This is a genomic window from Arenibacter aquaticus (assembly GCF_003957295.1).
In the GTDB taxonomy this organism is placed as follows: domain Bacteria; phylum Bacteroidota; class Bacteroidia; order Flavobacteriales; family Flavobacteriaceae; genus Arenibacter; species Arenibacter aquaticus.
Genome location: NZ_RQPJ01000003.1, coordinates 275,994 through 333,664 on the forward strand (window position 1 = coordinate 275,994; position 57,671 = coordinate 333,664).

Below are 57,671 nucleotides of genomic sequence, written 5' to 3' on the forward strand. Positions count from 1 at the left end.
CATTCAAATTACATATTGGGCCAAGGGCAATCAATTACTTAAAAAAATTCAGTAAACTAATAACATTATCAAAAAAAATATCAACGTAATGAACTTAAAATTCAAACTATTCATTCCTGTTCTTTTTGTAGGAATTCAGCTTATTGGACAAACACCCAATAACGTAACAACAAGCGCTACTTTGGGCGATAAAAGTATGGATCCGGCCAATACACTTTGGTTTGATGAGCCTGCTGCCAATTGGGAAGAAGCCCTTCCTGTTGGAAATGGCAGACTTGGAGCCATGGTCTATGGTAAAAGTGGGGAAGAAAAAATTCAGTTCAACGAGGAGACCTATTGGACGGGAGGCCCCTACTCCACGGTGGTAAAAGGTGGCTACAAAGAGCTTCCAAAAATCCAGCAATACATCTTTGAAGGCAAGCCCATTGAGGCCCATAAGCTATTTGGCCGCGCTCTAATGGGATACCCTGTGGAACAACAAAAGTATCAATCGCTGGCCAACCTTCATCTTTTTTTTGACAAGGACAGTATAACCAACTACAAAAGATCCCTAGACCTTAAAACCGGTGTAGCCACCGTTAAATACCAAGCCAATGGGGTAAACTATACTCGGGAAATTTTTGCTTCTGCAATAGATCAGACCATTGCAGTACGCATTACCGCAGACAAACCAGGGAGTATTTCTTTTGATGCCGAACTTAGAGGGGTAAGAAATAATTCACATTCCAATTATGCCACAGATTATTTCCGCATGGATGGTTTGGGAACCAACCAACTAAAATTAACCGGGAAGTCGGCCGATTACCTAGGTGTTGATGGAAAATTAAAATACGAAGCTAGGATAAAAGCCCTGCCACAGGGTGGAAGCATGAGCCTTAAGGGTTCTAGACTAAAAATTAAAAACGCCAATGCCGTGACCCTATATTTTGTAGCGGCTACAAACTTTGTCAATTACAAGGATGTAAGTGCAGACGAACATGCCCGTGTAGAGAAAATGATGGCGCATTTGGAAGGAAACTCCTTTGCCAACATAAAGCAAAGTGCCCTTGAAGACCACAAAAAGTACTATGATAGGGTGTCACTGACCCTTCCTACTACAGACAATTCCTATTTACCTACAGACGATAGGATGTCTAAAATCCAAACTGATCCGGACCCACAGCTTTCTACCCTATGTTATAATTTTGGTAGATACCTTCTAATTGCCTCTTCAAGGCCAGGAACACAGCCTGCCAACCTTCAAGGTATATGGAACAATGATATGAATCCTGCTTGGGATTCCAAGTATACCACCAATATTAATACTGAAATGAATTATTGGCCAGTAGAAACTGCCAACTTATCCGAACTTTCCGAACCTTTGATTACCATGGTAAAAGAACTTACCGATCAGGGAGCAGAGGTGGCCAAGGAGCATTATGGTGCAGGAGGCTGGGTATTTCACCAAAACACGGATTTATGGAGGGTAGCCGCTCCAATGGACGGACCAACCTGGGGCACCTACACCGTAGGGGGTGCATGGCTCACCACTCACCTTTGGGAGCATTACCTTTTTACCCAGGACAAAGAGTACTTAAAGGAAGTATATCCAATCATCAAAGGGTCGGTTCAATTTTTTATGGATTTCCTAGTGGAGTATCCTGGAAAAGATTGGCTGGTTACCAATCCGTCCAATTCCCCTGAAAACCCACCTAAAGGAAAAGGGTACGAATACTTCTATGATGAAGTTACCGGGATGTACTATTTCACCACTATTGTTGCTGGTGCCACTATGGATATGCAAATACTAAAGGACCTTTTTGCCTATTACGGAGAGGCCTCTAAAATATTGGAAAAAGATGCTGATTTTGCCAAAGACGTCCTGGCAGCCAGAAAGCGTTTCCCACCCTCACAAATTGGTAAGGACGGAATGCTTCAGGAGTGGACCGAGGATTACGAACAAATGGAAGACAAGCACCGTCATTTCTCGCACCTATATGGTCTGTACCCTGGCAACGTTTTATCGCCCAACCGCAGTCCTGAATTCATTGAACCTGTTAAAAAGGTTTTGGAACAAAGAGGCGACGGCGGTACAGGTTTCTCTAGAGGCTGGAAAATGGCACTATGGGCACGTTTAAACGATGGCGACAGGGCCAACTCCATATTCAAGGGATATTTAAAAGAGCAGTGCTACGCTTCCCTTTTTGCCAAATGTGGCAAACCCCTGCAAGTAGACGGATCCTTTGGTGTAACCGCCGGAATTACCGAAATGCTTATCCAGTCCCATGAAGGCTATATAGAACTGTTACCCGCACTTCCCTCCGAATGGTCTGATGGCGAATTCAATGGGGTGTGCGCCAGGGGCGGATTTGAACTGGATTTTAGCTGGAAAAACAAGGAACTTACCTCCACAAAGGTACTTTCCAAGGCCGGTGAAAAGTTTAGGCTAAAAACCAATAAGAAGGTAAAGGTGTTCTTGGACGGAAAACCGGTAAACCTTAAAAAACGTCCTAACAAAATTATTGAATTCAATACCGTTGAAGGTAAAACCTATACCATCAAAGAAATATGAAATCATATTTATTATACGGAAAAAAAGATGTAAGGTACTGTGATATACCCTACCCCGATGATACTGCCGATAACGAAGTTATAGTCAAAATAAAATCGGTTGGCATATGTGGTTCGGACATCCACTACTATAAAGACGGTAAAATTGGCGATTTCATACCTAGGGAACCTTTTGCCCTAGGGCATGAACTATCGGGGGTAATTGAAAAAGAATCTTCTTTATACCCTAAGCTTAAGAAAGGCACAAGAGTAGCTATAAATCCCTCTAGACCTTGCAAAACATGTGTTCACTGTAAAGCGGGAAAACAAAACCTTTGTCCTTCCATGAAGTACATAGGTTCTGCAAGTGTTTATCCACATTTAAACGGTGGTTTTTCCGAATACATAAAGATACCTGCTGAAAATTGTGTGCCGTTAAAAGACTTTATAAGTTTTGAAATGGCCTCCTTGTTGGAGCCACTTTCTGTAGTGCTACATGCTTTAAACCTAGCTGGCGATTTAGAAGGTAAATCGGTCCTTATTACCGGGGCAGGTACAATTGGGCAGCTTTGCCATATGGCGGCATCCCTATACACCACAGAACCTATTGTAATAACAGACATTAGAACCCCAGCCCTTATTAAGGCAACAAAAATTGGGGTAACGGCAGCCTTAAATCCACTGGAACCTGATTTTGAGGCCAATTTATCCTCTTTGGCCCCTCAAGGATTTGATATTTTACTGGAAGCCTCCGGAGCCAATAAGATATTGACCAATACGGTGAAATTCATTAAAAAGGGAGGTAAAATAGTTCAGTTGGGCATGCATCACGACGATGCCCAATTTCCCTTTGCCGCCTGTATGAAAAACGAACTGACTTTTCAGTCTTCTTTTCGTTTTAACCAAGAGTACTCCTTGGCCGTGGAACTATTGGAGCAACAGAAAATAGACCTTACTAAAATAATAACAAACCGATTTCCTTTCGATGAAATACCTGAAGCTATGAAAAGTGCCTCCGATTCCATTGAAGATATAAAAATCATTGTAGAAAATTAAGATTGGTATGAGATACAACACTTTAGGTGAAACCAATATAAAAATAAGCGAATTGGGCTTCGGAGCATCGGCAATTGGCGGTATGTTCAATAATGTTGAAATGGATGAAGCCATTAAAACTGTACATACGGCCTTTGATAGGGGAATTAACTATTTTGATACTTCCCCTGCTTATGGCAGAAGTGATTCCACCTACGGACCGGTAACCTCGGAAACTATTTTAGGAAAGGGACTAAAAGACCTGAACCGTTCAGAAATAATACTATCAACCAAAGCGGGTAAAATCACTTCCTTGCCACCTAAGTTAAATTTTGGATATAAGGCCATAATCGACTCGGTCGAAGCTAGCTTGAAACGCCTTCACACAGATTATTTGGACCTGCTATTTTTGCACGATATTGAATACAACAAGGGAACTCATTTGGAAGTAGCATTGAATGAAGGCCTAGAAGCTCTTAGGGAGTTAAAAAAAGCAGGGAAAATTAGGGCTGTGGGCATCTCTTGCTATTCTATTGAGGTGCTCAACAAGGTAATTCCCAATTATGATCTGGATACCGTTTTGGTCCATAATCATTACACCCTTATCAACGATCAATTACTGGAGTTAATGCCAAAAATTAAAGAAAAGGGGATGGCCTTGGTAAGTGCTTCTCCCTTTGCTAGTGGACTACTGACCCATCAAGGTCCGCCCGATTGGTATCCAATTACCGATAAAGATTTGTGTGTAATAAACAAAACCCTTAATTTTTGCCAGGAAAACAATGTCCCAATAGAAAAATTGGCCATTCAATATGCCTTAAGCAACCCTGAGGTCCCAACTACTCTATTTAGTTGTAACCAGACAGATATTTTAAACAAAAACATAGATTGGAGTGAAGAGCCAATTGATACAATTATGATTGAAAAATTAAAACAAATTCTCCAACCTATCAGGAACAAGGATTTTGATTTTGGAGAATATAACGACTAATATGAGTACAGTAGACTTAATTATAATCCTTTTATACCTAGTAGGAATCCTTGTACTTGGTATTTTATCGGCTGGTAAAAGCAAAATGACTTCGGACAATTATTTTTTGGCCGGCCGAAGTTTAAACTGGATTGTAATTGGCGCAGCCCTTTTTGCCAGTAATATCTCTACCATTCATTTGGTAGGTTTGGCGGCTTCCGGGTTTGAAGATGGCCTGGTCTGGGGAAATTTTGAATGGATGGCCTCTGTGGTCCTGATATTTCTTGGCCTTATATTTGCCCCCTTCTACTTTAAGAGTCAGATCTCTACCCTACCCGAATTCCTGGAAAAAAGATATGGTTCCCCATCAAGGTCTTTCCTGGCCTTTATGGCCATTTTAGGCGCCTTATTTGTACACATAGGGATGAGCCTCTACGCAGGGGCCATAGTATTCAAGTCTTTTTTTGGGATCGATGTTTTTGTCTCCATTCTAATCATATCGGTCATTACGGCCACCTATACCATCCTTGGGGGCTTAAAAGCTGTTGTCATCACTGAAACGGTACAAACGGTGGTCTTGATAATAGGAGCTATAATCCTGACAATATTTGCCATTAACGCCCTGCCAGAAATTGGTGTAGATTCCTTGGCCGATTTTAAAGATAGGATAAAACCAGACCAATTAAGTATGATCAGGAGTGGTGAAAATGCCGGCAACTCCGGTTTATCCTGGTATGCCATATTCTTGGGCTATCCAATTTTGGGACTTTGGTACTGGTGCTCGGACCAAACCATTGTACAGCGCGTATTGGCCGCAAAAAGCGAGGATGATGCCCAAAAAGGACCCATTTTTGCCGGTTTTCTTAAGATTCTTCCCGTATTTATAATGGTACTGCCTGGTGTTATTGGCTATGTATTGTTTGAAGATAAGATTAGTAGCAGTAATGAAACTTTGCCTGTGCTCATCAATGAACTGCTTCCTATAGGAATAAAGGGCATTTTTGCCGCAGCACTGCTTTCTGCTTTAATGAGTACTATAGCTGCCGCACTCAATAGTTGTTCTACCTTGGTCGCAATCGACATTGCAAAAAGGGTAAAACCATCCCTTTCGGACAAAAAACAAGTACAAATAGGTAAGTATGTAGCAGTAATTGTAATGATATTGGCCATTGCCTGGTCTACCCAAGGGGGAAGATTCAATAGTATATTTGAGGCAATCAACAAGATTGCCGCCGCATTGGCACCACCCATTGCAACGGTATTCCTTTTTGGGGTATTTAGTAAAAGGGGAACCAAAGAAGCTTCCATCATTACCTTGATATTTGGTTTTATTCTAGGTATTAGTGCCTTTGCTGCCGATTTTATTCCATCCCTTTATGGAAATCCAAGTATTATAACAGATACTTGGGGAACCCCATTCATGATGCAGGCATGGTGGCTATTCTGTATATGTTCGGTAGTTTACTTTATAGTGAGTTACCTTACTCCCAAACCTAGTGCAGAGCAACTAAAGTATACATGGGACAACCCTTGGCAATTTTTAACCGACAAGGAATTTAAGGGTGTTAAGGATGTTCGTCTATATGCAGGTCTATTGTTTGTACTACTAATAATTCTTTACATCATATTTCAATAAACACCCTATAGTATTCTAGCCTTCAAAAGTGCTGAATATTTTTATAACCCAATTATCCGTTCTTTAAATGAGCTTTCACATGAGAAAATCCAAATTAAATATATTTCGTCTTCTTGCAGTGTCAACAGTTGTTCTCCTGTCTAGCTGCAAAGAAAAAGTAACCAAAACGGAAGAAAAAAAACCCAATATCATTATTTACCTTACGGATGATTTGGGCTATGGGGATCTAGGCTGTTATGGAAGCCCAATAATAAAAACACCCGAAATTGATAAATTTGCCTCCGAAGGGGTATTATTGACCGATTGCCATTCTGCAGGAACTGTTTGCTCACCATCCCGAGCCGGTCTATTAACCGGTAGAAATCCGTATAGAAGTGGTTTTTATTATATTCAAGGCGCTTATGGGGCGCATTTAAAGAAGGATGAAGTTACCATTGCCGAGCTACTAAAATCCAGTGGCTACGAAACCGCCTTTATGGGAAAATGGCATTTGTCCAGACTGGAAAAAAGTAAAAAACATGATGAACCCAGTCCTAGCGATCAAGGGTTCGACTATTGGTTCGCCTCTACCCACAATGCTTTTGGAGGCCCCAAAAATTTTGGAAAATTTATTAGGAACGGGGAAGCTGTAGGAGAAGTGGATGGCTGGTATTGTGATGTACTTACCGAGGAAGCTACCAACTGGATTACCAATATACGTGACAAATCCAAACCCTTCCTACTCATTGTTTCCACCCATGAGCCCCATACTCCTATTGCTCCACCAGAAAAGTACAGTAAAATGTACGACAACGCCCAGGTGGACAGCTTGGAAAAATCAATTAAATATGGCGGAGTAGCGCGACCAGAATACGATATTACCCAAAACAAAAAGGAGTACTATGGTACGGTAACACAATTGGATGCCGCCTTTGGTAATCTAATGAAAACGGTAGACAACGAAAACTTGGGCGACAATACTATGGTGATTTTCACAAGTGACAACGGTCCGGAACATCCCGTAAACCTAGAAGAATCCAAAGGCGAATGGGAAGACCCAATTCGCGACATGTCTTTTGGGACTCCAGGAATTTATAAGGGCATGAAACGATACCCTTATGAAGGGGGACACAGGGTTCCGGGTATAGTACGTTATCCTGGTAAAATTCCCGCCGGAACCACTAGCAACGAATTTGTAGTGGGAACAGACTTTATTGCTACCGCCGCTAAGCTAGCCAATGTTAACACCCCAAGCGATATAAAAATGGACGCCGTAAACGCCTTTCCTGCATTTCTGGGTAAAAAAACGGAGCGCGACAAACCTTATTTATTTCTTTTCCCAACACATGAGGACACCTATTTTAGAATGCCTCATATGGCCATGCGCTATAACGATTACAGCCTTCTAGGTTGGTTCCCGGAAAACAAAGACGGTAGCAACCTCATTGATTGGATGAAAACCTCCGTACCGGAGAAATTTGCTCTCTACGATCTATCAACCGACCCAGAGCAAAAACATAACATAGCCGAATCACAACCTGAAGTGGTAAACAAATTAAAGCCTTTGATGTTGGAACAATGGAAAGACATAAGGGATGAAGGACCTGATTGGGGGAGATCCAAGTAATTGGATACTTATAGCCACTTAACCAGAAACCTTCAAAATAAATGATAAAAAAAATTACACCTCTTACCATTCTTTTTGTTTTGGTTTCTTTTGTAATTGGTTGCAATTCAAAAAAGGCAAAACAACAAGTAAAAAAGGAGACTAAACCCAATATCATTATTTATTTGACTGATGATATGGGCTATGGGGATCTGGGATGCTACGGCAACCCCATTATTGAAACACCTGCCATAGACAAGTTAGCCTCCGAAGGGGTATTGCTTACCGATTGTCATTCAGCGGGAACTGTATGCTCTCCTTCAAGAGCAGGTCTGTTAACTGGTAGAAACCCATACAGAAGCGGTATTTATTATCTACAGGGTTATCATGGAGCCCACCTACAGAACAGTGAAATAACGATGGCCGAAATGCTAAAATCTGCTGGTTACGAAACGGCCTTTATGGGAAAATGGCATTTATCAAGACTAAAACAAACCGCCAAAGCCAAAGAACCCAACCCGGGCGACCAGGGGTTCGATTATTGGTTTGCCTCTACCCATAATGCCTATGAAGGCCCCAAAAATTTCACTAAATTTATAAGAAACGGTTCTGCAGTAGGTGAAGTGGATGGTTGGTATTGTGATGTCCTAACCGAAGAGGCCACAGACTGGCTTAGCAACAAAAGGGACAAGGACAAACCCTTCTTACTGATTGTTTCCACCCACGAGCCACATGCTCCTTTATCGCCACCTGAGGAATACAGCAATGTTTACAACAACAGCAGCGTGGATTCATTGGAGCGCACTATTAAATACGGAGGAGTAGATAGACCCGAATACGATATAAGCAAAAACAAAAAAGAGTATTACGGTACCATTTCACAATTGGATAATGCCTTTGCCAACTTGATGAAAACGGTAGATCAGGAAAATCTAAAAGCCAACACTATGGTAATTTTCACCAGTGACAACGGCCCGGAACATCCTGTAAACCTAGAAGAATCCAAAGGAGAATGGGAGGCCCCCACCAGGGATTTTTGTTTTGGAACTCCCGGTAATTTCAGGGGTATGAAACGCTACCCCTATGAGGGTGGCCATAGGGTTCCCGGTATTATCCGCTACCCTGGAAAGATTCCTGCAGGAATCAGTAGTAACGAACTGGTAGTGGCAACAGATTTCCTGACCACAATATCCAAACTTGCTAAAGTAGACCTGCCCAGTGACATTAGCTTGGACGGCACGGATGCCTTTTCGGCATTTTTAGGCCAAAAGACTACACGGGAGAAATCTTATCTATGGGTATTTCCCACTCATGAGGACACCTATTTCAGGATGCCACATATGGCCATGCGCTATGAGGATTATACGCTCTTGGGGTGGTTACCTGAAAAATTGGAACACAATACCCTAATGCAATGGATGAAGTCATCCCTACCTGTAAAATTTTCGCTCTACGACCTATCTAAGGATCCAGAACAAAAAAATGACCTCGCCGCATCCCAGCCGGAAATGGCAGATAAATTAAAGGCTTTGATGTTGGAACACTGGAAGGAAATAAGGGATGAAGGTCCGGATTGGAAAAAACTTAACAAGTAACTTTTCCAACTAATATGGATAGTCCATATCGGCCTTAACGAATAAGTGCCAATTGGCAAACTTTAACAACAACACAAATCACATAAATTATTTTAATTAAATAAAAATGAAAATCACCACCACATGTATAGTCGCTATTTTTATTCTACACTTATATAATTCCACTTATGCACAAAAGAATTCGCAATCCAAAACGCGACCCAATATTGTCATTATCTATGCAGATGATATGGGATATGGGGATTTAAATTGTCAAAATCCAAATTCTAAAATACCAACCCCTAATATAGACCAGTTAGCAACTGAAGGAATGCGGTTTACAGATGCCCATAGCTCTTCTGCCATATGCTCTCCCAGTCGTTTTGCCATGCTTACGGGGCAATACCATTGGCGTAGAACACATGGTATCGTTAAATCTTTTGGAGACCCACTGTTCAAGGATACAGATGTAACACTTCCTCAATTGTTAAAATCTGAAGGCTACGAAACTGCCGCTATTGGAAAATGGCATTTGGGATGGAACTGGAACTTTATTAATAAGGAACCATCTGGAGAACGAACATACTGGGGCCGAACCCACAAAACATACTTAGTGGAAGATATAAATTGGGAAGCACCTCTTAAAGGCGGACCACTAGATCGTGGATTTGATTATTATTTTGGGGATGGCACTATTAACTTCCCTCCGTATGCCTGGGTTGAAAACGATAAATTTGTAAAGGCCCCAAACGATTTTTTCGAGTTTAACCAGTTTGAAAGAGAAGCGAAAGAAATAGATTGGGATTCGCGTCCAGGTCCTAAAGTAGCAGGCTGGAATCCATATACCGTACTACCGACGTTAACAAAAAAAACAGTTGCTTGGATTGATGAACAAAAGAAGGATAAGCCATTCTTTTTATATTTAGCACTGCCTTCTCCCCACGCCCCCATTATACCCAATGATGAGTTCGATGGCACATCACAAGCGGGTGCCTATGGCGATTTTGTGGTACAAACCGATTGGGTAGCGGGTCAAGTTTTAAAAGCCCTTAAAAGGAACGGTTTCGATGAAAACACCTTAGTAATTTTTAGTTCGGATAACGGGCCAGAAAAATTTGCCTATGAAAGAGCCGAAAAATTTGACCATTACAGTATGGGCGATTTTCGAGGTTTAAAACGGGATTTATGGGAAGGTGGACACCATATTCCATTTGTTATCAAATGGCCAAACCACATAAATCCAGGAACTGTTTCAGATGATTTAATTTCTCAGATCGATGTTATGGCTACGCTTTTAGATATTACGGAAACCAAAATTCCAGAAAAAGGGGCCATAGATAGTCAAAGTTTCTTACCAATCATAACAGGTGAATCAAACCACAAGCATAAAAGAACAGCAACCATCCATAACACAAATCCAGGACGGTATGCGGTGCGAATGGGTAAATGGTTATATATTAATTACACTACTGGCTCCGTAGGAAGAATGCCCGAATCTTTTAAAAAATTAAGAGGTTATACTGATTTTACTACAGAAGGATTGCTATTTGATTTAGAAAAAGATCCAGAACAGCGCATTAATTTATTTGAAACATATCCAGAGAAAATCAAAGAAATGGAAGCCTATTTACAACAAGAATTGGACAGAGGATATTTAAATTAAAATAGGAAAACTATTCTCCAAAATAACACAAAAATGGACATTAAATACAAAGGCAATACCAAGGAAGAAAAAAAAATTAATGGTTTTTAAGAGCCATTGTTCCTCCTCAAACATTTTTAGAATACCCATCCATTAAACCACAGATTAAGCAGCGCTGAAACGCTTGTGCATAAAAGATTATTTCCTCATAATATTCTTATGTTAAAAGTATTCATGAACTTGGGATTTACCCCTTCCAAAGCCCATTCTAAATAACGGTATCGGTCATTTTGGGACACCTAGAAGTCGTAAATAAGGGGTTTTAGCTAGCATATACCAACTTCACCGGTACTTTTAGGAAGCTGAACACTATTTTAAGCCCCCAGCGCTCTTCGCACTGTGGTTTCCTATCTTATTTTAAAATAGAAGTTAAAAAAAAGAGCAGAGGTTAACCACTGCTCTTTTTTTATGCAATTTATAGCATTGCTATTACTAAAATATCCCAATACTACATTTCAATTTTACATCACGATAGAACTGGCTACTTAAGGTTCCAATTTTATTTTCTCTGCTGCTTTCAATGTTACTTTCATTATCTTGTCCCCTACCCTTACACTGCAAGAGCCTCCATTCTTTGAAAACAAGGAAGCTGACGTCAATTCCCCATTGCTCCACTCCATATCTACCTCAAAATTACCACGAGCTTTTAAGCCAGAAACCTTTCCCTGCGACCAAGCTGTAGGTATGGCCGGTAATAGGTGAATAATAAAGTTGCCATCAGCATCTTTTTTATGGCTTTGAATCAGCATTTCTGCAATACCTGCCGTAGCCCCTAAATTACCATCAATTTGAAAAGGTCCTATGGTGTTCATTAAACTATTCTTTCTTCCTCTAGACAATAAGGTCACCACACTCTTGTGGGCTTTCTCCCCTTCCAATAATCTGGCATGCATCAGCAAGGCATGTGCATAGGCCCATCCCATTCCCCCTTGTCCGTTTTTCTCTCTCCATTCCAGACTTTTACGGGCGGCTTCGTAAATTTCAGGGGTTTCATCCGTAATCAAATTAAAGGGATGTACCCCTAATAAATGGGAAAGATGTCTATGACCAGGTTCTTTTTCTTGCAAGGGTTCACGCCATTCCATAAGCCTTCCGTTATCGGGATCGATAGGGAAGCTAGGTAGTGCCGCTTGGGCTTTAAGAATACGATCACGCTGCTCCTGTCCTACTTCCAAAATAGAGGCGGCCTCCAATGTTGCATTAAAAACCGCTTGGATTATGGACAAGTGATAGGTTGATGTAGAGGTGATTCGCATCATTTCTCCTGTAGCAAGGTCCTTGTATTGGTTTTCTGGTGATGAAGACGGCATATAGTGCAGTACTCCGTCCGCATCGGCCACCAAAACATCCAAAATAAACTCACTTGCTCCGGATAATAACGGATAAAGTCGGTTTTTAAGAAACTCCTTATCCTGTGAGAATTCATAGTGGTCCCATAAATTCATGGTCATCCAAGCTCCCGGTAGGGCATCCAATACTCCATTGCTAAACTGGGAGGAAAAAGTAGATGCAGAAGGGGTCACCCTCCCGAACGGGTTTGAGGCATGGTGAGAAAACCAACCGTCGGAACCGTACATTTCCTTTGCCAATGGTTTACTGGTCTCCGCAATACCCTCGAACCAATTGACCAATGGGTCCAATGTCTCGGGAATATTGGTGACATCTGCCGGCCAATAATTCATCTGCAGGTTTACATTTAAATGATAATCCGCTTCCCATGGCGCCCACATCCTTTCGCTCCAAATACCCTGTAGGTTAGCTGGCAATATAGCATTGGAACGTGAACTTCCCAACAACAAATACCTGCCAAATTGAAACAATTGGGCTTCCAGTCCTGGGTCATTGGCTTCTTTTTTATAAGCCAATAGTCGCTGGTCCGTGGGAAGCGAATCTTTGGGGGAACTACCTAAGTCCAACGCAACTCGTTCGAACATATTTCTGTGATCTTCCACATGGGCCTGTCTGGACTCCTCCCACGTAGTAGCTATAGAATTTTTCAATATCCCATCGGCCAAGGCAGCAGGGTCTATATTAGCGTCAAAATTTAACTTGGATAAGTTATAATCGGTCGCCGCTGTTAGTTTTATAATAATTTCATCTGCATCCTTCACCACCAATTTATCTCCCATGGGTTCTATACTACCACCGGTGACTTCACTTTTCACCCTCGCAGCAAAACGCATGTGTTCTCCACCTGCTCCCGATCCGCCAGCATTTTCATCCCTGGCCATGGGCGCTTCTATATCTACAATTTGCCCATCCATATGAAGTATCCCATTGGGAAGTGCCTTGATAACGGCATCTTTTGCACGCTCCAATCCAATGCTGCAGTTAATCTTCTCCTTGCCTTTGGCTGCAATGCGTATATACAAGGTATTATCAATAGCAGAGATAAAGGATTCGCTAATAATATCCGTTCCTGAACTACTGTAACTTACCTTATGAACAGCCTTTGACAAATCTAGTTCCCTTTTGTAATTTTGAACCGAATCCCTTTTATCAAAAGCAATCAATAAATCGGCCAATGGCTCGTAAGACCTAAAAGAAGTAGGTGCGGCAGTCATATTTTGAAGCCCGTATTCATTGGCCTCCACAATCTTTCCATCCAAGATAAGTTGTTGGATCTTTTTCAGTTTGGCATTATAATCCTTTGCATAGGGATTGCTAGGGCTTCCGGCCCATAATGTTTTTTCATTTAGCTGATAGCGTTCCACATCCGATCCTCCGTAGCACATAGCTCCCAATTGGCCGTTACCCAAAGGAAATGCATCTGTCCACTTCTTTGCGGGAGTCCCATACCACAACACCATTTTATTGTTGTCTACTTCCTTTACCCCGTCCACACAACCTGTTAAGGAAATAAGAAGAAATAGCGCCAAGAACACACGTATTTGATAGCTGTTCATCCTCTTTATATTTATTTAAATTCTTTTATTGTTTGTTTCTCCCCTGCAGCCAATTCAACTTCCATGATTTTACTTCCTATGCGCAACTTAAGCGTTTTGGTTTCTTGTGACAGTAAGGCAACGGACTGTAAAGCTCCATTGCTCCAAACTATATCCACTTCAAAACCTCCCCTGGCTTTTAAACCTGTTACACTACCCTTAGGCCATTCCGAAGGCAATGCCGGTAGCAAGTTCATGATGTTGGTACCGTTCTCATCTGTTTCATGGCTCTGCATTAGCATCTCGGCAATACCGGCAGTTCCTCCAAAATTACCGTCTATTTGAAATGGAGGGTGGTAATCGAACAAATTCTCTGCCGTAGATTTGGCCAAAAGGGCCTTGATATTTTCATATGCCTTTTCTGAATTTTTTAAACGCGCATAAAAATTTATGATCCATGCCCTACTCCAACCGGTATGTCCCCCCCCGTTTGAAAGGCGATATTCTATACTTCTATTTATGGCATCTATATAATACGGGGTTTTGCTCTCGCTAAATTGATCACCTGGGTACAGACCGTACAAATGACTCAAATGACGGTGTCCTTTATCCACCTCATCAAATTCTTGGGACCATTCCATTAAACGGCCATCAGAACCAATTTTTGGCAGGGATAGCTTGGCAAGTGCTGCCTCTACCCGATGTGTAAATTCATCCTCAATCTTAAGTATTTCCGCAGCTTCCAGAACATTGGTAAAATTGTCCCAAATTATTTCCTGGTCCATAGCATTTCCCATATCCAAATTTGCAAACACTTCCGGATTCTTTGGGGTATAAAATTTATTCTCTGGTGAGGTAGAAGGGCCGGAAACCAATTTACCGGACCTGGGATCCGTTGTTAACCAATCCAAAAGAAACTTGGCAGACTCCTTCATAATAGGGTAAGCTTGTTCTTTTAGGAATACGGTATCTCCATTAAACTTATAATGCTCCATAAAATGACGGGTACACCATGCTCCCCCCATTGGCCACATGCCGTATTGCACCTTTCCAATGGGTGAGGTCCAATGCCATACATCGGTAGTATGATGAACCACAAAACCATCACTGTTATACACCTCCTTGGCCGTCTTCTTACCTGAAGGAACCAGGCTTTCTATAAAATCGAAAAATGGCTCATGGCACTCTGAAAGGTTAGCCACCTCTGCTGGCCAATAATTCATCTGCATATTTATATTGGTGTGGTAATCACTGTTCCAAGGTGCCACTAAATGATCGTTCCAAATCCCTTGTAAATTAGCTGGAAGGCTACCTGGTCTTGAGGAAGAAATAAGCAAATAACGCCCATATTGAAAATATAAGGCCATAAGGCTAGGGTCATCGGCGCCATTGGCAACTGCTTCCAACCTTTCGTTTGTAGGTTTCACTTCGCCTTTAATTCCGCCCAGATCCAAGCTTACCCTATTAAAAAACTGTTGATAATCGGTAATATGGGCCTGCTTCACTTTTTTAAGGGACCTTTTTGCCGCCTTTTTCAAGATGGAATTGCAAACCGCACCTAAATTTTGGGTCAAGGGAGAAAAAGGATCCTCGGCATTATAATCCGTAGCTGCTGAGATAAGAAGCACAACAGAGTTGGCCTTACTAATAGTGATGCTGCCATCACCTGATGTCATTTTTCCTCCTTTGGGCAGGGCCATTAATTGGGTTTCATATTTTACTCCCAGATGCTTGCCCTTCTGACTTACCTGTCCCCACATTTTTAATCTATTCCTGCCTATGGAAGCCACTTCAAAATCCGCTTTGCGAAGCAGTTCCAATTCCAAAGAAATGGATTTAGGTTGGTCTGCCGTCAACACAACAACTATTGCATCATCTATTGCACTACTAAAGTACTCCCTAGTATAGTTGACGCCATTTACTGTAAAGCTTGTTTTTGCAATGGCATTGTTTAGGTTTAGCTCCCTCTTATAGTTTTGTGGTTCGCCTTGTAGGTTGAAATTCATGACCAAATCTCCCAATGTCTGATAACTTCTAGGGGCTATTCTGGGCCCCATCACATCATCCTGAACCAGTTTATTGGCTTCCTGATAATCGCCTTGAAAAATTAATTCCCTGGCCTTTTCTACAGACTTATGGGCACCTACCCTATTTTCAGGTATTGGCGGTCCTGCCCAAACTGACTCTTCATTCAATTGAAGTTTCTCTTCTTTCACACCTCCAAAGACCATGGCGCCCAACCTACCATTACCAATGGGAAGAGCTTCCATCCACTTGCTGGCAGGGCTGGTATACCACAGGGAATTTTTGTTCTCCTGAATACTCCCTTCCGATCCAGAATTTGGGTTTTGGCCAGTTACGGCATATAAGTTTAAGAAAAGAAAACAACCAAACATAAATGATGCCGCACTAGGTAGCTTCTTTAAAATGCCATTGTTCTTTTTAGTTTTGATTTGTAAATCCTTTTTCATTTGTAAATTTTAATGTGCTATATAAAAACATTCTTGGACTGAAGGTTAATAAACTATCAATTACCCCTAGGTAACCCAGGGGGTTGCAAAGGGGTAATGATTTGTTTTTATGCTATCATCGTCAAATTGATTTCCCTACAACTTTGGCGCCTTCCAGTCCGTCACTTTCTGCCGCTATACTAAATTGTCCGTTCTTTTTAGTGGCCTTAACAATTATTATACATTTCCCGTTAAAAGCCTTTCTAGTATCGCCAACAAAGCTCTCCTCACTTTTTGGATCACCGTTATCTACGGCCAATATGGTTGCCTCTCCTTCCACTGTGAATTTAATTTGATTGGCTGCATCAGGAACAAAATTATTGTTGGCATCCAAGATATTTACCTCTACGTGTACCACGTCCTGTCCATTGGCATTTATAACCTCATTATCAGCCAACAACTCAATTTTAGCAGGTGCTTCAGCTGTAGTTATGACTTTTTCACAGACTACCTTACCTTCTTTAATACCCTTTGCGATCAAGGTTCCCGCCTTATAAGGAACTTTCCACATTAGATCCATCTGGTCTCCCATTTCCTTTTTACCAAGCGACTGCCCATTTAGGAACAGTTCTACACTATCACAGTTGGAGTAAGCTACTACAGGAATTTCAACACCTTCCTTACCTTCCCAATTCCAATGGGGAAGAATATGGACCATTGGCTCCTCTGTCCATTGGCTTTGATAAAAATAATAGGTGTCTTTTGGAAAGCCGCACATATCTATTATTCCAAAATTCCAAAGTTTTGCCGGCCATCCAAACATAGATTCCCCTAAGTAATCAAAGCCTGTCCATCTAAACTCCCCTGCCATAAAGGAAAAATCCCTTGTACGTCTCCAAGAATCCCTGGCAGAAATACGTACCATGGAATTATCATAGGAAGAACTGTAATATTTACTGATATCACCAAAAACTTCCTCTTCGGTCAAATCTGGAACTTCCATAATACCTCCCAATGGATTCTTTCCACGGACCCATGATTTACTTTGATACACACCACGCGTCTGAAAGGTATGTGGTACTTCGGTAGCAACAAATTTTCTATCAGGGTAGGTTTCCTTATCTTTTTCATACATAAAAGCAGAACCTCCGCCTCCATTGTAACCGGTTACATCCAAAAGGCTTGCAAATCCACTTTCGTTGGCCAAATGCATATGGGTGATTCCGCAGGTTATAGGCCGTGTGGCATCATGCTCACGAACTACGGCCATAAGATTTTTTAAACGCTCGGTACCAACTTCGAAACAGGCGTCGGGAATTTCGTTTCCTACACTCCACAGAACTATGGATGGGTGGTTACGGTCTCTTTTAATAAGTTCCGTTAGGTCTTTTTCTGCCCATTCCTCAAAATACAGGTGATAACCGTATTTAGCTTTACCTTCTTTCTTTTTTCTTCCAAATGGCCAAGATTCAATCCACTCGTCAAAGGCTTCATCCATTACCATAAAGCCCATTTTGTCACATAAGTCCAATAGCACTTCACTAGGAGGGTTATGCGCAGTACGTATGGCATTACAGCCCATCTCCTTTAATATCTTTAGTCTTCTTTCCAAGACTTTATCGTTCATAGCTGCACCTAGGGCACCCAAATCACTGTGATTATTAACACCTTTTAATTTGATATTGACACCGTTCAAGGTAAAACCGGTTTCCGAAGAAAAACTAAAACTGCGAATCCCTAAGTTGGTAGTAACCACATCTACCACTTCGTCCTGTAATAAAACTTCCGTTTTAATGGTATACAAATAAGGGTTTTCCGGGGACCATAAATTAGGATTATTTACGGTTAAATTCTGAAGTATTTCCTGTTCTTTATTGCTAGCAACTGTAGCTTCTGACTGATGCTCAGCTACCAATCCCCCATTGGCATCGTATACTGTATTGACCAAGGTAAATTCCTTGGAATCTTTCATTTCGTTTAGAACCTGTGTTTTTATTTCCAATGCAGCCTTATCCTTGGACACAGAGGGAGTTGTTGCATATACCCCATATCTATCAATATGTAATTGATTGGTTTTTACCAACCAAACATGCCTGTAGATACCAGATCCTGTAAACCATCTGGCACTGGGTTCCTTGGAATTATCAACCCTTACCGATAGTACATTGTCCCCTTCAAAATTAAGATAGGGGGTTAAATCATAATTAAAACTAATATAGCCATATGGCCGTTTTCCCAAATAATTGCCATTGATCCATACCTCACTGTTCATATATACACCTCCGAACTCGATGGTAACCTTGGATTCCTTATCCGATTTATCCAAGGTGAAATTTTTTCTATACCAACCTATACCTCCAGGAGCATATGCCCCCACATTACCAGCTGGGTTTTCTTTTAAAAATGGTCCTGCAATACTCCAATCGTGCGGCACGTCAACGGTTTGCCATTCACTGTCATTATATACCTTTTTTGATGCTTCTGGGAAATCACCTTTTGTAAATTTCCAATCAAAATCAAATTTGATTTTTTGTCTAGGTACTTTCGTTGGTGAAACCGAACTATTGCATCCGTAAATATTAAATGCAATTATTGATAGACCTACTGTAATTAAAAAATTTCTAAAAAAATTCATCTAGCTATATTTAAAAAGGAAAAATTTGAAATGATTATATATTATATCTTCTATTAATCAGAAACAGATAAAAATAAAGGCCTAAATTATTCCGTATTGGGTTATTATACAAACACTGAACTACTTTTATTAAATATTTAAAAAAGTACTAACACTGCCATATATTCCGTTCATTTTTTTAAATAAAAATATATTATCATCAGCTTTAAAATGGCATTTTTACATAAGCACCGAAGTGCTTTTGTTAATTATTAAAAAAAGGGGGTGTAAACAATTAGAATCCCACCCCCTTTTCACAAAGAAACTCGTATTATTTTAAGCTGTATAATAACAATTAATACCCTGGATTCTGCTCCAATATTGCTCCCGTATTTCTTTCTATCTCACGGTTAGGTATTGGCCATAGGTTATGGTAATCCTCAATAGGATAACTTTCATATTTACCATTATTAAAAGGATGATGTAAAGTTCTTCTTTCATCTATTAATCCCAATCTATTCAAGGTCATTACCCTAGATTCTTCCCAAGTTAATTCCCTAGCCCTTTCGTCGAGAATATAGTCAATATCAACATCACCTTCTTCAACTGGCGTGGCATTAGCTCTTGCTCTAATAACATTAATATCCGCGGTAGCATTGGCCAAATCACCATTGTTTAGGTAGGCTTCCGCCCTTAAAAGATAAGTTTCTGCCAAACGAATGTTATAATGATCCCTAAAGGTTTGAGACGCATTTCTTGTCACCTCACCTGTTTCAAAATCAACGAATACCTCATCTGGAAAATCGTTGATAGGCGTTGCTTTGGCGAAAATGGCATTCCAATACCTCTTGTATATTGTATTTCCACTCTCATCAAATGCATTGTCAGCAACGATATTCTTCCCAAAATATTCAGACTCAGGATTATCGGCCACTAGATCCCTAATAATGTTATATTCAGAATTACGCATATCATTGGGATCACTCTCCCAAATGTCCTCCAAAACATAATCTGAAGGGGCAAACCATCCTATACCTCTACCCCCATTCTGGGTTGTAGGAGCAAAAAATAGTGGTTTTCCATCCAATCCAGTTAAGTTATAATATCCAGGACAAAGAAATTGAGTCAAAATACTACCCCGGCCACCACCGGTAACATTGTATTCATACTGCGCCACCCAAATAGCTTCGGTGTTTCCCGAATTGCGGTTTTGATTACCTCTTCTAAAAAGGTCACCATATACGTCACCTTCCAAATTCATTTTGTTTCCGAATCGTGAAGTCATCAAGGCATAGTCCGGGTTGTCTATAACCGCAGTAGCACTGGCAATTGCCTTATCATATTCACCCGTATTGATATATAATTCCGCTAAAAGATGATATGCAGCAGCATTAGTCAATCTACCCTCCTCCCACAAATCACCAACATCAGGTAAATTTGCAGCGGCAAATTCCAAATCACTTATAATTTGAGCATACACCTCATCAAGGCTAGCCCTAACATAATCTCTTTTAGCCTCAGTAGTTTCTTCCAATACAAGGGGCACACCTCCGTATAAATTAGCCAAATTCCTATAAGAAAAGGCTCTAAGAAAACTTGCTTCTGCCTTTAGAATAGTACGTTGCTCTTCTGTATCGAACTCGGTGTTCTCACCATCAATTCTTCCCAAAACAACATTGGCATCAAAAATGATGGAATAATAACGCGTCCAAATGTTCGTTACATACGTATTTTCCGGGGTAAGGGAAGCTGAGTACGAGTTAAGGCCTGCTGTAGCCGCTGTGGCCGCATAAGCCATATCCGTTGAAAAATTCCAAACAAATGGTCCGTACAACGCTGCCCAGACATTATACAAATCGGTCAGATTATACAAACTTGCCACCGCTTGATTGAATTGATCAAAAGTCTGATAAGAATTTTCCGCACTGTAGAAGTCCAAAACATCTTCTTCCAACCATTCTTCTTCCTTACAAGAAAAGAAACTAAGGAATAGGAATATAAAAACTATTGTATATCTATTTTTTTTCATGATTATCTTTTTAAAATTCAACATTTAGACCTAGTGAATAATTTGCCATTACAGGACTATATCCCCAAGTATAGGTTGACCCTACTTCTGGATCCCATCCACGCCATTTTGTAAACGTATGCAAGTTCTTTCCACTTATGAATAGTCTTAAACTACTAAAACCAAGTTTTTCAAGAACTTTCTTATCAACATCATATGATAGGGAAACATCCTGAATACGCACAAAGTTTCTTTGCATATATCTGTTAGGCTCGTAGGTTGCGGCAACATCCAACCTTCTAAACCTGGCATCTGTATTCTCTGGCATCCAATAATCCCATGCTCCTGTTGGAAAATTCTGAGAATCGAATCGCTCCAGAATAGTGTTCGATCCAAAAATCAAAGCATCGGTTCCATAATAGTAATCCTTTCCTCCCTGAATGGAATTGATAAAGGCGTACAAACTAAAATTCTTGTAACGAACCGTATTAGCGATACCAAAACGATAACCAGGGTCATTATATCCCAAAATTTTTCTGTCATCAAGGGATGAATAAGCGCCATCATCATTTAAATCGGCAATCTTATAGGTACCGGGAAAAAAACCATTGGGAATATTCCCAGCTTCTTCATCGGCCAATTGCCACATACCTGTAATCTCATAATCATAGACCACATTGGTAGGCTCCCCTATGAACAACTGATCTGAAGTTAAATCATCTTCTATACCATCTCCATCATTATCTATCCCCAAGACTGATACAATTTCATTTCTGTTTCTGGAATAGTTAAACGTAGTTTCCCATTTCAAATCCTTATTATTGATCCATTTACTGGTCAAAGAAAATTCAAGTCCATGGTTTTTAACTTCACCAATATTGGTATTGATACTACTAAAACCAGAAGTAGTGGGCAAATCAATAGCATAAAGGATATCTTTTGTAGAATTGTTATAATATTCCACATTACCCGTAAGCTTTGAATTAAAAAAGGCAAAATCAGCACCAAGATTCAATCCTGTTGTAGTTTCCCAGCCTAATTCATTATTAGCCAAAGACGAGATCGACTGTGTTATGGTGGTTGTTCCGCCGTCTCCAAAAACATAACCATAATTACCGTCTACCGTTGCATTTACTACAGCCTGGGTATCATACCTACCTATACCCCTACGACCTGTAGTACCATAGGACCCCCTAAGTTTCAAATAATTCAACAATTTGGAATCTCTATTGAAAAAGTTCTCCTCACTAACTACCCAGCCAAAAGCCATGGATGGAAAGACACCAATTTTATCCTCTGTACCAAAACCAGAGAAACCATCTCTCCTTACGGTACCCGTCAACAAATATTTGCTATCGTAGTTATACTGCAAACGTCCCATGGTATATAAACTCGTTTCCTTTTCCGCACCTGTATTAACCCCGTACAGACTAGCATCACCGGCCTCTAGGGAATTATACCCTAATATATCATTGGTAAAATTTTGTGCATTCACATTGGTAAAAGAATAATTGCGCTCTTCCACACCATAAAGAAGTGTAGCGCTTATATTGTGCACCCTATTAAAAGTCTTGTCGTAACTTAAAATATTATCCACTGTCCAATCATAATAAGTTGCCCCATTTTTATAACCATAACCCGTGAAATTTGCATCTGTTGGATCAAAATTATTATGATTAACCGTTCTATAATTTTGTGAAAAGTTGATTCGATAATTCAAACCATCTATCGGCAATTTAACGTCTGCATGTATGTTGGCAAATAGGTTTAAGTGCTTCTCCTCATCATCGGTTTCAAGATCCAACAAAGGATTGGTCCATGTAGCCTGAAGTATTTGCCTGGGGGTAACACCATCATCCTCGTACAAAGGTGTCCATGGCATTACCAAAGACGCAGTAGCTACACGTGGGGTCTCACCATCATAGTCACTGGTAGTAACAAATGTTTCTGTACCTACCTTCAACCAATCATTGATAGTAGCATCCAAGTTCATACGATAATTCACTTTCTTATATGTATCGTTTATTACAAATCCCTGAACATCCGTTAGACCTCCTGAAAAGAAGTACCCAAAATTCTCAGACCTACCGGTAACACTAAGATTATGATTATTGATATAGCCATCGCCCGTAAGCATATCGTACATACTATTATCCGTGCCATTATTGTAGCCGTCTATCATTTGGTTTGTAGGAAAGAATTTAGTAATATCAAATGTAGGATCTGAATCCAAATACCCAGACTCTTCTGTTCTAGAACCATTTTCCCAATAAGCATCAGGTAAAAACCCTTTCAATTCGGCCGCACCCATTGGCTCCAAAGCCGTATTGGTAGGGGTTTGAACCGCATAACTAGCAGAATAACTTATCTGGGGCTTGCTAACAACTTTACCTTTTTTGGTGGTTATCAATATCACCCCATTGGCAGCCTGTGAACCATAGATGGCAGCAGAACTGGCATCCTTTAAAACATCTACCGATTCAATATCCGCCTTGTTCAAATCAACAAGATTTCCCCTATATATAATTCCATCCACTACAATTAGAGGTTGATTTGCCGCCGAACCGCTGGAAAGCGAATTCTGCCCCCTAATAGAGATGGTTGGATCTTCACCGGCTGCATCTGTAGCGCCAATATTCAATCCTGCGACAGAACCTTGCATGGCAGACAAAATAGAAACATTGGGAACTTCCGCCATTCTTTCCACATCAACACTAGTAACAGCTCCGGTCAGGTCACTTTTCTTGGCAACACCATATCCGATGGCCACAAATTCTTCCAAACCAATAATATCCGATTCCATGCTAACATTCATAGAATCACCTGTCACCGTAACTTCAAGGGTTTTCATACCTATGTATGAGAAAACCAAGACGTCATTGGCAGCAGCAGAAATAGAATAGTTTCCATCAAAATCCGTAACCACCCCTGTACTTGTACCTTTTACAACCACAGAAACACCTGGTAAAGGACCATCAAACTCATCTACCACCACCCCTGTAACAGTATTCTGAACTACTTTATTGGGAGTCGTCATACTTTTGGGCGAAATGATAATCTGCTTATCCATTAAGGAAAAGGCTACATCTTCACCGGCAAAAAGATTCTCGAGGATTTTGGAAATTTTCCACTCATCCACATCTATACTTACCTTCTTCTCTACATTAACTAGATTATTGTTATAAACAAAGAAAAACTCACTGCTTTCTTCAATTTGGGTCAACACCTGTTTAATGGAAGTATTCGTCACATTAAGCGACAGCTTCGTATCCTGCGAATAACTGGATGACGGAGCCGCCATAAAAGACGACAAACACATAATTAAAACAATTAATTTCATAATGAGGAACATTTTGGAAGACGGAAACACCTTTAAGGCTTTCCCTACCATTAACTTTTTTTTCATAATTTTGGTATGGTATTAATTAATACTATGTTACTTCCTGAATTCTCAGTTCAGGGGAATCTTTAGACAGGGAAGTGCGACAACACTTTCCTGTTTTTTTTAACTATACTTCATTGGCTCAATTGTTTTGGTTGTTTTTATTAGAGTTTTGCTGTTTTGTTAATTTTTCACGGACAGTACAACCTTCCTTCTACTAAAGCTACCATCCTCTTGTTTTTGGGATCCCCCTATTTTATACTCCATTGGAGACGACAAGCTTAATAACTTAAGCACCTGCTCCAGGGATTCGTCATTAAACGTTGCCGTAAAGCGGTAATCCTTTAATTCACTATCCGCAATTTCTATGTCAACGTTGTACCATTTTTCCAGTCTACTTACCACTTTCTCTATGTGATCTCCGTAAAAGATAATTTTGCCATCCTTCCAGGCGGTATACTTGGCTATTTTAGCCTCTCTGCTACGGGACAATTTTCTCTCAGCAACATTGCACTCCACCACATCATTGGGCTTAAGGACCATTAACTCTTTTCGGTTTTCACTTTCTCCCTGTACCAGACTCACCTTGCCTTCCACCAATGCTACTTCCATAGTATCATATTCTTCGTAGGCGGAAACATTAAAAGAGGTACCGTACACCTTTACATCCACGTTGGATGTGTTTACTATAAAAGGTTTTGATTCATTTTTAGTTACTTCAAAATAGCCTTCCCCATCCAGATCCACTACCCTTTCATCTGTACTATCAAAATTAATGGGGAACCGCAGCGTACTTCCAGAATTAAGCCATACCGTGGTGCTGTCTGACAAAAGCAATTTGGTTCTAGTTCCATAAGACGCCTTAACCTCTTGGTATACTATTTCAGAGCTACCACTTATTAGTTGATTTGCCCCTAACAGATAATTGAACAAAAATCCTAAGGCCATGGCCAGTATTAACACTGCCGCAACCCGAAGATTGCTATAGCCTGATTTACTTTTAAACCTAAATTCCGGTATACGTTTTTTTGTTTCTAATAGGGACGCCTCTATGTCAATAGAATTGGAAAGCACCAATTGCCCCGATCTTTTCCATAATTTCTCGTAAACATCAAACTTATCCTGATTCTCCTTAGACAAGGATATCCATTGGTCCAAGAATGTTTTTTCCTCTGAGCTTAGCCTACCTTGAAAAGATTTGGCTATCATTTGTTCAATATTTTTTTCCTTTTTTTCCAATAGCTTTATAAATGCGGTTCAATAAGATGACGATCCTTAAAGCCCCCTACCCTACGTTTGTGTAAAAAAAAAGTTAAATTATTGTTTTAAAACCATTCAAAAACAATCAATAAAGCATTGCCCAAGGCCTTAACCTCCCCAACAAACACAAGGGCTTAAGACATATACTCAAAAGAAACTTTAAAAAAATAGTAAATGTGAAAAAAATTGGCAAAAAACCAGTTTTTTTTCAAACAGAACTAACAAAAGCCTGCTATTAGATAAAAAGACGTTACAAGAACACCAATGAAATGACACGGACAAGATTCCAGAAAGACTGGAAAATAGTATTACATAAAAAGTAGAAGATAGGCCTTGTAATTTAACACTAACTATATGCATGCTCAATATCACAGCCCTTTGGACCAATAAGTAAATTGACTTACAATTTTGAAGCAAAAAACAAAATAGCCAGTAACAAGATAGCAAAATAGGGTTGTAGATCTTTACGCAGCAGCCTTAATGCCCTACTTAAAAGTGCTTCGACCGCTTTACTTGAAATATTCATTTTATCACCAATTTCCTTATAGGTAAGATTCTCGAACCTACTGTACTCAAAAGCCATTTTACTCTTTTTGGGAAGAGCGGAAATAGCATTAACCAGTAACTCCTCAAATTCCCGGGTCAATAGGGTGTTCTCCGCGTTTACCACAAACTCCTCCATTTCCAGTTTATCATGGAGTTTTTCCAAGGTCTTCATTTGCCGTATATGATCTATACACCTGTTTCGGACCATAGTAGACAGATAAGCAGGAAGGCTCTTTATGGTATCTGCATTATGCCGATTGGCCCATAGGCGTACAAAACAATCCTGCACCAGACTTTGAGACTGATCCACATCATAAACATAGTTAACGGCATAGGCACAAAGTCCCTTATAGTACTTTCGAAAAATACTATCAAAGGCTTCTTCCTTTCCATTTTTCAATTCTGAAATCAAGAATTCATCGGGGGCTTGTTCTTTACATTTCATAGTCTCACTTTTACTTAGGCTTGCCAACTGTCATCAAACCTGTGCCAACAACAGTTAGCAATGGGACAATCATACTACATTCCCCCAAATGCTTATTTAATGAATGACAAAATTCTCTTTCTCACTTTAAACCAACCGTTGTTTAAATCACCGTCACATTCCTCTATCAATATTTTTTTCAATTTCTCAGCTACCTCCTCATTACCTTCAAGTAGATTCTTCTCTTCCTTATAATCCTCTGGCAGATAGTATAATTGAAATATTTCATCGGCTGCAAAATATCTGAGTTTCCAACCATCGTTAGACACAATTGCAGGACCCATAAACGAAGAGTACACTACATAATCATGCTCTTTGTGATTTTCACCTAACAACTCAGGAAGGTAAGAAACCCCATCTTTAAACTCAGGCAATTCAAAACCAACCAAATCGGCCATAGTAGCCATAAAGTCGTAGTTTGCAACCAAGGCATCGGAAGTTACTCCCTCCTTAATTTTTTCTGGCCACCTCACCATCAATGGCACTCGCACGCCTCCTTCCCAATTACTCCTTTTAACACCGGCCATACCATCATTGCCATCAAACACATCACCCGCCAATTCACTATAATATTTGGTATTGACATCATCAAAGAACTCCCCGGTCTGCATATTTCTAACCGGCTTCAATATTCTACCTTCCTTGGTATAGTATATTTCATGGCCATTATCACCGGTAAAAACAACCATAGTGTTATCATCCAGCCCCAAAGCTTTTAATTCATTCATAATAATCCCCACATGGTCATCCAACATTTTCACCATAGAAGCATATTCCTTCTCTATCTGTGTAAGCCTGTCGTCATTTACAAAATCTTCATGCACGCTAGGTATAGCAACGGGACCATGAGGTAATTGGGTTGGATGGTACAAGAAAAATGGCTTGTCCTTATTATCCCTTATAAACGATACTATTTTTTCTATAAACAGATTTTGGGAATAAACGGCCTTACCTTCCATATTCCATCGCTCAGCATAAGCTTTCTCTGTTTCCTTCTCCATAGTCTTTCCACAATTGGCCCAGGTATTACCTTCTATATTGACCAAATTGCCATTTTCAAATAGAAAAGGAGGGTAAAAGCCATGACAACGTACATGATCCAAGTATCCATAATAATAATCCCAACCATGTCTTTTCATCTGCTTATCTGTGGTAGAAAAACCCCATTCCAGTTTACCAACTTCCCCTGTAACATAACCTGCACTCTTGAAGATTTCAGCTAGAAAGACTTCATTTTCCGGAATCTCACCCAATTGATCGTTCAACTTCCGTTCTATTTCTTCTTGATCCATCTTGCCTCTGGAAATATTCATATAGGCACCTCCAGCAGTTATTTTCCAACGATCTATTTGCGCATCGTGGTACCCAGAAATTAAACTAGCCCTTGCCGGAGCACAAAACATGCCTCCATAGGCATTTTCAAAACGCATGCCTTCCTTGGCTATATTATCAATATTAGGTGTGCTAATTATCTTCTGCCCTTCAGAGGACAGTAAGCCCCTGCCTAGATCATCTGCATAAATAAGTATCACGTTGGGTTTTTCCACCTTGCTATTTACTTCCTTTTTTACACCCGAACAACCTACAATTACCAAAACCGCGGTCAATAATCCAAAACAGTTTTTTACACTCATACCTTATATATATCAAATAAAATTCAAAAAAAAAATCAAACAGTCGTAAACAATAATAGTTCACAATAGGCAAAAATTCCAAGTCTATTTTTCGAAATATGTATTTTGCACCACTTATTAATGACAAATTAATATTCTATAACAAACAAGGCACAACCCAGTTCTTAAAATATTTTATAAATATAAATAAATAAGCGCAAAACATTTTGTTTAAAATTAATGTTAATTTAAAACTATACAACAAATATCTGATTATCAATTATTTAAATGTCCAAAAATATTACACAAAGTAATTTTAATGCATAAATTTTTCTATGAAACTTGTCCATCTTCCTGATTAAACCTACTTTTAAATCATATTTTACAAAGTATTATTCATGCATTGTAGTTTTCACAGCGAATACGATTTCGTAATTAGGAATATATGGATTCAAAAAAAAGAACCTTACATACCTCTTAAAATTTAGAAACAAGTCCATAAGAAATTCGATACCATCATTATAGATATGAAACATTTGAACAAATTTGCTGTTCTGGGTTTAACACTATTCTGTTCCCTTTTTTATTCCTGTGCGGAAAAAGAAGAAACTGCCCTGAGCACTGCCCCCAATATTCTTTTTATACCTGTAGACGACCTTCGTCCGGAACTTGGTTGTTACGGCAACACCGCTATTAAAACGCCCAATATTGATCGTCTGGCACAGGAGGGTGTTGTATTTAATAGAGCATATTGCCAACAGGCCGTTTGCAACCCTTCCAGAGCAAGTTTGCTAACAGGCTTGCGGCCCGATTCCATACAAGTATGGGATTTAGCCACCAAGTTTAGGAACAATGTGCCAAACATAGTTACCCTGCCGCAATATTTTAAACAAAATGGCTACACCACCATTGGCCTGGGCAAGACCTTCCATAATGATATACCCGACTCCATATCTTGGACAGAAAGACCTCATTTAAAGGGATTTCCTTATGACCCCGACGCTGTTTATGCCACCCAAGTAAATCTAGATATACAGGAAGCCAAAAAGCAAAAACTGATTTCCCAGGGTAAAATTAAGTTGGATCCTCTAGGCCAATGGTACCTTAAGGCCAATGCTACCGAAAGTGCGGATGTGGATGACGATGCGTATTACGATGGGGCACAAACCACCTATGCCATTCAAAGATTACAGGAATTGGCCACGGAGAAAAAGCCATTTTTTCTTTCTGTAGGCTATTACAAACCTCATTTACCATTTAATGCACCCAAAAAATACTGGGATCTTTATAATAGGGACTCCATCCCCTTGGCAGATAATCAATATCCACCAAAAGGCAGTCCAAGTTTTGCCGTTCATGGCGACCAAGAATTAAGAAATTATGACGACAGCCATGGGTTGCCCAAACCAGCAGAACAGCCCTGGGACATAAACAGACAACGAGAATTAAAACATGGTTACTATGCCAGTGTTTCCTATACCGATGCCCAAATAGGCCGCCTGATGGATGAGCTAAAAAGATTGGATCTATTAAAGAATACTATTGTAGTTCTTTGGGGTGATCATGGATGGAAACTGGGCGAACACAATGGATGGGGAAAAATGACCAACTATGATATAGATGCCCGAGTACCTATGATTGTAGGTGGTGGCAAGATCAAGGCAAAAGGCCAAAAAAGCAACGCCCTTACCGAGTTGGTAGACATATACCCAACACTGTGTGAACTGGCCGGATTACCCGTACCGTCACATTTACAGGGAAAGAGTTTTGTTCCTCTACTGGACAAACCGGAGCAAAAATGGAAATCCGCTGCCTATAGCCAATATCTTCTTGGCAGATTTGGGCCCAAAGAATATAGGAAAAATGAGCGAATGGGATATTCCGTAAGAACAGACCAATATAGGTACATTAGATGGTACCTATGGGACAAGACTTCAAAAACCAAGGGTGAATTTCTAGGTCATGAGCTTTTTGATCACTTTGCAGACCCTCAAGAAAACATCAATTTGGCCAATGAAGCAGAGGCAAGTGAAGAAGTAGATGCGCTTACAGCACTAATTCATAAACAATTTAAACTAAACAATTAACCCAAGCAGCTAGACTGGTGTAAAGGATTAAATAGTTTATAATGCACACAAAACTAATCCATACTAAACATAGGGTAAACCCATATATCATACGTCTCTTAAATAAGATAGCCATATTTATCCAATCCACAATGATTCCAAGCATGATAGCAACACAATTAAAAAAAAGAGCACTATTACTTTTCGTAATTTGTGTGTCATTCTTTTCCAATGCCCAAAACCCCAATACCAATGTCGTTTTTATACTAGTTGATGATCTTGGCTGGATGGATATTGGTGCCAATGGCAGCAGCTTCTACGAAACTCCCAATATAGATCAGCTAGCCAAAGAAGGTATTCGTTTTACACAAGCCTATGCTTCTTCCCCTATTTGCTCCCCAACCAGGGCTTCCATTCTAACTGGAAAGAACCCTGCCAGGATAGATCTGACGCAATGGATTGGAGGTCCTGGGAATCCGGAATATAAAAGAAACCTGCCGTTGGAAGAAGTATTGTTCCCTGAACTGCTTCAGGAAGCAGGCTACAAAACCGCTTTTATGGGCAAATGGCACTTGAACAATATTGAAGGCGGAAAGGCCTTTTGGCCCAACGAACAAGGATTTGATGTAAATGTAGCTGGACATTTTAGAGGAGGACTTTACATTAAGAACAAGTATTTCTCTCCATGGAATATTCCCAACTTGGAAAACGGACCCAAGGGGGAATATATGACCGACAGGTTGGCGGACGAAGCTGTTAAGTTCATAGACCAGAATGCACAGAACCCCTTTTTACTGTACTTTTCATTTTACCAGGTACATGCCCCATTTAGCGCCCCTGCAGATAGAGTTGAGAAATACAACAAAAAGAAAGATAGGTTTGGGTTTACTGACGAAGAACGTTTTGCTGAGGAAACAAGTGGAGAAAAACCATTTACCTACAGAAAAACCCAGGACCACCCCACATATGCGGCCATGGTAGCATCTATGGACATGGCCGTTGGTAAAATACTTAAAAAGATAAAGGACGAAGGTATTGAGGACAATACCGTAGTAGTATTCTTTTCGGATAATGGTGGACTCTCTACCTCAGAAGGTACCCCTACGGCCAACACTCCCCTAAGGGCCGGTAAAGGATGGCTTTATGAGGGAGGAATACGGGAGCCGGCCATTATTAAATGGCCTGGAGTGGTAAAACCTGGAACTGTATCCGATGCCATTATAACCAGTAATGACTTCTATCCTACCATTTTGGAAATGACCGGCCAACCCCTAAGACCGGATTTGCATGTAGATGGAAAAACTATAGTTCCCATATTAAAAGGAGAATCCAAAAACATACACGAATCTACCTATTTCCACTACCCACATAAATCCAACCAAAAAGGAGGTCCAAGTAGTGCCATTAGGGACGGGGATTACAAATTGATCGTCTTTTTGGATAATTACAAAATGGAACTTTACAACATAAAGGATGATATTGGCGAAAGAAAAGATCTAGCTTCAGAATTACCGGAGTTAAGGGATCATTTATACAAAAAACTATACAAATGGTGGGATGAGGTCGATGCTAAATTCCCAATGGAATTCACAAAAATAGCACCGACGAATTAAATCTATAATACCTTAAAAATTTAAAATGAAGCAAATAAAACTTATACTGCTATTTTTATTCTTTCTTCCCCTAGCCACTTCCAATGCGCAGAAATCCAAAAAGATCAAAGTAGCCTGTATTGGAAACAGTATCACCTTTGGATATGGGATAAAAGACCGATTGAAGAATGCCTATCCCGAACAATTGGCCCGTATGTTGGGAGAGGGGTATGAGGTAAGGAACTTTGGTATTAGTGGTCGCACCCTATTATCTAAAGGGAACATGCCATACATAGAAACCCAGGCCTATAAAAATGCCCTAGCCTATAATCCGGATATCGTTATCATAAAGCTGGGCACCAATGACAGCAAGGATTTTAATTGGGTGCACAAGGATGATTTTGAAGGAGATTATCTAAAACTCCTTGAATCTTTTCAAAAGTTAGAGTCCAACCCCAGTATTTATCCCTGTCTGGCAGTTCCTGTCTATAAAAAGGGCAGGAAAATAAGTGCAGAGGTCGTAACCAATGAGGTGAACCCCAGAATAAAGGAAATTGCCAAAGAACAAGGTTTAAAATTAATAGACCTTTATACGCCTATGCTGGACAAAGGGGAAATGTTCCCTGACGCCATACATCCCAATGGAGAAGGGGCTGGTGAAATAGCCAAAATTATTTATGAGAACCTTACCGGTAAAGAGGCTGTATTGGTGGATCAGAATTTCCCCGGAAAAAAGTCGGACTGGAAAGGATTTACCAAATACAGTTTTGAATTTAATGGAAAGGATGCCTTTGTAATAGAGCCTAACAAACCACTAGCGGGAAAACCATGGGTTTGGAGAGCACGATTTCCCGGATGGCATACCGAAATGGACAGTATTTTAGTATCCGAAGGCTACTACATTGCATACTTGAACACCAATAACCAATTTGGGAGCCCTAAGGCCGTGAAGTCTTGGGACAGGTTCTACAAGTATCTGATAAGATCACATGACTTTAATAAAAAAGTAGCCTTGGAAGGTGTGAGCAGAGGCGGATTATTTATCTACAATTGGGCCAAAAAGAATCCGGAACTAGTTAGTTGTATTTATGCTGAAGCCCCAGTTTGTGATTTTAAAAGTTGGCCTGGCGGATTTGGAACTGGTATAGGTTCTGAAAAAAGCTGGAGCATTCTAAAAGAGGAATACGGATTTAAATCTGATGCCGAAGCAAAAAAATATGCCAACAACCCTATAGATAATCTTGATGCCTTGGCCCAGGCAAAAGTTCCTATCCTGCATATGATCAGCTTGACCGATTCTGTTGTTCCTTCAACAGAAAACACCCTACCCTTTGTTAACAAATATCTGGAACTGGGAGGCATAGCAACAGTGGTCACCTGCACAGAAGGCAAACAAACCCTTCACGGACATCATTTTCCCATTGAAACGCCACGATTGGGAGCAGACTTTATTAAGTACTATAATACTCCTGAAGCCAAGCCTTTACAGTCTTCGGCCTACCATCAATTAAGGGGAGGCCTACAAAACAGTCAGATCAAATTTGAACACGAGAAAAAAGGCAGGGTGGCCTTTTTAGGTGGATCCATTACCTATAACGGGGGTTGGCGAGATAGCATTACCAATTATTTAAAAAATAGGTTTCCAGAAACCCAGTTCGAGTTTATTGCAGCGGGCATTCCCTCAACAGGTTCCACTCCGGGTGCCTTTAGGATGAAACGTGATCTTTTTAAAGATGGGCCAATAGACCTTTTATTTGAAGAGGCAGCAGTGAACGATGCTACCAATGGCAGAACAGATGAGGAGCAGATCAGGGCCATGGAGGGCATTGTACGCCATGCCCGTAACCTAAACCCAGCAACCGATATCGTATTCATGCATTTTGTGGATCCCGGTAAAATGAAATTATACCGTCAGGGCAGAACACCCAAAGTGATAAAAAATCATGAAAAGGTGGCCGAGCATTACGGCATACCCTCTATAAATCTCGCCTTGGAAGTAACGGAGAGGATAGATGCTGGAGAATTTACATGGAAGGATGATTTTAAAAACCTTCACCCCTCCCCTTTTGGACAAGGGGTTTATGCACGCTCCATGATTGCCTTTTTGGAAAATAACTGGACGGGACCTGCTGCCGAAGACGATAAGATTAAAAGCCATAGGCTGCCCAAACCCTTAGACGAACTAAACTATGACAATGGGGAGCTTATAGATATTTCCAAGGCCAAAACCAGTGGAGATTGGGAAGTGGTATCCAATTGGAAGCCACAAGATGGCAAGGGTACCAGACCCAACTACACAGATGTACCGATGCTTATAGGCGAAAAAACAAACAAGGGGAAAGCCACGTTGAACTTTGTTGGCAATACTGTAGGAATTGCCGTAGCAGCCGGACCTGATGCCGGAATTATTGAATATAGAATTGACAATGGGAAGTGGAAAAAATTGGATCTGTTGACCAATTGGAGCCGCAGCCTGCATCTGCCCTGGTTCTTTACCTTGGCAAGTGGATTGGAAAACAAACAACACAGATTACAAATTAAAATAGCGGAAAAAGATGACCCAAAAAGAACCGGGAACACTTGCAGGATACGCTATTTCTACATAAACAAATAACACCTATAACATTAAGAGTACCCAATGATCAAGCAATCGATAAAACAATTTTTCAGCAGACTTTCAATACTTTTAGTAGTAATGCTCTGCCTAGGCCTTAAATCTAATGCCCAACAACCTCTTAAAGTCATTATTTTGGCCGGACAGTCCAACATGCAAGGCCATGGAGAAATGGAAAAAGGGGAAAAAGGGGAAAAAGGCAATCTAAGATGGGTAATTAACAATGACCAAGAAGGTGCATACCAGCACCTAGTGGACGAAAATGGAGAGTGGTCGCAACGCGATGATGTGTTTATCCATACTTGGGATAAATTCAATACCATTAAAACAGGAAAGTTAAGTGCGGGATACGGTGCATTTGATACCACTATTGGTCCGGAACTGGGCTTTGGCCATGTTGTGGGAGATCATTATGACAACAAGGTACTCCTTATTAAAACCTCTTGGGGCGGTAAGAGCCTGGCGGTTGATTTTCGCCCTCCTTCAGCGGTAAGCGATTCAGGGTACAAACGCCTACCTGCCCAACCAAAGGATACCGGATACTACTATGTACAAATGCTTTCCACCATCCACAAAGTACTGGACAATTTGCACCAATATGTTCCCGAATACCAAGGAGAAGGGTATGAACTAGCAGGCTTTGGATGGCATCAGGGATGGAACGACCGTGTTACCAAAACCGCCAACAAATACTATGAACAAAATTTAGTGCATCTTATCAAGGACATCCGAAAAGATTTGGGCGCCCCCAACCTTCCTTTTGTTATTGCCACTACTGGGATGAAAGGATGGGAAGACAAGGACCCAAGGGCTATTTCTCTAATGAATGCCCAAATGGCAATGCCCTCTTACCCAGAATTTAAGGATAATGTATCCGTAGTAGACACACGGGATTTTTATATACCTATAGATGATTCACCTTCAAAACAGTTCTATCACTGGAACAGAAACGCAGCGTCTTACCTCAAGATAGGTGAAGCATTGGGGAAGGCTATGATTGCCTTAAAGGAGAAACAAGCTGCTAAAAACATACATCAAGAAATAAGAAATGTAGCTAGCTTTGACAGTAAGTACCTAACCCCTACCCCACCTATGGGTTGGAATAGCTGGAATGCATTTGAAAAAGACATTGACGAAAACAAGATAAAGGAAATTGCAGACATCATGGTAAGTTCCGGAATGCGCGAGGCAGGTTACAAATACCTTGTCCTGGACGATGCCTGGATGGCAGCGGACAGGAATGAAAAGGGTCAATTGGTAGCCGATTCCATCAAATTTCCAGGAGGTATGAAGGCCATTGGCGATTATATCCACAGTAAGGGACTTAAATATGGTATTTACGAATGTAGGGGTGATAAAACCTGTCAGAACCTACCGGGAAGTTTTGAGCACGAACAAACGGATATGAATTCCTTTGCGGAGTGGGGCGTGGACTATATTAAACTGGACGCCTGTTTTGCCAGAAAAAATGGAAGATTATCCTCAGAGGATTTTGATGTTTACCATCAGGCTATCCTTCAAACGGGAAGGCCTATGATATTAAGTATATCAGACTTCGGTAGTGGCGCCTGGGCATGGGGAGGTAAAAATTATGGCCAACTGTGGCGTACCTCCATGGATATCTACCCTAGGATACAATCTGTATATCGCTGTGCAGAAACCTCCGGAGGAGATGGTGCCATTCACCCAGCATTTAAGGGGTTATGGCAATTTGCCGGACCAGATAGCTGGAACGATCCGGACATGTTACAAGTAGGCAACCTAAAAAGTACCGTGGAGGACAAGGTTCATTTTAGCCTATGGAGTATTTTGGCCGCCCCCATCATGGCGGGGAACGATCTTCGTTCCATGTCAAAAGAGATTAAAGACATTCTATTGGCAAAAGAGGTTATCGCCGTTAATCAAGATCCTAGGGCACACCAAGGGTACCAGGTGTATGATAAGGATAGCCTTGAAATATACAACAAGCCGCTATCAGATGGTACTACTGCCGTATTGCTGCTCAATAAAGGGCAAAAAAAATCGGATTTAACAGTGAACTGGGAACAAATTGGTTTAAGTGGCCCCCAAAATGTAAGGGACCTGTGGCTAGAAAAAGACCTTGGTACATTCAACGGTTCATTTACCGCCAAGAATTTAGGAAAACACGAACACCTATTACTTAAAATAGGTACAGTTGGGAGTACCATTGTGCCAGGTCCAACCCCCATACCGGAGGAAAAGTATACGGTGACCCAAGAAGGAACCACTTACCTAAGTGATATTTACTATATGCTAAAAAAAGGAAATGCCCCGGTAGTGGACAAAACCTATCACGGCAAACCTATCAAAATAAGCGGTAAAAAATATAGCAAGGGTCTAGGGGTCAAAAGTAAATCGGAAGTGATGTACAGGCTGAATGGAAAGGCAGATCGTTTTCAGGCAGTAGTGTCACTGGATAAAAGTTCACCAAAGGGAGAGACGGGCAGATTTCAAGTGATGGTTGAAGAAAAATTTGGCGGAAGGATACTATTTGATAGTGGCCAAATTAAAAAAGGAAAAGTTAAAATTGATATAGACGTTAGCGGCCTAGACTTTATACTACTGGATTTTTCCGGAAAAAAAGTATTTGGTAATTGGGGTAATGCCAAAGTAATATCAAAATAGTTGATTTTACTGTTAGCTACCCATCAACATACCTTTTAAAAAAAGAGGCAAGAGGTATAAATTTATAGAATGTATTCCATGAAAAAGAACAAATCCACCATAAAAATGAACAATCTGCGCTACAACTTAATTTTAATGGTATCCATTGTGGTAATCTGCCATATAGCCCTTTTTGGCTATTACAATTCCACTAGAACAACCATTGGTAAAAGTTCCGATTTGGCTATCAATAGTTTATCGGATAGTGAAATATTAGAGGAGCTACAAGGCAATGATTTTTTAAATGCCAACGCTCAGGACTTAGACGATGCCTATTGGATTACGGACAACCGTAAGCTACCAAAAAAAGATTCCCTCTTTTACCTTGACCGCCCCGCTCCTATTTTTAGAAAGGAGTTTAAGACCAAGAACAAGCTAAAAAAGGCAACGCTCTATATTACCTCCGCTGGTTATTACAAAGGAAGCATAAATGGGGAACCAATTGGTAAAAACATTCTGGATCCGGCTTGGACAGATTATAGCAAGAGAACGTATTATACGGAATACGATATCACCTCACAGGTAAAAAAAGGCAGCAATAGCCTTGGGGTAAGTTTGGGCAATGGTTTCTACAATCCGCTACCTCTAAGAAAGTGGGGGAGAAGAAATTTAAGGAAGGACCTTAGTGTTGGCAAACCTACTTTTATTGCTAAACTGGTATTGCAATATGAGAACGGTGATACCCAAAGTGTCGTAACGGACGATTCATGGAAGTATTCCTACGGACCAATCATTAGAAATAGTGTCTATTTGGGAACAGTCTATGATGCCAGACAGGAAATAAGCGGATGGCAAAAAGCAGGGTTTTCTGACTCCTCTTGGACTCCGGCCATTATTGGCAAGGGGCCTGGCGGCAACTTGCAAAAGGCCTTTTTCCCACCGGTACAAGTTACAAAGACCGTAACACCTGTTTCGGTAAACACGCTGGAAAACGATGTTCATATAGTAGATATGGGCGTTAATTTCACGGGAACTTATAAGATTAAACTTACTGGTAAGGTAGGTGACACCATAAAATTTAGGTTTGGGGAGCGTATTTATGATGATGGTAGCTTAAACCCCATGACCACCGTTATAGGCCAGATAAAAAGAAAGGGCGTAGGCGGTCCCGGTGCCCCGGACATAGCTTGGCAAACAGACAGTTATGTTATGGGCAAAAATGGTACTGCTTGGTTTGAACCAGAATTCACCTATCACGTTTATAGATACATGGAAATTAAAGGTTTAAAAAAAGCGCCAAAAACTTCCGACATACAAGGTCTTTACTTGCATTCCAACGTAAGTAATGCAGGTGATTTTAGCAGTTCTTCGGACCTACTTAATAAGATTCAAGAGATTAGTGAAAGAAGCTTTTTAACCAATTTGGTAAGTGTTCAATCTGATTGCGCGGCCCGAGAAAAATTTGGATATGGTGGCGATTTAAATGCTACCAGCGAATCGTATATCAACAATTACGATATGCGCGGTATATATCGTAAAACGGTCTACGACTGGATAGATGCCATGAAGGATTCCTCTTTTGTGGATACCGCCCCATTTGCAGGGGTTCAATACTGTGGTATTAGCTGGGAATCTGCCTACCTTACCACCCAATATTATCTATATCTCTACTATAATGATACTGATTTTGTCAAGGAACTTTATGAGGAGAACAAGAAATGGATGGAAAAAGTGGCCAGCATTCACCCGGAGGGAATGGTAAACAAGGGATTAAGCGACCATGAGTCCTTAGAGCCCGTGCCTGTACAGCTTACAGGTACTGCCCACTACCTTCAATGTGCTGAAATTATGGAAACCTTCGCCAAAGAAGTGGGCGACAAAGCCAATGAAAAGAAATACAATAGTCTGGCCAAAAAGCTTCGCGGTCTCATAAAAGCGAAATTCTGGGATAAACCGGTCACGGATAAAATAAATAGGCAAACATTATTTTCTACTTTGCTCTACCACAACATTATACCAGAAAACCAATTGGAAGCCGCCAAGGACTCTCTGCAAAAAGCTTTGAAAAATGGCCCTAACGGCCACCTAAATACTGGGATTTTTGGTACCAAATACGCCTTGGAGACCATTTCCAAGCACCTTTCGCCCGAAACGGCCTTTGAGGTAGTAAACAGCAGGGAATTTCCAGGATGGGGATTTATGGTAGACAACGGGGCAACGACCATTTGGGAAACGTGGAAAGAAAGCGATGGCGTTTTTTCCAATAACCATCCCATGTTCGGCTCTGTATCAGAATGGTTCTATAGATGGTTGGGAGGTATACAACCAGATCCTGAGCATCCTGGTTTCAAAAAATTCATCCTATCCCCTTCTACACCAGCCGGACTGGATTATGTGAATACCAAATACGAATCCCCTTTTGGAACTATTGTTTCCAATTGGAAGAAAACAGCTGAAAACACATATAAATATTCCGTTGTAGTTCCAAAAGGAAGCTCCGCCGAGCTTAGGTTAGGTTTAGATAACTCACAAAACTTAAAGGTTTATAAGGGCAAAGAGGTATTGGGCTCCATTTCGGATAAAGCGCTTAAATCAGGAAATTTTGAACTTAAAGAAGGTAGCTATACGTTAATTGTATCACCAAAATTATAAACAATCCACCCTATGAAATCCATCCCTTTATTACACAAAGCGCCCATTTGGGTCGGGATATTTTTAGTATCACTTTGGAACACACAAGCTCAAAATAAGCTTACAGCTGGTGCAGACGAACGCACCCCTTCCAAAGCCCAATATTTTAGTTGGATAAACAACACCAATGAAGGTCCTACCGCTGAGCATACAAAGATCAACTTGGACTTTTTTGGTTGGCTTAAAAGCCAATATGGTATGCAATTGGATATTTATGCCATGGATGCCGGAGCCATAGATGGTAAAAATTTCTATGGCAGCATATACTCCGATAGATTTAAAAAGCAATTCCCTCAAGGCTTCGATCCTCTTTACCAACAGGCAAAGGCCCTGGATATTCGCTTAGGGGTCTGGGGCGGACCTGATGGGTTTGGCGATACACCAGAGGAAGAAAAGGCACGAATAGACCAAATGGTAAAGTTGTGCAGGGATTATGATTTTGCTCTTTTTAAGTTCGATGCAGTTTGCGGCCCCCTACGCCCCGAAAAGGAAGATGCCTTCATTGAAATGATGCAACAGGCCCGTGAATACAGCCCAGACCTTATTTTATTAAACCACCGCCTAGGCCTGGATAAAGCCAAGCCCTATGCCACTACATTTCTATGGGGAGGCAATGAAACCTATATAGACGTTCATATGGCTAATACCATGACGGCTCCACACAATAGAGCACAGGCAATGTCTAGAGGGCTTGTTCCCCACTTACAACGCTTAACGGAAGACCATGGTGTTTGTATTTCTTCATGTATTGATTATTGGGAGGACGATTTAATATTACAATCCTTCAATAGAAGTTTAATTCTCTCCCCTGAAATTTATGGAAACCCATGGCTTTTGAATGACGATGAATTTTCCAAATTGGCCCAAATCTACAACCTGCATAGGAAGTACAGGGATATTCTAGTTGAGGGAAAAGTGCTAAGTGATTCCTACGGACCCAATGCCGTTTCCAGAGGGGATGGAAAAACCCAAATATTAAGCCTTAGAAATTTAAATTGGGACTCGGCCACATATTCCATAACACTAAACGAAGAAATAGGTCTTAAGGCTGAAGGGGATATAACTCTTCTTCAATTACATCCTACCGAAAAATTGATCGGGACATTTTCAAAAGGGGAAACCATACCCGTTGAAGTGCTCCCCTTTAGATCGGCCTTGTTCTTGGCAAGTACAGAAGAATACAAGGACCCAGTTATCACTGGGGCCGACTTTAGAACGATACGAAATATTTCTAATGCCCCTATTGAAATAGAAGTATTGGGAATGCCAGGGACCACATCCAACATTGGCCTATTAAACCCAGACCAATATACTTCTGCTCAGATCGATGGTAAAAATGCCGATCGTTTACTAAAAGGCAAAAAGCTGAAACTCAATTTTCCCGGTGACAAATTAAAACATAACTTTCATCGCCAACTAAATCCGTTTGCAGAAATAGCCATTCCGGAAGATGTAGCATCCCTGTACGAAGCCACGATTTTTGCCGCTGATAACAATGCACTTGAAGTAAGGTCCTTGCAACGGTCTGGAGAAACCAACATCCCAGAAGTAAAAGCTGCCCGTGATGCATTTTTTAATCAAGAAGCTTTTGTAAATAGGGGTGTTTGGGACAAGAATTTATTTGACGGCGATTTGGAAACCGGGTTTTGGCCTCAAAAGAAATATCGTTTGGACACCCGTATTGAAGGGGGTACCCTACGATTGGATTTGGGAGCGGTAACCTTTTTGGATAAACTTATCATCACGGTCCCCAATGAATTTGCCTTACAGCCCTTACTTGTTGGGGAAGGTAATTTTGTTGAAGTCTCTACCGATTTGGTAAATTGGGAAGAGCTCACCTACTTGGCCGAAAAGCAATCCGAAGTGAACATAGGAAAAAAAGTGCGTTATCTAAGGTTTAGAAACTTCCCACAGCAAATAGTAGAAATTGAAGGCTTGGCCAACGGACAAAAATTGGATAGGAGCCAATGGAGAGCTTCCAACCTGTTTGCACATCCCAGTAGAAAAAAGGCAAAAAAAGTATGGAAGTCCAGAATAGTACTGGACGAAATAGCCGAAGGTAGTTATCTATCAGTAGCCCTGAACGGAAAACATGGCATTGAAGGTGCCTATGCCGCCGCCAAGGTAGGAGAAGAATATTTAGGAGCCGATAACCGTGCTTCGTCCTTTCCCGCCAATAACTGGGAATTTATGACCGCCAGACGCGACAAGAACTACACCTATTTTATTCCTTTGGACAAAAGCATGATTGGAAAGGAAATAGAAGTTTTTGTAATGGGATATGATGAAGACAACCTGAATTTTGATCCGGAATTATATATCACGGCCTACCCACATCCTTGGAAAAAAATAAAACTAACCCTTAATAAAAAGTAGCAACCTACCTATGTTTAAAAAGACCGCCATATACCGTACACTGATCCTTTGTCTGCTGAGTTGTTCGCAATGGGCCAAAGCTGAAGTAAAGCTACCTGCACTATTTGCTGACAATATGGTATTGCAACAACAATCGGATGCTGCTATATGGGGAACGGCTTTGGCCAACAACACCGTAAAGGTGACCACCTCCTGGGATAACAAGACCTATTCTACCAAAACCGATAGTACAGGAAAATGGCAGTTAAAGGTCCATACCCCTATTGCTGGAGGTCCTTATGATATTACAATAACAGATGGTACTCCCTTTAAGCTTACTGATGTCCTAATTGGGGAAGTATGGGTGTGTTCCGGTCAATCCAACATGGCAATGACCTTTAAAGGTTTCATAAACCAGCCGGTACTGGATGCTAACAAAACAATAGCCCTATCCACCAATAATTCCATTCGCCTTTTCAAGGTCAAAAGCAAGGCTAGCCTAAAAAGAATGGAGGATTTATCCGGGGAATGGCTAAGGAGCAATCCTGAAAACGTTTCCAATTTTAGCGCTACCGCCTATCATTTTGGTAAAATGCTGCAGGAAGTACTGCAGGTCCCCGTAGGCCTCATATGTTCTAGTTGGGGTGGCACACGAATTGAACCTTGGATAAGTAAAGACGGGTTAAAGGAATTTGATTGGGTTCCGGAACCCGCAGTGGATAAAAAAGGAAGGGTAACACATAGAATACCCACTGCCATCTTCAACGGAATGATAAATCCTATGGCCGGATATGCCATTAAGGGCGTTATCTGGTATCAGGGAGAATCCAATAAAGCGGAATACAAGGAATACGAAAAACTAATGCCCGGTTTAATAAACAACTGGCGTGCTGAATGGGGCATAGGCGATTTTCCCTTTTACTACGCTCAGATAGCTCCTTTTAATTACAATGTACCAGGGTTAAATTCAGCCTTTTTAAGAGAGGCCCAACTCAAGGCTTCCACGGCCGTTAAAAACACCGGAATGATCAGTTTAATGGATATAGGGGAAAAGAAATATATTCACCCTGCCAATAAACAGGCTGGTGGGGAACGATTTGCCTATTTGGCCTTGGCCAAAACCTATGGCATAAAGGGAATAACTTATTCCGGTCCCGTTTTAAAAGAGATGAAAATAGACGGACCCACGATTAAACTGAGCTTTGACCATGCCATTAATGGCCTTACTACCTTTGGTAAAGAATTGACCAATTTTAAGATAGCAGGAAAAGATAAGCGCTTCTATCCTGCCCACGCTACCATTAATTGGCAGGGCATAACCCTGTTTTCGGCCTTTGTACCCAATCCAGTAGCTGTTAGATATGCCTTTGACGACTTTGTGGTAGGGGAACTCTATAACAATGCAGGCTTACCCGCCTCTTCCTTTAGAACCGACGATTGGGAGGTAGAATAACCGTAATTAAGCCTTCCTTAAACCTATTTATATTATCCACTATGATTGCTACCAAAAAAATCCTATATGCTGCTCTATGTCTTTTTATTTTAATAGGATGTTCAGAGGAATCAAAGAAGACAAAAAGACCTAATGTCATCATTGTTGTAACGGACGACCAAGGTTTTGGCGATCTGGGATACTATGGCAATCCACACATACAAACCCCTACCCTGGATGGTTTTGCAAAAGAAAGTGTACGCTTTGACCAGTTTATAGTATCCCCGGTCTGTGCACCAACACGCGCCTCTTTAATGACCGGTAGGTACTCCCTAAGAACTGGGGTTAGGGACACCTACAGAGGAGGAGCCATAATGGCAACAGGAGAAATAACCGTAGCAGAAATGCTTAAGGAGGCAGGTTATACCACCGGTATGGTAGGCAAATGGCATTTGGGGGACAACTATCCTTCCAGACCTCAGGATCAAGGTTTCGATTTTACCCTCCGGCATTTATCAGGAGGAATAGGCCAACCGGGAGATTGGCCCAATACCAAAAAAGGGAAGCGTAGCTATTTTGACCCCATGCTTTGGAAAAACGGGGAGATGTTCCAAAGTAAGGGCTATTGTTCCGATGTATTTACGGAAGCAGCTATGGACTTTGTAGAGCAGAACAAAGAACAACCATTTTTCCTATACCTCTCCTACAACGCGCCACATGCCCCCTTACAAGTACCCCAAGAGTACTATGATCGCTATAAGGATATTGATCCTTCCACAGGTTTTGAAAATGACGGAAGACCTTTCCCGGAAATGGATGAACGGATGAAAGAAAATGCCAGAAAGGTGTATGCCATGGTAAACAATATAGACGACAACCTTAAAAAGCTTTTTAACCAATTGGAAGATTTAAAGTTGGAAGACAATACCTTGGTTATATTTATGACAGACAATGGTCATCAGCACTATCGTTATGCCGCTGGAATGCGGGGGCGAAAATCTTTCGTCTATGAAGGTGGGGTAAGGGTTCCCAGTTTCTGGAGACTTCCTTCCAGATTTAAAGGCAATAGGGATATTGAAACCCCGGCCGCCCACTATGATGTACTACCTACCCTGGCAGATCTATGTAATGGTCAATTGCCTACCGATAGAATTATAGACGGAAAAAGCCTTGTCCCTTTATTGTCCAATGAAAATTCCAGTTTGGACAATCGCAGCCTGCCACGTAGTTGGGTAAGGGGCGGACCTGAAAAATACAATAACATCTCTATTAGAAAAAATCCATACAAACTAATTGGAAATACTGGGGAAACAGCAGGAATAGAACAGTTTGAACTTTACAACATATTGGATGACCCTTATGAACAAAACAATTTAGTTGGGGCTAAGACTATGGAAGCCCAAAAATTAAAAAGTGAAATGGATATTTGGTTTGATGAGATGACCAATTCCCCCAACTTTATAAAAGCCCAGCCGGCAATTATAGGGACAGCTTATGAAAACCCTTCTGTATTGAATTTAAACGATGCTGTATTTGCAAAAAACCAGGATCTGGAGCAAGATGTAGCCGGATGGGAAATAGAAGCCACAGAGGCCGGGAATTACGATATACAAATTAATACGGGCCGTAAGCAGTTATCCCAGATTTCCTTAACCTTAACTGTTGGGGAATTGGAAATAAAAAGAGAATATAAGGAGCTGGCCGATGGTATTATAGACCTAAAAAATATTGAGTTACAGAAGGGAGCAACCAAACTAACCCCACTAATAACTGGAAAAAATGGAGGATATATTAAACCTTTTTATGTCAAGATGACCAAGACAAATTAGCGTTAACATCCTTCCCTAGATCACCTTTTTTCCTTAGGCTGATTCAAAGTGATGTGCTTTTGACAATTACAGTGTTCACTGTTTTCCTTCACCGGAACAAGCAGATTGCCGCGCAGCTCCGGCCCTATATGTGCGACTTTCCAGTGTCCTGAAAAAGGACTCTATCAAGGGGAAGTTGAAAGGTATTGACAATAATTTTAAAGTAATGAGGTCTCGACTCCGCTAGTCCTGACAAACCTGGACTCTACTCCTGACAAACCCGGACTCCGCTCCCCCTTAACGGAACGGGCAGGCCTGTCTGCCGATAGGCAGGCTCGACCTGACAAACCTCCCCTGTAGCGGTTTACTCAGAAACAGGATCGACTTTCACTATACCATACAAAAAAGTAAAACCCACCTCAATTGAGGTGGGTTCTATTTATAATAGATTAAAATGTCTTAATATGAACCGCAGAAGCCGCTCTATTTATTCAACGATGGGCCTTGGGGTTTTGCATCTTTGCCATAGTCTATATACCCGGCAGCGTTTAAATTATAATTCCACTTATCAATATAATACTGCCTTGGCTTAAATTCGTCGCCTATTTTTTCCAACTCCTTTTGTAAGGTAACTTCCATTTGCTTCTGCAATTCCTTATACTCTGGCTTATTGATCAAATTGTTTATTTGAAGGGTATCCTTTTCGTTGTCGAATAGAAATAATGGACCATCCAAGGTTTTTACATAGGCGTAACGACTGGTGTATACCCCCCTATATTCATCCGATTTACCTGCAAAGGGGGAAACGTTCATGACCAGTGTTGCCTTATCCTTTTTAAGCCCAGGATTTTTGATCACATCTACCATACTCTCTCCATCAATAAATTCGGGCACTGGCAAGTCGGCTAGAGACAAAAGTGTTGGAAGAATGTCAGGAGCGTTTATGGGAGCATCCACTTCAATCTTCTTTTTTCCTAGAAGTGCCGGATACTTTAAAAGAAAAGGTATACGCACCGATTCTGCCCAGGGCACTTGTTTTTGTTTGGGTCGGATATGATGCGAACCAAGCATTTCACCATGATCGGAGGTAAAAACTATGATAGTGTTATCGGAAATTCCGGCATCTTGGATCGCCTTTTCCAAATCACCAATACACCTGTCCAAGGCAAGGATATGGGAATAGTACCCCACTGCTTCCTCTTTGGCTTTTTCACTCATATCATCTGCAACATTGCCCCGTAGTATTATATCCTCTTTATTAAATTGCCTTTGAAATTCTTTAGGAGCACTGGCATGAGGAAAGTGGGGAGCCCCCCAAGCGAGAACCATAAGAAAAGGATCCTCTTCCTCAGCATTTTTCTGGATATAGGAAATGGCATCCTGGGTCTCGGCATAGGGACCATAACCTTCCCATTTTTTCTTTTCACTATTGTTGCCTTCATAATAAATTAGGTTGTTGTAATCATGTGAGCATTCCAAGGCCTTCCAGTAATCAAAACCTTGTCTTCTTTCCGGGGGGGTATAGTCAAATCTTCCCATACCATCAAGATGCCATTTACCTATGTAGCCAGTTTTATAACCAGCGTCTTTAAATAATTCCGCAAGGGTAACGGACTCATCAGGTAGATGCAGATCATTAAAAATCATACCTGTAGTGGTTGGATACTGGCCTGTAAGGAATGCTGCCCTAAATGGGGTGCAAACAGGTGTGACGGAAATGGCATTTTTAAAGTTTACTCCTTCTGCCGCCAGTTTGTCCAAGTTAGGTGTCTTCCCTACAAGGTTGGGGTCCCCGTTATAGCCCGTGGCCTGGGCCCTCCATTGGTCGGCCAGCACAAAGACTATATTAGGTTTCTTGGCCTTTGTGACAACAGTTTCCTTTGTTCTGGTGTCTTTGCAGGATGATAAGACACCAATGCAAATTATCAAAAACATTACTATGCTACTTGTTCTCTTCATATCTGTAGTTACTATAAATATTTATTTTCCAAATTCCTTATTACTTAGTTGAAAATAGGTGCAAGGCTATTGGCTGCCCCAATAAATTATATTGATAATTACGGCCTATTCATTATTCTTCCCACCCCTGTTTTGTTACAATTGGAACATAACCTACTTCCATACCAGCTGGCGGGGTTACTATTAGGGCCCCATCTATATTGGCCAGTTCCCCTGTTCTTGGGGGTGGAAGATATTCCTGTTCCTTGGTCCATTTCCTATGTAATTTTTCTACACGCTTCTGAAGCTCCTCCCTTTCCGCATCCGAGAGATCGGCATTTAGCAATGCAGGCTGATCAACGAATCGATACCAATAGTAGGTGACTGTACTTCCGTCTCCTATTTTGGTATTGAATGGTCCTGCTACAGGTCCTGGTTTTTTCCAATTGCTCTCCTCACCTTCCGGAGTAATGTAAGGTTTCAAAGGCTTATCCGTAGAGGCAAAGCTAACCTTGTCCAGTCCGGATTGCGCAGGCACCTCCTCCGGTTGTATAGCTACCCAATGAGGTTTACCGTCCTTTCTTTTCTCCAGGTGATAGTATTCCGGAAGCGTCATCAACTGACCATCCTTGGTATTTGTCTTTGTTACCAATTGTTTGTTCCACTTGTAGCCAAAGGTGGTTGAATCCAAAGCTACTGGAGTGGCCATGGAGTTCCAGTCTATGGGCCATCTCTGATCTTTTGGCACACCCTTGGAGTATAGTTTCCAACTAGAACCTGCCTTTCCCTTAAAGGTATGCACAACGGCTTGTTTGGGGTCAATGGCACCACTTACCGCTGGACCGTTATTCTCCAACCACTGTTTTACTCCATCCCAAAGGGCACTCTTTTTATATGCTGTCATTTGGTGTATTAGCACTGATTCCCCTTTTGGTCCAGCTGGAAAGGAGGTCGGCGCCAGCCTTGCATATACCTCCCCATTGCTATCTGTGTATTGTACGCTAGGAATATGCTGGGTTTCCATTTGTACCGGCTTGTTTGGTTTAGCAGGTCTTGTATCCAAGAACATCCCGGCCAATTCCGGCTCTTCCAAGATGGGTTTTGAGAAAAAATAAGGTGTAAAAAAGGCTACAGGCCCTTTAAAGTTACCGGTGTTCAAAAACAAGGTCCAAGAATTATCCCCTGTGGGTAAATTTTTGCCCGCCGTGGTAGTTTTGGCTTTGATAAGCGGCAGGGGCAAATAGCCGTAGCCAAATAATTCTCCACAGGTCCCCTGTTCAAGATTCAGACCATCTGGAGGCCATAAAACCCAAGGGCTGAGTTGAGCAACGCCATACTTCCCTTTTGGCTTATCCCAGTCCCTTCCTTTTCCTGCTCCGGGGCCATTGGCCCAAGCACTGAAATTCAGCGCTACGCCACCCATTATAAATTTAGGTGTTTCGGTTGCAAAACGTGTATCCCGCCACCAGCCAAGTCCGCCTTCTATGTCATTGTACAATTTTCTATCGGGTTTAGGTATATCGAAACTGGGATGCATCCAGGTACCAAATAGACCTGTCTGAAAACTATTTCCCGGATACTCCTTTAATAAGGGCCATGCAGCCACATAGGTAGAGAAACCTCCGTTGTAACTCTCTGGTACCTTATTGATCCCTACCATAAGATAACCGTTCATGGAAACCTTATCTGCCTTGGTCGATGCCTCATTGCCTTGCGAATGGCCAAGGTTTGCACCAAAAATTACAACGGATAGGAAAAGTCCCTTTAGAATATGACTCTTTGTGCACCTCCCGTTAATCTTGTTTTTTTTCATTTTTTAAATCTTTTATGTTTAGGTAATGGGAAAAACGATGTTCCTCTCACTTATTACCATTACCTATTATTTCCTCAACATTGGAACAGCTCCAAGTAAACACTCTGTTTTAATTGGCCCACCCAATTGTCTATAATTATTTTTTGGTTTTACTCCCCAATTCTTTCACTTTAGTAATACCAATGGGCTGTCTATTTTTTGGGGCACTGCGGCCACTAATTTTTAAGTGATTTAGCAGCTGCTGTAGTTCTATACGTTTCGCTTCGTTGGCATAATAAAGGTTTGTAGTCTCCCCCGGGTCTTCCGTTAGGTTGTATAATTGTCCTGCTGCACCAACAGCCGTTTCCGGTAAGGCATATTTTTTCATAAACCCTTTTTTATAACCATTGCCTCCAGAACCTTCATGGTCCAAGTATTTCCAGTTACCTTGGCGAATTTGAAACTCCCCTCTAAAACTTTGGGTCAATAAATGCGGCCTAATGGATTTATGATTGTCCTGCACCCCTAACATGGCCGGCAACATATCAAAACTGTCGGTTGCATCCTCATCGCTTAGCTCATACCCAACAACAGAGGCTAACGTGGCAAAAATATCCGTGATGTTGGTCATCTGCGAGGAAACCAGACCTTTTGGAAACTTACCAGGCCAACGGGCAATAAAGGGTACCCTATGCCCTCCTTCCCAAGCATCGCGCTTCATTCCCCTCCAGCCACCAGAAGGATCATGGTCATGATCTTCGCGCATCCAATTTACATGAACAATTTCAGCACCATTGTCCGAGCTAAACATGATCAGTGTATTATCATCTATCCCCAAATCATCTACCAAATCCAGAACCCGTCCTACAATAACATCCAGTTCACGGACAAAATCCCCTCTGGGACCAGCCTCGGTAAGTCCGTTAAACTCGGCTGCCGGAAGTACGGGAGCGTGGGCTATTTGAGTGGAAAGGATGGCAAAGAATGGCGTGTCGGGTGATTTTTTACGGTGTTCCGTAATAAAGTTCCTTGTCTTGTCATAGAAGAGAAGATCGGCTTCCATAAAATTGTATCCAGGGGACATCCAGCCCTCATCGTTGTCCCATCGCCACTTGCCACCAGGGTTTGGCAGATTATCCCTCTTATGCCTAACACTTGCAGGGACAGGAACCATACCATTTTCTATATAGACATATAATGGGTCTGTGGTAGGACAGTTGGGTGTAATAAAGGATTCATCAAAGCCCCTTGCATTGGGGCCATCAATTAGCGGGGTACTTTTTTCATAATCGATAAGCAATGCGTTATCATAACCCCCTCCCAATCTCTTATTATTTTTATCGAACCAACTAAGACCTACATGCCATTTTCCGAACACTCCCGTTCTATATCCCTTTTTCTGTAGCATTTGTGCAATGGTAAGGGTCCCTGGCTTTAGATAACTGGGGCCTCCCGGTCCTTCAAAAGCTGGTCCTCCCCTACCGGTAGAACGATAGATTTGTTGCCCGGACAAGAGTCCGTACCTTGAAGGTGAACAGATGGTAGACGGACTATGGGCATCGGTAAACATAACACCTTCCCGGGCCATTTTATCCAATCGGGGGGTCTTATAGGCCGATTCCCCATTATAGCAAGACAGGTCACCGTACCCCAGATCATCTGCATAAATAATGATAATATTAGGTAGCTCTTGAGCCAAGCCGCTAAGAGAAATAAGAATAAAACTTAAGGTGAGTAACTGTATCTTAATTTTTGTCATGGTCCGGTTTGTAAAAGAATTTATAAATGCCTTTTTAAAATGTTATCTTTCCTTCTATGTTCATTTCATATAAACTGCAAATAAGCCAATGATATTACCGATAAATAAAGCTGCTCTAGTAGCATTTTACTTGGATGAACGTTGAGTAGAATACCCTTGTTCTTGATAGGTTTTCAAGACATCCTGCATGCCTTTAATAACTTCCGGATATTGATTATAGAGGTTATTTCTTTGTTCTTCGTCAATTTGCATATCGAACAATAAACCGTCCGAATCAAAATCCTTGTACCCTCTTAGTTTCTTAAAACTATCAGGCATTTTGGAATGCTCGCCTGAAGGTCCGTCTATATAAAGCCATTTTCCCTGTCGCAGTGCCCAGATTTTCTTATTGGTATTCTGTACCGTAGCTTCTCGCAAAGGGGAGCTATAGGTCTTGCCTTTTAAAAGCGGGGTTAAATCATAACTATCCGGTGCCGCATTTGCAGGCAAGTCTGTATTGGTAATGGATGCCAATGTTGCCATGATATCTACTTGGGATATTACTTCTTTGGAAACAGCCCCGGCCTTAATGTGATTTGGCCATTTTACAATAAAGGGAACATGGTGCCCCCCTTCCCAGACATCTCGTTTTAGCCCTCTAAACTGGCCCATACTGTAGTGTCCATATTTTTTGGCCCTATCAAAAGCATAATGTTCCGGTCCGTTATCGGCACTAAAAATGACTATTGTATTCTCTTCCAATCCTTTTTCTTTTAAAGCCTGTAGGATTTGGCCTGCAACCCAGTCGGTTTGATAAACAAAATCCCCATAGGGTCCGGCCTCAGACTTCCCTTTAAATTCCTCATTGGGGATAATAGGGGCATGTGGAGAAGGAAGGGCGAAATATAAAAAGAAAGGCTCATCACTATCCTGATTTCCAATCCATTCCACTGTTTTTTTGGTAAGCGTAGGCAACACTTTATAAGGATTCCAACCTTCTACCTTGGGACCAGGTCTAAATTCCCATTCCCCTTCCTCAATTCCGAAGCCCACATTATGTACATCCATAACGCTTTCCGGAAGCTGTATAAAGCGGTCGTTTTCCATCCAGGCATAGGGCGGAAAATTAATGGTGCCGTCCCCAAAATAATAATCAAATCCCCTATCCAAAGGGCCGCCGCTAATAGGCTGACTCCAATCTACATCCTCAGGCTGGTAAAATTCACGCATTCTACCCCACTGCTTTACCCTTCCAGAGGGTTCATTTTTAAATTTCCAGTTCCATCCCAAATGCCATTTTCCAATACACGCAGTTTTATATCCATTGTTTTTAAGAACTTGGGGCAAGGTAACATCAGTTTCATCAAAAAAAGGTTTACCAAAGGCGCCTACTATTCCAAATTGTCTCCTCCAATGATAGGTACCGGTAAGAAGTGCATACCTACTGGGCGAGCAGATAGCCGAAGAGCTGTGGGCATCCGTAAAACGCATACCTTCAGCTGCCAATTGGTCTAAATTAGGAGTTGGGATTTTTGAATCGGGGTTTTGGACGTTAAGGTCCCCATAGCCCATATCATCGGCATAAATAATAACGATATTAGGGCGTTCTTGCGCCATGCATCCCATGGGCGCAATACCAAAACTTAAGGTCATTAACAGTAATCCGATTTTTTTCATATTTTCATGTTTATTAGATTTATAAATGCTTCCTTACAAAGCTCCCTTATCCTCTAGGTCTATTGCGAAGTACCAATAAACAATATTAAAAAAAAGCTGGCACAGTAATGTAGCCAGCTCTTTTAAAATAAACACTATACTATATTATTACCAATTGGGATTCTGGGTCAAATTCTCATTCAATGTTAATTCGTCAATAGGTAGGGGAAGTAAATAATCCCTATCAGGATTAAAACCATAGGCTCCTCCACTTAAGAAATCAACATAGGGATCCAAAAATCCTTCACCATTAACCGTCAGATTAGGATATTCAGCCTCAATCTCAGCAGTATAAGTGGTACCTAATGGTCTAGTGCCAACAAATAAATTGTGTGCTCTCCAGCGCATTAAATCATCCAAGCGGTTCCCTTCACCAAACAACTCAACCACACGCTCTCTTCTTACCTCTTGTACATAATCAGGTATGGTATATCCATAATCTGGCCATTCCGGATCAGGAGTAATGGCATTTAATGTTAGATGTGGCATACCTACCCTATCCCTTAAAAGGTTGATGGATAAATCAAGATCCGTTTGGGTAATCGTTCCCAATTCGGCCTTGGCCTCAGCATATATCAATAGGGTCTCGGCATATCTAAACAAAATATAGCCAATATCACGGGTTCTTTGGTTGTTCTCAACTATTTCCTTGGACCTCCATTTCTCTATGGAATAACCTGTAGGGTTACGGGTCATATCAGGAATGCTAAAATAGGACTCATCGCCATTTAATGCCACAATATCCAAATCCCCTGGTGCCATTACTGATTGGGCCAACCTAGGATCACGATTTACTTCAATTTCATCCAAGGTAGCATCGCCCACAAACTCATCACTTACAGAAATAGGATCTCCATCAGAAGCGAGGTAGTACTTGGTCATCTCCCGGGTCATACCGGACAAATTAGGCTGGTTCCACAAGGAATTCTGTATGTTATAGGTTAAATAATCATAATGCTTATATAACATAACTTCTGGGTTACCACTATAATCTGTCTGAACAAATAGATCATAATAGGCTTTATCCACATCGCCGGTAGCAATAGAATAATTACCTGCATCCATTACGGTCTTAGCCGCATCTGCCGCTATTTGCAAAAATCCTGATCCATCAGTGCTTCCGGCAAAATCGGTGCCTTGATGATACTTCTCCCAAGTTCCTTCGTACAAGGCTACCCTAGCTTTAAACTGAGCGGCTATATCCTTATTAATTCTGGATGGCCCTACTTCAGAAGCATATTCCAATTTAGCAATTGCCAAATCAAGTTCATCTAGGATAAAATTGGCTACCTCAGTTCTGGGACTACGTGCTCCATATAAAATAGTCTCATCCTCCAAGTCCAATACCTCTGTTATTATAGGTAGGTCTCCAAATTTCTTGAACAGATCAAAATAGTACCAAGCTCTGAAAAAATGTCCCTCACCAACATAATGGTCGATTAAATTTCCAGTTTCTGCACGTGCTGCGTTTTCAAGAAAATAATTTACATTTCTAATATTGGTCCAGCTCCAACCACCACCGGAGGCAGGTACAGATACTGTTCCATCCAATCTACCGGCATTTGATGCCCCAAACCAGGTACTGGATTGGGCTATAATGTCCGTTCCAACATCAAGGGAAGGTGATGCACCTGCACTGGGCCAACCTGGTAAAGTGTTATATAGGCGATTTAGGTACAATTGTAAATCTCCTTCAGTCTTCCAGAAATCCGCATCGGAGATCTGGTCTAGAGGTGTTTTTTCCAACAACTCATCGTCACAGGAATTAAAAGATATTCCCGCAATCAATATTGTGATTATATATATTATCCTTTTCATTGTTTTAGTTTTAGAAGTTAATGTTTAATCCTAATGAAACCATCTTACTTATAGGATATTGGTCACCAATACGTCCGTCTCTTCCATCGAAAGCTTCAGGGTCATAGATCATTAAATCTGTAAATGTGAGCAGGTTTTCTCCAGAAACATATATTCTGGCACTGGACATTTTAGCCTTACTGGTTATCTCTTTTGGGATGGTATAACCAATTTGAACATTTTTCAACCTCAAATAAGCTCCATTTTGCAAATACCTTGTGGTTGGGTAACGATAGTTTTTATTGTTTTGACCAGTAAATTGGTTATACGAATTAGGGAAATAGCCATCGGTATTGGGTCCTAATGGATTTGCAGTGTCTTCTGCCCTAAAATAATCCAAATGCTCTGTATAAACATTGGCATGAAGCGGTCCGTTGGCAGGTCCCCTGAAGGTTCCAAGTCCCCTTAGGTCCAAATCACGCTTGCCTACACCTTGTACAACAAAAGAAGCATCAAACCCTTTCCAGGAAGCATCGGCACTTAAACCAAATTGAAAACGCGGGGTACTATTACCAATTACTTTTCTATCACCAGGATTGTCCTTGGTATTGTCCCCTATATCAATAACATTATCACCATTTAAATCCATATATTTTACGTCTCCAGGGAACCAGGCTCCAGAGTAAACAAAGGATTGGTCATTTTCCCATCCAGCTACGTCATCGGCAGTTTGGAAAAGACCTGCTGTTTCCATACCCCAGATTTCATTGAGTTGCATCCCTTCGTAATAATTATTCAATATTTTCGTAGGGTTGTTATATTTAGTTATCTCACTTTTATAATCGGATAAAACACCTCTTACACCATAAGAAAAATCATTGGAAGTATTTCTCCAAGAAACTTCAACCTCCCATCCAGTAGTAGTTACTTCACCACTGTTTATCTTTGGCACAGAAGTACCTAAAACATCAGGCACGGATTCTCCTGGTCCAACAAGGTTATCTATCTTGGATTGGTACCAGTCAAAAGTTACACCAAGCCTATTATTAAGGGTTCTAAGATCTAGCCCAAAATCGACCGTATTTACTTTTTCCCACGTTAAATTAACACTGGAAAGATTAGGTATTCCAACGGTCCACAATTGTTCTCCGCCAAATAACCAAGATGATTGCCCAATTGGCAAGGATGGTACATATAAATAATTACTTACATTTTGGTTACCAATAGAACCATAGGAACCTCTAAATTTCAAGAATTCTATTTGATCCTTCAAAGGATAGAAGTTCTCTTTGGACAGCACCCAACCACCAGAGAATGAAGGAAAGGTTCCCCATCTACTATCGGTCTCGAACTTAGATGAACCATCCCTTCTAACATTCATCTCAAATAAATATTTTTCGGCATAATTATAGTTAAACCGTCCAAAAACACCTTGGGTAGACCAATGACCTTTACCATCGCTTATGGTCTTTTCACCAACGGAGGTATTAATTGAGGGAATGGCATCGGTCAACAAATAAGCCGACCTAGCAAATAAATTGGAATATTTATACTTTTCCTGCTGATATCCTGCCATTGCATGAAAATTATGGTTTCCAAAGCTCTTGGTATAGGCCGTATAGATATTTGGAGACAAATAGGTATTGGTCCATAGCGTAGAATAATAGCGGGTATTTTGCTGATTGGAAGAGGTAATTATTGAGCCTCCTTCGCCATCAGGTAATGCTGTGGGCACCGTTGGGAATCTGGATTGTTGACTATTGTCATTAGTACGGTAGTTAAACTCTATATTGGTAACCCAATCCTTAATCGGTTCAAGGGTCACCCTAGGAGAAAGTATTAACTGTCTCTTTGTTTCAAGGGATTTTTGCAATTCCTGCTCTCCAATCCTACCGGTCCAAACATCGGTCCCTGGGAAAAACGCCGGCTTGGTAGGTTTAAGTCTGGTCATTAACAATGTTACAAAAGATCTTCCTGATCCAGAAGTAGCGTGCGCGGGATATTCCTGCTCTTCATACTTATATTTTGTTAAAAGGGAAATATCCATCCAAGGAGTGGCCTTGGTGCTTATTTTGGCATCAATATTATAACGTGTAAAATAATCCTGCCCCACTTTCAATAGACCTTCTTCATCATAATACCCACCGGACACATAATAGGACATTTTATCCGTACCTCCAGAAAAACTCAGGTTATGCTTAATTCGGGAACTGGTTTCTTTAATAAGGAGAGACTCCCAATCTGTAGCTGCAGAAGCATTAAGTCCGTCTACACCAAGATTCCAACGCAAACCATTTGCAGTCTCTTCAACTTCTGGGGCACTACCGGGATTGGCCAAATTCTGAGCTATATATTCCAATCTAGTCTCACTGTAATAAGGACTACCACCTGCATTTTCACTTGCCTGGTTCATGGTATAGGCAAATGACAGGGCATCTGCATTTTGTGGCATGTTCATGGGGGAAGTGATAGCATAATTGGTTGAATAGGAAATATTGACCCCATCGCCTTTCTTACCACTTTTGGTGGTAATCAAAATAACCCCAAAAGCAGCTCTTGCCCCATAAATGGCAGAAGCCGCAACATCTTTCAATATAGATATGGTTGCAATATCATTAGGATCAATATCATTGATGCCCATTGGAATATTATCCACTAGGACCAAAGGAGCGTTCCCTCCCTCTAGGGATGTTAAACCCCTAATGCTCATGTTCATTGAAGCTCCAGGCTCACCTGTTGCACTGGAAGTAGAGATTTGTAGGCCCGGGGAGGCACCTTGCAAAGCTTGTTGCGCATTGGCCACTGGCCTATTGTCAAACATTTCTTCGCCTACAATTGAAACGGATCCAGTTAAATTTTCCTTTTTCTGTACTCCGTAACCTACAACTACCGCCTCATCCAAGGCTTGGGCATCTTCCTGTAAAAATCCGTCTACAGTAGTGTTACCACCTACCGGAACTTCCAAGCTTTGGTAACCTAAATAGGAAAATACCAATGTCTTTTCTCCTTCCGTCAAGGTAAGTTCATACACTCCATCAAAATCGGCAATTGCCCCATTTGAAGTTCCCTTTTGGATAACACTGGCACCCGGTAAGGGTCCGTCATTACTGGTTACTGTCCCAGTTACCGTCTGAGCTATTACTCCTATCGTACCGAAAAGGAATAAAAGCATTGCATTGCAAAGTTTCAATTTGCAACTAATTTTACGTTTTTCTTTCATTTTGAGTTGTTATT

At 41.1% G+C, this 57,671-nt stretch carries 29 protein-coding genes; 15 read left to right on the plus strand and 14 right to left on the minus strand.

The genetic code is table 11. The features are described 5' to 3' along the window. Positions 1 to 88: 88 nt before the first annotated feature. From EHW67_RS08220 to EHW67_RS08250, 7 genes are all read left to right on the plus strand, one after another. A complete protein-coding gene (locus tag EHW67_RS08220) occupies positions 89 to 2,551 on the plus strand; it encodes a glycoside hydrolase family 95 protein (protein ID WP_126161900.1) in 2,463 nt (820 codons plus the stop codon). After that, positions 2,548 to 3,585: an L-idonate 5-dehydrogenase gene (locus tag EHW67_RS08225; RefSeq protein ID WP_126161901.1), complete on the plus strand. Its 1,038-nt coding sequence runs from the start codon at positions 2,548 to 2,550 to the stop codon at positions 3,583 to 3,585. The genes EHW67_RS08220 and EHW67_RS08225 overlap by 4 nt, the downstream gene beginning before the upstream one ends. A 7-nt stretch (positions 3,586 to 3,592) precedes the next feature. Beyond that, positions 3,593 to 4,555, plus strand: coding sequence for an aldo/keto reductase (locus EHW67_RS08230; RefSeq protein ID WP_126161902.1), 963 nt, complete (start codon positions 3,593 to 3,595; stop codon positions 4,553 to 4,555). Position 4,556: 1 nt separating this feature from the next. After that, positions 4,557 to 6,170, plus strand: a complete 1,614-nt coding sequence (locus EHW67_RS08235) for a sodium:solute symporter (RefSeq protein WP_126161903.1) — start codon at positions 4,557 to 4,559, stop codon at positions 6,168 to 6,170. A 79-nt stretch (positions 6,171 to 6,249) separates the two neighbouring features. After that, positions 6,250 to 7,776, plus strand: a complete 1,527-nt coding sequence (locus EHW67_RS08240) for a sulfatase family protein (protein WP_202911931.1) — start codon at positions 6,250 to 6,252, stop codon at positions 7,774 to 7,776. Between the two features lie 41 nt (positions 7,777 to 7,817). After that, positions 7,818 to 9,350 carry a sulfatase family protein gene (locus EHW67_RS08245; RefSeq protein WP_202911932.1) on the plus strand — a complete coding sequence of 511 codons (1,533 nt, stop codon included), beginning with the start codon at positions 7,818 to 7,820 and terminating at the stop codon, positions 9,348 to 9,350. A gap of 106 nt (positions 9,351 to 9,456) precedes the next feature. Further along, positions 9,457 to 10,992, plus strand: a complete 1,536-nt coding sequence (locus tag EHW67_RS08250) for a sulfatase family protein (protein WP_126161905.1) — start codon at positions 9,457 to 9,459, stop codon at positions 10,990 to 10,992. 524 nt (positions 10,993 to 11,516) lie between these two features. Here the strand turns inward: EHW67_RS08250 and EHW67_RS08255 are convergent. The 8 genes from EHW67_RS08255 to EHW67_RS08290 all read right to left on the minus strand — a co-directional run bounded on the left by EHW67_RS08255 (position 11,517) and on the right by EHW67_RS08290 (position 28,294). After that, a complete protein-coding gene (locus tag EHW67_RS08255; protein ID WP_126161906.1) occupies positions 11,517 to 13,937 on the minus strand; it encodes a glycoside hydrolase family 95 protein in 2,421 nt (806 codons plus the stop codon). 11 nt (positions 13,938 to 13,948) lie between these two features. Continuing rightward, positions 13,949 to 16,387 (minus strand): glycoside hydrolase family 95 protein, encoded by a 2,439-nt coding sequence (locus tag EHW67_RS08260; protein WP_126161907.1) that lies wholly within the window; start codon positions 16,385 to 16,387, stop codon positions 13,949 to 13,951. 121 nt (positions 16,388 to 16,508) lie between these two features. Further along, positions 16,509 to 19,001: a glycoside hydrolase family 2 TIM barrel-domain containing protein gene (locus tag EHW67_RS08265; RefSeq protein ID WP_126161908.1), complete on the minus strand. Its 2,493-nt coding sequence runs from the start codon at positions 18,999 to 19,001 to the stop codon at positions 16,509 to 16,511. A gap of 334 nt (positions 19,002 to 19,335) precedes the next feature. After that, the gene (locus EHW67_RS08270; RefSeq protein WP_158285098.1) at positions 19,336 to 21,009 is read right to left on the minus strand and encodes a RagB/SusD family nutrient uptake outer membrane protein; all 1,674 of its coding nucleotides are present in this window, start codon (positions 21,007 to 21,009) and stop codon (positions 19,336 to 19,338) included. A 10-nt stretch (positions 21,010 to 21,019) separates the two neighbouring features. After that, the gene (locus EHW67_RS08275; RefSeq protein WP_126161910.1) at positions 21,020 to 24,394 is read right to left on the minus strand and encodes a TonB-dependent receptor; all 3,375 of its coding nucleotides are present in this window, start codon (positions 24,392 to 24,394) and stop codon (positions 21,020 to 21,022) included. 159 nt (positions 24,395 to 24,553) lie between these two features. Continuing rightward, entirely contained in the window at positions 24,554 to 25,579 is a 1,026-nt protein-coding gene (locus EHW67_RS08280; RefSeq protein WP_126161911.1) for a FecR family protein, read from the minus strand. A gap of 451 nt (positions 25,580 to 26,030) precedes the next feature. After that, positions 26,031 to 26,621: an RNA polymerase sigma-70 factor gene (locus EHW67_RS08285; protein ID WP_126161912.1), complete on the minus strand. Its 591-nt coding sequence runs from the start codon at positions 26,619 to 26,621 to the stop codon at positions 26,031 to 26,033. Between the two features lie 92 nt (positions 26,622 to 26,713). Further along, on the minus strand, positions 26,714 to 28,294 hold the full coding sequence (locus EHW67_RS08290; RefSeq protein WP_126161913.1) for an arylsulfatase: 1,581 nt from the start codon (positions 28,292 to 28,294) through the stop codon (positions 26,714 to 26,716). Positions 28,295 to 28,800: 506 nt separating this feature from the next. Between EHW67_RS08290 and EHW67_RS08295 the strand changes: the two genes are divergently transcribed. The 8 genes from EHW67_RS08295 (at position 28,801) to EHW67_RS08330 (ending at position 45,477) form a co-directional block, all read left to right on the plus strand. Continuing rightward, positions 28,801 to 30,360, plus strand: coding sequence for a sulfatase (locus EHW67_RS08295; RefSeq protein ID WP_126161914.1), 1,560 nt, complete (start codon positions 28,801 to 28,803; stop codon positions 30,358 to 30,360). Positions 30,361 to 30,401: 41 nt separating this feature from the next. After that, a complete protein-coding gene (locus EHW67_RS08300) occupies positions 30,402 to 31,952 on the plus strand; it encodes a sulfatase (RefSeq protein ID WP_202911933.1) in 1,551 nt (516 codons plus the stop codon). Positions 31,953 to 31,977: 25 nt separating this feature from the next. Further along, positions 31,978 to 34,545, plus strand: a complete 2,568-nt coding sequence (locus tag EHW67_RS08305) for an SGNH/GDSL hydrolase family protein (protein ID WP_126161915.1) — start codon at positions 31,978 to 31,980, stop codon at positions 34,543 to 34,545. Positions 34,546 to 34,569: 24 nt separating this feature from the next. After that, entirely contained in the window at positions 34,570 to 37,191 is a 2,622-nt protein-coding gene (locus tag EHW67_RS08310) for a sialate O-acetylesterase (protein WP_126161916.1), read from the plus strand. Between the two features lie 78 nt (positions 37,192 to 37,269). Beyond that, entirely contained in the window at positions 37,270 to 39,822 is a 2,553-nt protein-coding gene (locus EHW67_RS08315) for a family 78 glycoside hydrolase catalytic domain (RefSeq protein WP_202911934.1), read from the plus strand. Positions 39,823 to 39,834: 12 nt separating this feature from the next. Next, positions 39,835 to 42,237, plus strand: coding sequence for a hypothetical protein (locus tag EHW67_RS08320; protein ID WP_126161917.1), 2,403 nt, complete (start codon positions 39,835 to 39,837; stop codon positions 42,235 to 42,237). A gap of 10 nt (positions 42,238 to 42,247) precedes the next feature. Further along, positions 42,248 to 43,669 carry a sialate O-acetylesterase gene (locus tag EHW67_RS08325; protein WP_126161918.1) on the plus strand — a complete coding sequence of 474 codons (1,422 nt, stop codon included), beginning with the start codon at positions 42,248 to 42,250 and terminating at the stop codon, positions 43,667 to 43,669. A gap of 41 nt (positions 43,670 to 43,710) precedes the next feature. Continuing rightward, positions 43,711 to 45,477 (plus strand): arylsulfatase, encoded by a 1,767-nt coding sequence (locus EHW67_RS08330; protein WP_126161919.1) that lies wholly within the window; start codon positions 43,711 to 43,713, stop codon positions 45,475 to 45,477. 462 nt (positions 45,478 to 45,939) lie between these two features. Here EHW67_RS08330 and EHW67_RS08335 read toward each other — a convergent pair whose 3' ends face one another. The 6 genes from EHW67_RS08335 to EHW67_RS08360 all read right to left on the minus strand — a co-directional run bounded on the left by EHW67_RS08335 (position 45,940) and on the right by EHW67_RS08360 (position 57,657). Beyond that, complete coding sequence (locus tag EHW67_RS08335; protein ID WP_126161920.1) at positions 45,940 to 47,415, minus strand: sulfatase family protein; 1,476 nt, start codon at positions 47,413 to 47,415, stop codon at positions 45,940 to 45,942. 112 nt (positions 47,416 to 47,527) lie between these two features. Beyond that, the gene (locus EHW67_RS08340; protein WP_202911935.1) at positions 47,528 to 49,207 is read right to left on the minus strand and encodes a hypothetical protein; all 1,680 of its coding nucleotides are present in this window, start codon (positions 49,205 to 49,207) and stop codon (positions 47,528 to 47,530) included. Between the two features lie 136 nt (positions 49,208 to 49,343). Beyond that, positions 49,344 to 50,945 carry a sulfatase family protein gene (locus tag EHW67_RS08345; protein WP_126161921.1) on the minus strand — a complete coding sequence of 534 codons (1,602 nt, stop codon included), beginning with the start codon at positions 50,943 to 50,945 and terminating at the stop codon, positions 49,344 to 49,346. 126 nt (positions 50,946 to 51,071) lie between these two features. Beyond that, positions 51,072 to 52,601, minus strand: coding sequence for a sulfatase family protein (locus EHW67_RS08350; RefSeq protein WP_126161922.1), 1,530 nt, complete (start codon positions 52,599 to 52,601; stop codon positions 51,072 to 51,074). Positions 52,602 to 52,748: 147 nt separating this feature from the next. Continuing rightward, complete coding sequence (locus tag EHW67_RS08355; protein ID WP_126161923.1) at positions 52,749 to 54,458, minus strand: RagB/SusD family nutrient uptake outer membrane protein; 1,710 nt, start codon at positions 54,456 to 54,458, stop codon at positions 52,749 to 52,751. A gap of 10 nt (positions 54,459 to 54,468) precedes the next feature. After that, complete coding sequence (locus EHW67_RS08360; protein WP_126161924.1) at positions 54,469 to 57,657, minus strand: SusC/RagA family TonB-linked outer membrane protein; 3,189 nt, start codon at positions 57,655 to 57,657, stop codon at positions 54,469 to 54,471. Positions 57,658 to 57,671 lie beyond the last annotated feature (14 nt).

Coding starts and splice junctions, on each gene's coding strand:
- EHW67_RS08290 (WP_126161913.1), bottom strand. CDS start 28,294: ATGAGTGTAAAAAACTGTTTTGGATTATTGACCGCGGTTTTGGTAATT.
- EHW67_RS08345 (WP_126161921.1), bottom strand. CDS start 50,945: ATGACAAAAATTAAGATACAGTTACTCACCTTAAGTTTTATTCTTATT.
- EHW67_RS08325 (WP_126161918.1), top strand. CDS start 42,248: ATGTTTAAAAAGACCGCCATATACCGTACACTGATCCTTTGTCTGCTG.
- EHW67_RS08255 (WP_126161906.1), bottom strand. CDS start 13,937: ATGAACAGCTATCAAATACGTGTGTTCTTGGCGCTATTTCTTCTTATT.
- EHW67_RS08350 (WP_126161922.1), bottom strand. CDS start 52,601: ATGAAAAAAATCGGATTACTGTTAATGACCTTAAGTTTTGGTATTGCG.
- EHW67_RS08335 (WP_126161920.1), bottom strand. CDS start 47,415: ATGAAGAGAACAAGTAGCATAGTAATGTTTTTGATAATTTGCATTGGT.
- EHW67_RS08275 (WP_126161910.1), bottom strand. CDS start 24,394: ATGAAAAAAAAGTTAATGGTAGGGAAAGCCTTAAAGGTGTTTCCGTCT.
- EHW67_RS08230 (WP_126161902.1), top strand. CDS start 3,593: ATGAGATACAACACTTTAGGTGAAACCAATATAAAAATAAGCGAATTG.
- EHW67_RS08235 (WP_126161903.1), top strand. CDS start 4,557: ATGAGTACAGTAGACTTAATTATAATCCTTTTATACCTAGTAGGAATC.
- EHW67_RS08315 (WP_202911934.1), top strand. CDS start 37,270: ATGAAAAAGAACAAATCCACCATAAAAATGAACAATCTGCGCTACAAC.
- EHW67_RS08240 (WP_202911931.1), top strand. CDS start 6,250: ATGAGAAAATCCAAATTAAATATATTTCGTCTTCTTGCAGTGTCAACA.
- EHW67_RS08360 (WP_126161924.1), bottom strand. CDS start 57,657: ATGAAAGAAAAACGTAAAATTAGTTGCAAATTGAAACTTTGCAATGCA.
- EHW67_RS08305 (WP_126161915.1), top strand. CDS start 31,978: ATGAAGCAAATAAAACTTATACTGCTATTTTTATTCTTTCTTCCCCTA.
- EHW67_RS08320 (WP_126161917.1), top strand. CDS start 39,835: ATGAAATCCATCCCTTTATTACACAAAGCGCCCATTTGGGTCGGGATA.
- EHW67_RS08310 (WP_126161916.1), top strand. CDS start 34,570: ATGATCAAGCAATCGATAAAACAATTTTTCAGCAGACTTTCAATACTT.
- EHW67_RS08295 (WP_126161914.1), top strand. CDS start 28,801: ATGAAACATTTGAACAAATTTGCTGTTCTGGGTTTAACACTATTCTGT.
- EHW67_RS08220 (WP_126161900.1), top strand. CDS start 89: ATGAACTTAAAATTCAAACTATTCATTCCTGTTCTTTTTGTAGGAATT.
- EHW67_RS08300 (WP_202911933.1), top strand. CDS start 30,402: ATGCACACAAAACTAATCCATACTAAACATAGGGTAAACCCATATATC.
- EHW67_RS08245 (WP_202911932.1), top strand. CDS start 7,818: ATGATAAAAAAAATTACACCTCTTACCATTCTTTTTGTTTTGGTTTCT.
- EHW67_RS08265 (WP_126161908.1), bottom strand. CDS start 19,001: ATGAATTTTTTTAGAAATTTTTTAATTACAGTAGGTCTATCAATAATT.
- EHW67_RS08250 (WP_126161905.1), top strand. CDS start 9,457: ATGAAAATCACCACCACATGTATAGTCGCTATTTTTATTCTACACTTA.
- EHW67_RS08270 (WP_158285098.1), bottom strand. CDS start 21,009: ATGAAAAAAAATAGATATACAATAGTTTTTATATTCCTATTCCTTAGT.
- EHW67_RS08355 (WP_126161923.1), bottom strand. CDS start 54,458: ATGAAAAGGATAATATATATAATCACAATATTGATTGCGGGAATATCT.
- EHW67_RS08280 (WP_126161911.1), bottom strand. CDS start 25,579: ATGATAGCCAAATCTTTTCAAGGTAGGCTAAGCTCAGAGGAAAAAACA.
- EHW67_RS08225 (WP_126161901.1), top strand. CDS start 2,548: ATGAAATCATATTTATTATACGGAAAAAAAGATGTAAGGTACTGTGAT.
- EHW67_RS08340 (WP_202911935.1), bottom strand. CDS start 49,207: ATGAAAAAAAACAAGATTAACGGGAGGTGCACAAAGAGTCATATTCTA.
- EHW67_RS08260 (WP_126161907.1), bottom strand. CDS start 16,387: ATGAAAAAGGATTTACAAATCAAAACTAAAAAGAACAATGGCATTTTA.
- EHW67_RS08330 (WP_126161919.1), top strand. CDS start 43,711: ATGATTGCTACCAAAAAAATCCTATATGCTGCTCTATGTCTTTTTATT.
- EHW67_RS08285 (WP_126161912.1), bottom strand. CDS start 26,621: ATGAAATGTAAAGAACAAGCCCCCGATGAATTCTTGATTTCAGAATTG.